Annotated in this window: 47 protein-coding genes and 1 pseudogene (1 of these 48 running past the window's edge); 21 read left to right on the forward strand and 27 right to left on the reverse strand. The window is 59.0% G+C overall.

From position 1 onward, the window contains the following. From P406_RS12115 to P406_RS30260, 3 genes and pseudogenes are all read left to right on the forward strand, one after another. Positions 1-1,317, forward strand: a 1,317-nt coding sequence (locus tag P406_RS12115; RefSeq protein WP_052739329.1) for a hypothetical protein, incomplete at its 5' end; no start/stop codon positions are given. A gap of 7 nt (positions 1,318-1,324) precedes the next feature. Further along, complete coding sequence (locus P406_RS12120; protein WP_046236281.1) at positions 1,325-2,266, forward strand: PoNe immunity protein domain-containing protein; 942 nt, start codon at positions 1,325-1,327, stop codon at positions 2,264-2,266. A 75-nt stretch (positions 2,267-2,341) separates the two neighbouring features. Next, a pseudogene (locus P406_RS30260) lies at positions 2,342-2,532 on the forward strand (hypothetical protein); the annotation flags it as partial. A 521-nt stretch (positions 2,533-3,053) separates the two neighbouring features. Here the strand turns inward: P406_RS30260 and P406_RS12125 are convergent. Together P406_RS12125 and eprS are read right to left on the reverse strand one after the other, a co-directional pair. After that, positions 3,054-6,170, reverse strand: coding sequence for an autotransporter serine protease (locus P406_RS12125; RefSeq protein ID WP_046236282.1), 3,117 nt, complete (start codon positions 6,168-6,170; stop codon positions 3,054-3,056). Between the two features lie 91 nt (positions 6,171-6,261). Continuing rightward, a complete protein-coding gene (gene eprS / locus P406_RS12130; protein ID WP_046236283.1) occupies positions 6,262-9,267 on the reverse strand; it encodes an autotransporter serine peptidase EprS in 3,006 nt (1,001 codons plus the stop codon). 547 nt (positions 9,268-9,814) lie between these two features. Here eprS and P406_RS26795 point away from each other — a divergent pair. After that, complete coding sequence (locus P406_RS26795; RefSeq protein WP_003418240.1) at positions 9,815-10,165, forward strand: topoisomerase DNA-binding C4 zinc finger domain-containing protein; 351 nt, start codon at positions 9,815-9,817, stop codon at positions 10,163-10,165. Positions 10,166-10,197: 32 nt separating this feature from the next. Here P406_RS26795 and P406_RS12135 read toward each other — a convergent pair whose 3' ends face one another. From P406_RS12135 to recQ, 3 genes are all read right to left on the reverse strand, one after another. Beyond that, on the reverse strand, positions 10,198-12,411 hold the full coding sequence (locus P406_RS12135; RefSeq protein ID WP_046236284.1) for a motility hub landmark protein FimV: 2,214 nt from the start codon (positions 12,409-12,411) through the stop codon (positions 10,198-10,200). 95 nt (positions 12,412-12,506) lie between these two features. Then, a complete protein-coding gene (locus tag P406_RS12140) occupies positions 12,507-12,941 on the reverse strand; it encodes a MarR family transcriptional regulator (protein WP_003363288.1) in 435 nt (144 codons plus the stop codon). 93 nt (positions 12,942-13,034) lie between these two features. Continuing rightward, positions 13,035-15,164 (reverse strand): DNA helicase RecQ, encoded by a 2,130-nt coding sequence (gene recQ / locus P406_RS12145; RefSeq protein ID WP_046236285.1) that lies wholly within the window; start codon positions 15,162-15,164, stop codon positions 13,035-13,037. Positions 15,165-15,341: 177 nt separating this feature from the next. Here recQ and P406_RS12150 point away from each other — a divergent pair, with 177 nt between their 5' ends. Beyond that, a complete protein-coding gene (locus P406_RS12150) occupies positions 15,342-15,929 on the forward strand; it encodes a UPF0149 family protein (RefSeq protein WP_003412674.1) in 588 nt (195 codons plus the stop codon). A 10-nt stretch (positions 15,930-15,939) separates the two neighbouring features. Beyond that, positions 15,940-16,353 (forward strand): YbaN family protein, encoded by a 414-nt coding sequence (locus tag P406_RS12155; protein ID WP_046236286.1) that lies wholly within the window; start codon positions 15,940-15,942, stop codon positions 16,351-16,353. A 38-nt stretch (positions 16,354-16,391) separates the two neighbouring features. Here P406_RS12155 and pap read toward each other — a convergent pair whose 3' ends face one another. Then, positions 16,392-17,888, reverse strand: coding sequence for a polyphosphate:AMP phosphotransferase (gene pap / locus P406_RS12160; protein ID WP_046236287.1), 1,497 nt, complete (start codon positions 17,886-17,888; stop codon positions 16,392-16,394). A gap of 148 nt (positions 17,889-18,036) precedes the next feature. On the opposite strand from pap, the gene mnmC reads away from it, so the two are divergent. The 4 genes from mnmC to P406_RS12180 all read left to right on the forward strand — a co-directional run bounded on the left by mnmC (position 18,037) and on the right by P406_RS12180 (position 24,454). Further along, positions 18,037-20,034 carry a bifunctional tRNA (5-methylaminomethyl-2-thiouridine)(34)-methyltransferase MnmC2/FAD-dependent 5-carboxymethylaminomethyl-2-thiouridine(34) oxidoreductase MnmC1 gene (mnmC, locus tag P406_RS12165; RefSeq protein ID WP_046236288.1) on the forward strand — a complete coding sequence of 666 codons (1,998 nt, stop codon included), beginning with the start codon at positions 18,037-18,039 and terminating at the stop codon, positions 20,032-20,034. Positions 20,035-20,236: 202 nt separating this feature from the next. After that, a complete protein-coding gene (locus P406_RS12170; RefSeq protein ID WP_046236289.1) occupies positions 20,237-20,905 on the forward strand; it encodes an ABC transporter ATP-binding protein in 669 nt (222 codons plus the stop codon). After that, positions 20,905-23,385 carry an ABC transporter permease gene (locus tag P406_RS12175; RefSeq protein WP_046236290.1) on the forward strand — a complete coding sequence of 827 codons (2,481 nt, stop codon included), beginning with the start codon at positions 20,905-20,907 and terminating at the stop codon, positions 23,383-23,385. The genes P406_RS12170 and P406_RS12175 overlap by 1 nt, the downstream gene beginning before the upstream one ends. Continuing rightward, positions 23,375-24,454: a lipocalin-like domain-containing protein gene (locus P406_RS12180; RefSeq protein WP_046236291.1), complete on the forward strand. Its 1,080-nt coding sequence runs from the start codon at positions 23,375-23,377 to the stop codon at positions 24,452-24,454. The genes P406_RS12175 and P406_RS12180 overlap by 11 nt, the downstream gene beginning before the upstream one ends. Positions 24,455-24,470: 16 nt before the next feature. Here P406_RS12180 and P406_RS12185 read toward each other — a convergent pair whose 3' ends face one another. Together P406_RS12185 and P406_RS27640 are read right to left on the reverse strand one after the other, a co-directional pair. After that, on the reverse strand, positions 24,471-24,875 hold the full coding sequence (locus P406_RS12185) for a type II toxin-antitoxin system HicB family antitoxin (RefSeq protein WP_032699334.1): 405 nt from the start codon (positions 24,873-24,875) through the stop codon (positions 24,471-24,473). A gap of 36 nt (positions 24,876-24,911) precedes the next feature. After that, the gene (locus tag P406_RS27640) at positions 24,912-25,112 is read right to left on the reverse strand and encodes a type II toxin-antitoxin system HicA family toxin (RefSeq protein ID WP_082100788.1); all 201 of its coding nucleotides are present in this window, start codon (positions 25,110-25,112) and stop codon (positions 24,912-24,914) included. A 267-nt stretch (positions 25,113-25,379) separates the two neighbouring features. Here P406_RS27640 and P406_RS12190 point away from each other — a divergent pair, with 267 nt between their 5' ends. The 4 genes from P406_RS12190 to P406_RS12205 all read left to right on the forward strand — a co-directional run bounded on the left by P406_RS12190 (position 25,380) and on the right by P406_RS12205 (position 30,475). Further along, positions 25,380-27,152: an N-acetylglutaminylglutamine amidotransferase gene (locus P406_RS12190; RefSeq protein ID WP_003402540.1), complete on the forward strand. Its 1,773-nt coding sequence runs from the start codon at positions 25,380-25,382 to the stop codon at positions 27,150-27,152. 3 nt (positions 27,153-27,155) lie between these two features. After that, entirely contained in the window at positions 27,156-28,904 is a 1,749-nt protein-coding gene (gene ngg / locus P406_RS12195; RefSeq protein WP_046236292.1) for an N-acetylglutaminylglutamine synthetase, read from the forward strand. A gap of 79 nt (positions 28,905-28,983) precedes the next feature. Then, positions 28,984-30,180 carry an osmoprotectant NAGGN system M42 family peptidase gene (locus P406_RS12200; RefSeq protein WP_046236293.1) on the forward strand — a complete coding sequence of 399 codons (1,197 nt, stop codon included), beginning with the start codon at positions 28,984-28,986 and terminating at the stop codon, positions 30,178-30,180. A 67-nt stretch (positions 30,181-30,247) separates the two neighbouring features. Next, the gene (locus P406_RS12205) at positions 30,248-30,475 is read left to right on the forward strand and encodes a YheU family protein (protein WP_003314533.1); all 228 of its coding nucleotides are present in this window, start codon (positions 30,248-30,250) and stop codon (positions 30,473-30,475) included. Positions 30,476-30,533: 58 nt separating this feature from the next. Here the strand turns inward: P406_RS12205 and csrA are convergent, their stop codons facing one another. The 4 genes from csrA to P406_RS12225 all read right to left on the reverse strand — a co-directional run bounded on the left by csrA (position 30,534) and on the right by P406_RS12225 (position 32,797). After that, positions 30,534-30,728 (reverse strand): carbon storage regulator CsrA, encoded by a 195-nt coding sequence (csrA, locus tag P406_RS12210; RefSeq protein ID WP_046236294.1) that lies wholly within the window; start codon positions 30,726-30,728, stop codon positions 30,534-30,536. A 170-nt stretch (positions 30,729-30,898) separates the two neighbouring features. Continuing rightward, the gene (locus P406_RS12215; RefSeq protein ID WP_046236295.1) at positions 30,899-31,231 is read right to left on the reverse strand and encodes a YnfA family protein; all 333 of its coding nucleotides are present in this window, start codon (positions 31,229-31,231) and stop codon (positions 30,899-30,901) included. Between the two features lie 270 nt (positions 31,232-31,501). Next, a complete protein-coding gene (locus P406_RS12220) occupies positions 31,502-32,317 on the reverse strand; it encodes an SDR family oxidoreductase (RefSeq protein ID WP_046236296.1) in 816 nt (271 codons plus the stop codon). A gap of 102 nt (positions 32,318-32,419) precedes the next feature. Further along, positions 32,420-32,797, reverse strand: coding sequence for a DUF2784 domain-containing protein (locus P406_RS12225; protein ID WP_046236341.1), 378 nt, complete (start codon positions 32,795-32,797; stop codon positions 32,420-32,422). A gap of 315 nt (positions 32,798-33,112) precedes the next feature. On the opposite strand from P406_RS12225, the gene P406_RS12230 reads away from it, so the two are divergent. Continuing rightward, positions 33,113-33,271: a DUF3309 family protein gene (locus P406_RS12230; RefSeq protein WP_002552554.1), complete on the forward strand. Its 159-nt coding sequence runs from the start codon at positions 33,113-33,115 to the stop codon at positions 33,269-33,271. A 120-nt stretch (positions 33,272-33,391) separates the two neighbouring features. Here P406_RS12230 and P406_RS12235 read toward each other — a convergent pair whose 3' ends face one another. The 3 genes from P406_RS12235 to P406_RS12245 form a co-directional block, all read right to left on the reverse strand. After that, entirely contained in the window at positions 33,392-35,050 is a 1,659-nt protein-coding gene (locus tag P406_RS12235) for a cation acetate symporter (RefSeq protein WP_003402531.1), read from the reverse strand. After that, positions 35,047-35,358, reverse strand: a complete 312-nt coding sequence (locus tag P406_RS12240) for a DUF485 domain-containing protein (RefSeq protein ID WP_003314526.1) — start codon at positions 35,356-35,358, stop codon at positions 35,047-35,049. The genes P406_RS12235 and P406_RS12240 overlap by 4 nt, the downstream gene beginning before the upstream one ends. Before the next feature lie 234 nt (positions 35,359-35,592). Continuing rightward, positions 35,593-36,447, reverse strand: coding sequence for a glycine betaine ABC transporter substrate-binding protein (locus tag P406_RS12245; protein ID WP_046236297.1), 855 nt, complete (start codon positions 36,445-36,447; stop codon positions 35,593-35,595). Between the two features lie 1,179 nt (positions 36,448-37,626). On the opposite strand from P406_RS12245, the gene mlaY reads away from it, so the two are divergent. The 5 genes from mlaY (at position 37,627) to P406_RS12275 (ending at position 43,231) form a co-directional block, all read left to right on the forward strand. Next, positions 37,627-38,925 (forward strand): lipid asymmetry maintenance lipase MlaY, encoded by a 1,299-nt coding sequence (gene mlaY, locus P406_RS12255; RefSeq protein ID WP_003363327.1) that lies wholly within the window; start codon positions 37,627-37,629, stop codon positions 38,923-38,925. After that, entirely contained in the window at positions 38,918-39,730 is an 813-nt protein-coding gene (locus P406_RS12260; RefSeq protein ID WP_003412714.1) for an MlaA family lipoprotein, read from the forward strand. Before mlaY ends, P406_RS12260 begins: the two co-directional genes overlap by 8 nt. A 131-nt stretch (positions 39,731-39,861) precedes the next feature. Beyond that, complete coding sequence (locus P406_RS12265) at positions 39,862-40,449, forward strand: DcrB/PsbP domain-containing protein (RefSeq protein WP_046236299.1); 588 nt, start codon at positions 39,862-39,864, stop codon at positions 40,447-40,449. 203 nt (positions 40,450-40,652) lie between these two features. Beyond that, the gene (locus P406_RS12270) at positions 40,653-41,855 is read left to right on the forward strand and encodes an MFS transporter (protein WP_003412721.1); all 1,203 of its coding nucleotides are present in this window, start codon (positions 40,653-40,655) and stop codon (positions 41,853-41,855) included. A 299-nt stretch (positions 41,856-42,154) separates the two neighbouring features. Beyond that, positions 42,155-43,231 carry a diguanylate cyclase gene (locus P406_RS12275; RefSeq protein WP_046236300.1) on the forward strand — a complete coding sequence of 359 codons (1,077 nt, stop codon included), beginning with the start codon at positions 42,155-42,157 and terminating at the stop codon, positions 43,229-43,231. A 4-nt stretch (positions 43,232-43,235) separates the two neighbouring features. On the opposite strand, the gene P406_RS12280 is transcribed toward P406_RS12275, so the two are convergent. The 5 genes from P406_RS12280 to P406_RS12295 form a co-directional block, all read right to left on the reverse strand. Then, positions 43,236-44,105, reverse strand: coding sequence for a hypothetical protein (locus P406_RS12280; RefSeq protein ID WP_046236301.1), 870 nt, complete (start codon positions 44,103-44,105; stop codon positions 43,236-43,238). A 695-nt stretch (positions 44,106-44,800) separates the two neighbouring features. Then, entirely contained in the window at positions 44,801-45,532 is a 732-nt protein-coding gene (locus P406_RS12285) for a hypothetical protein (protein WP_046236302.1), read from the reverse strand. 182 nt (positions 45,533-45,714) lie between these two features. Beyond that, complete coding sequence (locus P406_RS27660) at positions 45,715-45,984, reverse strand: helix-turn-helix domain-containing protein (protein WP_080052615.1); 270 nt, start codon at positions 45,982-45,984, stop codon at positions 45,715-45,717. 485 nt (positions 45,985-46,469) lie between these two features. Continuing rightward, complete coding sequence (locus P406_RS12290) at positions 46,470-47,786, reverse strand: MFS transporter (RefSeq protein ID WP_003412731.1); 1,317 nt, start codon at positions 47,784-47,786, stop codon at positions 46,470-46,472. A 782-nt stretch (positions 47,787-48,568) separates the two neighbouring features. Next, complete coding sequence (locus P406_RS12295) at positions 48,569-50,743, reverse strand: TonB-dependent siderophore receptor (RefSeq protein ID WP_046236303.1); 2,175 nt, start codon at positions 50,741-50,743, stop codon at positions 48,569-48,571. 301 nt (positions 50,744-51,044) lie between these two features. On the opposite strand from P406_RS12295, the gene P406_RS12300 reads away from it, so the two are divergent. Beyond that, positions 51,045-51,353, forward strand: a complete 309-nt coding sequence (locus tag P406_RS12300) for a PepSY domain-containing protein (protein ID WP_003393264.1) — start codon at positions 51,045-51,047, stop codon at positions 51,351-51,353. Between the two features lie 93 nt (positions 51,354-51,446). Here P406_RS12300 and P406_RS12305 read toward each other — a convergent pair whose 3' ends face one another. The 7 genes from P406_RS12305 to P406_RS12335 form a co-directional block, all read right to left on the reverse strand. After that, positions 51,447-52,610 carry a PQQ-dependent sugar dehydrogenase gene (locus P406_RS12305; RefSeq protein WP_046236304.1) on the reverse strand — a complete coding sequence of 388 codons (1,164 nt, stop codon included), beginning with the start codon at positions 52,608-52,610 and terminating at the stop codon, positions 51,447-51,449. 54 nt (positions 52,611-52,664) lie between these two features. Further along, complete coding sequence (locus P406_RS12310) at positions 52,665-52,988, reverse strand: hypothetical protein (RefSeq protein ID WP_003412739.1); 324 nt, start codon at positions 52,986-52,988, stop codon at positions 52,665-52,667. A gap of 250 nt (positions 52,989-53,238) precedes the next feature. Continuing rightward, the gene (locus tag P406_RS12315; RefSeq protein ID WP_046236305.1) at positions 53,239-54,423 is read right to left on the reverse strand and encodes a GAF domain-containing sensor histidine kinase; all 1,185 of its coding nucleotides are present in this window, start codon (positions 54,421-54,423) and stop codon (positions 53,239-53,241) included. Between the two features lie 113 nt (positions 54,424-54,536). After that, positions 54,537-55,724, reverse strand: coding sequence for a PAS domain-containing sensor histidine kinase (locus P406_RS12320; protein ID WP_046236306.1), 1,188 nt, complete (start codon positions 55,722-55,724; stop codon positions 54,537-54,539). Then, entirely contained in the window at positions 55,714-56,535 is an 822-nt protein-coding gene (locus P406_RS12325; RefSeq protein WP_046236307.1) for an alpha/beta fold hydrolase, read from the reverse strand. The genes P406_RS12320 and P406_RS12325 overlap by 11 nt, the downstream gene beginning before the upstream one ends. Before the next feature lie 211 nt (positions 56,536-56,746). Next, on the reverse strand, positions 56,747-57,184 hold the full coding sequence (locus tag P406_RS12330; RefSeq protein ID WP_046236308.1) for a nucleoside deaminase: 438 nt from the start codon (positions 57,182-57,184) through the stop codon (positions 56,747-56,749). Positions 57,185-57,214: 30 nt separating this feature from the next. Next, on the reverse strand, positions 57,215-57,671 hold the 3' portion of the coding sequence (locus tag P406_RS12335) for a hypothetical protein (RefSeq protein ID WP_003418290.1). It continues 44 nt past the right edge of the window; only the last 457 of its 501 coding nucleotides appear in the window; its start codon lies off the right edge, out of view; it ends in the stop codon at positions 57,215-57,217.

Here is a 57,671-nt window from a genome sequence, read left to right on the forward strand (position 1 = left end):
GGCGACGGCCTGAAGAAAAGCTTGCGCATCGTCAACAAAGACCCCGAACGCTACGCCCCGGTGCTCTTTGACCTGCTGCGCTTCGTGCTGCAGGAATGCGGAATCAAGACCAGCCCGGAAGAACTGCTCAAGCAGGTATTCAACGCTGGAAAACTGACGGCTGACGTGGACCAAATCATCACCGGCGTCAAAGGCTCCTCGACCTTCCAGAACCTGCCCAATTGGGCCAAAACCTCCGTGGTCACTGTCCTCGCCGCTTCCCGCGACAATATGCCAGCAATAGTCGGCATCGTTGAGAAGCGACTGATGAAATGGAAAGGCATGCAGCGCAACAGCTCTGCGGCATCCTCGGGTTCAAACCACCCGAAAAGAACCGAAAAACCCGGCAACAAAGACGCAGCCGTTGCAGCACAGGGCAAAGAGGGCGCGAGCAACACCCATTCCAATCAGGTAGAAGCCTCAAGAATTGGCCTGCAATCGCCTTCCAGTATTCTGAACGAAGGTCTGGGTGTCAGCGGCGAGCACATCGCCGATTACATCTGCGCCGTGGAGTTTGGCTGGGGCAAGGACTGGGATGGTCATGACAAGGGCTCGGATGGGAAGTGGCTTGAAGGTTTGCCGAGTGCGAGCAAGATGGGGAAGCTGTCGAAGGGCGGTAGTCCTAAGGCTCGTCATGTTCTGTACAAATTGACCGATGGTGCAAATGGAACCGGTATTGATGCTGTGTGGCGAGCCGATCCTGCTACAAACTACGGGAAAAATTTCGCCATTGTTGAAGCTAAGGCGAGTCGCGACGAGGACGGTCCGAAGTTTATGCGTAAAGCCAATAACACACGGAAGCCTGGTGTCGCATCAAAATTAGGTGTTTCGGGTGTTACTGATCCTAGTGAGTTGCTGGAGCCGTTGGACCTTGAGCAAGAGGCCCCTTCTGCAAAGAAGAGTGGCAAATTTTCTAGATCCAAGAACTCTCAAACGCCTACTGTTAAAAAAAATAAATCTATAAAAAAACCAACGCAAATTCTTGTTCAAATGAGCGTGGAGTGGATAAGAGCCAATATTGAAAGCGCAGTACCCAAAACATTGATCTATCAGATCCTAGGCTCGTACAGTCGGCATTTATTTTACACTCCTCTATATCATCCAAAAGAAAGCCCAAAAGATCATGCAATTGCTCGCTTAAATAATAGTGACGAAACTACCCACGCCAATCATTCCGCATTTCATTATGATGACCGAGAGGTTAAATCCTTTGTAAACAAGCGAAAAAAATCTCTTGCGACGAAACATGGGAAATTATCTTCGTTGAATATTGAGTGACCTTATTATGAAGAAGAGACAAAAATTCCTCAGTGACAATACGTATAAAAATTTCTTAGAATACATCAAAGAGACGAAATTGTTTTTTGAGAAAAATAAGTTTGAGTCTGACTCGCCCGAAGAAGAAGCGTCATTAAGGGCTAGCCATTTTCGAGATTTGGCATTAAAGAAGCTATTTGTAGCTTATACAGCGGGATTGAAAATTCCCGTGCTAGTGCCACTACTTGAAGACGTTGTGTCTGCATTTGAGGATCATCAACTCAAGCTTTCAATTCTTGAGGGTGTTGAAAATATATCGCCCCTTGCAATTGACGACTGGCTATATCAATTCGAGGAATGCGTTCAAGTTTTCAGCCTATGCATCCTGCTTCATCGAACAGACCTTTTAAAAAGGTTTGTCCGGCTTCTCGATGGCGCAGGGTACAACGGTGAAGATACTCTTTACGAGGACTTACTGCGCAAGTTTCTAACCGGGCGTGAAGATGTAGATGAATGGTATCATGATGTCTATACTCCCTTGATTCACGCTATATATGCGGATGAGCAAAAGGAAGCGTCGCAACTGCTTGAAAGATTTTGCAAGCAGTGGTATCCAGCATTCAAGCAGGCCCCTTGGCACGATTCACACTTGGATGGTGATGAGGGAAGTTACGTTGGTTACTGGGCTTTCGAGGCGGGAGCCATTGCTTTTCTTTACGGCATCGACGATAGCCAAATAGACCACATGGTTTATCCAAAAGACTTGGTCGAATACGCTAGAAATTACAATGGTGAAGCTGGCTCCCAAATCAACCGCATTGTCGCTGGCGAACCCTGCAGCAAAACAGGCTACTGGTTCACCCCGGCCCAAGCCAATTCAAGACGTCACTTCCAACAAGGTGAAATCATGCCGAGTATCAGCGACTCAAAATGGGGCGACACTCTGTGGTATTGGTCAGGTGAGAATTGAGTAATGCAGGTCGCCAAATCTGAATGATCATGCGGCTTAGTACAAGGCGGCGAAGATTGCAGCGCGGTGCAAGTTCTGCGCTATCCGGTCAACGCCGTCGTAGGCTGGATTCCAGGATCGAGCAACGGCCTGAAGAAAAGCCTGTGCATCGTCAACAAAGCCCGCAACACTACCCTCCTGTACTGATAGTCGGCATCGTTGAGAAGCGACTGGTGAAATGGAAAGGCATGCAGCGCAACAGCTCTGCGGCGTCCTCGGGTTCAAGTTAACCGAAAGAGCCGAAAAACCGTAAGCGCCTCATGAACCCCACATTCTAAACCGACAATTGAAGCTCAATGCTGTGCTCCCGATTCTTTTCAGGAGCCAGCTCCCCATGATGCGACCCGACGCTAAAGTCGAAAAAGTGTACATCTACCCCAAGCCTATGGATTTTCGAAAATCCATCACCGGAGCTGTTGTGCCATTTTGGTTATTAAGGTGATCGTAGGGAATCCGGGTTGCTCAGTGAGCTTAGTTTTAAGGGAAGGCACAACCAGCCCAAACCTAAGACTTAGCTCGCAAATGAAGTACGGCGTGCACTGTTTTTACTGCCGGTTCCCGGCAGATCGCGAACAAGTTTGCTCCTTGCCCTGCGGGCAGAAGCGTTGCCCGGTGCGCTTCACGGTATTTGGCCAAAAGCTTGGATTCGTGAGTTATCAGGCCGTGATGGCTTGGATGTGACGCGGAGCGATGGGCATGCTAGGTGTCTAGAGCCTGCGGGGCCACTACCCCCCGCAGGCATCCCCCATCAGAACTGCCAATCCAGCGACAGACCCACGCCGTGGGTTTTATCCCGCGCACCCAGTAAACCGTTGTAGTCCAGGTTGATGCGTGCATCCCTGCCCAGGGCCAGGCTGGCGCGGGCGCCGACTACGGCGGCGTCGCGGTCCATGGAGACGCTTTGCACGTTGAAGCTGTTGCCGGCACTGGCGAAGGCCAGGTGTTGTTCCGACGAGGTGTCGCTCAGGTTGTGCTGCCAGCCGAGGGTGGCGGAGACGTCGAGTTTTTGTGTGTCGTTGAGGTTGAAGCGGTTTCCGGCGCGCATGCCCAGGGTCGAGAGCACGGTGTCGCGGGTGTCGTCGCTGCCGTTGAGGGCTGTGGCGCCGCCTTTTTCGGTGAAGCTGTCGCTGTCGAAGTGGACGTAAGCCAGGTTGGCGAATGGCTCCAGTGCCAACGGTTGCAAGTTCAGGCGGTAGGCGGCTTCGGTGAACACCTGGGTTGACTGGGCGTCGCGCTTGACCTTCTGACGGTCGGAAAACGCGCCGAATTGCAGGTCACGTTTCACGTCGATGCGGTGCCAGCTGTGCGACGCGCCTGCGGTAAGACGCAGTGCGCCCTGTTCGTGGCCGATGTAGGCGCCCAGGTGGTAGCTGTCTGCTGATGCCCGCGAGTGGGTGTCGTCGCCCAGGCTCAGCGAGGTGTCGCTGTAACCTGCCATCGCGCCCAAACGGGTGTGCTCGCTGATCAGGCCGTCGACGCCTGCCAACAGGCCACCCAGCGATGAGGTCGAGCTGGCGCTGTCACTGCTGCCGCTGTTTTTGCCCCAGGCACCCAGCGCCTTGACCCACACCGAGTTGTCTTCAGTGCCCGGTGCTGGCTGTTCGTACAAGCCTTCTACGCGCAGACGGTCACCCACGGCGTCGCGCAGTTGGCGGCTGTCGTTGATCAGCTGTGTAGCGATGGCCGGATGCACTTCGCCCGACAGCTGGGTGAATGCGCGGCGTGCGCTGGCAGTGTCCTGGCTGAGGATGACGCTCTCATAGACCGAGTTGCCCGCACTCAGTTGCTCAATGGCTTGGGCCACGCTGCGCTGGTTGGACGTTTGCGCCGCGCTGGCGAAGCTGTCGCCGTTACGTGCAAGGGCCAGTGTCACGCCTGTACCGCTATAGGCCAGGTTGCCGTCCAGGAAGGTGTAGTTATCGGTCACAGACCCGAACTGACCCTGAACGCCGCCAGCCGCCTGCAGCACGTTGAACTGCTGACCGACCACGCTGCTGGTCTGGTTGCTGCTGAGCAGCGCGGGGTTGTCGTTTTCCAGAGACAGGGCCATGTTGGCGCCGCTCACGGTCGCGGTGCCGCCGACCACGATGCGGTCGCTGGCGGTGGGCGAGAATTCAACCGCGTAGGTCGAGCCCGGAGCCAGGTTGAGGTCGCCCGCCACTTGCAGCGTGCCGATGGAGTTGCCCGGCGCGACGGTGCCGCCCTGGTTGGCGGTCAGTGTTGCGACGCTGCCATTGCCGCCCAGTATGCCGCCGTTGTTGACGGTGACCGCAGAGGCCAGCGAGCCATTGATGGCCAGGCGACCTTGATTGACCAGCGTCGGGCCGCTGTAGCTGTTGGCGCCAGTCAACACCAGGGTGCCGATGCCTTGTTTGGTCAGGCCGCCGTGGCCGGAGATGTTGTTGCTCCATACGTCCAGCCCGCATTGCGGCCCGCTGCAGGTGCGTTGGGTCGGTTTGCCGGCATCGACAATCGCACCGACACCAGGCAGGTCAGCCACAAACTGGCTGTCGCCGTAGGCGCCGTCGATACCGAACTCGGCAGGAATATCCGCTTCGGTGACGAACATGCTCGGGCCGTTGACCGCCTTGCCGAGGTTGATCATGCCCCAGCCGTACAGCGCATCGACGCCCGGTGCGCCGAGGTCGGTGGCGGTGGTTTTCAGGACGTCGGCGACCTGCGCGCCGGTCATGTAAGGAAAGCGCTCCATCAGCACAGCCATGCTGCCTGCGACGTGAGGCGCGGCCATCGAGGTGCCGTTCTTGTTGGCCCAGCCGACGGTCAGGTCTGCCAGGCTGGTGCCGTTGAGGACAGAACTATAGATGCCCGTACCGGGTGCCGAGACGCAGAAGCTGGCGGTGTAGCCGCAACGTGAGGAAAACGTACTCAGGGTGTACGGCGTGGCCACGGCCGCGGCGGCGTTGGGGTTCCGTTGCAGGGCAGCGACGGTCAGCCAGTTGGGGGCGATGTCTGGTACGAAATAGCCGAGCCCGGCCATCGCGTCGGGGTTGTTGAGGTTGTAGTCGTTACCCGCAGCGAAAATGGTGACAACGCCGCTGCGTGCGGCATCGATAGCGCCCTGGTACGCACCGCCCGGACGCGTGCCGAGGATCTGGCGGATCTGGTCGAACTGCACTTGCGCGTCCTGCACGGTGAAGTGCGGGAACGCTGGATCGCGACCGCCCTTAGTGAAACGGTCGGTGATGCCGATGCCCCAGCTGTTGTTGATGACCCGTGCGCCGCTGTTGACCAGCGCGTTCCAGCCAGCCTGATACACCGCGCCGTCGTTGCCCAGCACGATGCCGTCTTCCGGGCCCGGGTCGCCGTTGTCGGCGCTGATGATTTGCGCGTTGTAGGCCACGCCGTGCATCGGCCCGCCGTCGCGATTGCCACCGGCAATGCCGCCGACGTGGGTGCCGTGGTTACCGAGTTTGCCGCCGGAGTCCAGGCTCGGTGCGCCGTCGTAGCGGAAAGCGTCGCCCGCCTTCACCGGGATGTACGGGTCGGTGTATTCACGGATGCCGCTGGTGACCAGATTGACTACCTTGTTGGGGCTGGAGAATTCGGGATGCGGGGCGTAGACCGGCTGGTCGAAGATGCCCAGTTTTATGTCCTTGCCCGAGTAGCCCGCGGCATAGGCCTGATCAGCGTTGATCGCGCCCAGCCCCCAGTCGGCATTGAACTCGGCGCTGCGCCAGCTGGCGGCATTGCCCGCCTGCCCCGCTTCCACATACGGTGCGGCATGAGCCACGCCCAGTGTCGCCAGGTAGCAGGCGAGCGCGCCGCAGGAAGCGCGATTGACCGCCCGAATGGCTTGTCTCAGGGGTTTGACAGAGGTGTGTCGAGTGCTGAATGCATCTTTCATGAAAATTACCGTCCTTAGTTAACGCGCACGAATCTCCGCGCGCATACATCTGCATGCGCGTCGTTCTTTTGGGTTTAGGGTTGCGTACTGCTTAGAACTGCCAGTTAAGACTCAGGCCGACACCGTGACTTTTCTCACGACTGGCCAGCTGGCCGCTGTAATCGAGGCTGATCCTTGCCTCCTTGCTCAACGCCAGACTGGCGTGAGCACCGACCAGCGCGGCATCGCGCACCAGTGGCGAGCTTTCTATAGCGAAGCTGCTGCCACCGGAGGCAAATGCCAGATGCTGTTCGGAATCGGTGTTGCTCAGGTTGTGCTGCCAGCCGAGACTGCCGGACAGGTCGACCTTCTGACGGTCGCTGATCGCGATGCTCTTCAGGGCACGCAGGCCCAGGGTACTGAGTACCGCATCACGGTTATCGCTACCGGCAGACAGTGCTGCGGCGTCGCCCTTCTCGGTGAAGCCATCGGTGTTCAGGTGGACGTAGGCCAGATTGGCGAACGGCTCAAGCGTCGCGGGTTGCAGGTGAATGCGATACGCCGCCTCGGTGAACACCTGCGTGCTCTGCGCATCGTGTTTGGTTTTCTCCTTGCCCGCTGCGCCGCCGACCTGCACGTCGCGTTGCGCGTCGACGCGATGCCAGCTGTGTGCGGCGCCGAGGGTCAGGCGCAGCGCACCGATTTCATGGCCGAGGTACGCGCCCAGATGGTAGCTGTCCACCGACGCCCGGGAATGCGTGCCGGAGCCCATGTTCAACGAGCTGTCGCTGTAGCCCGCAACGACGCCCAGACGTGTGTCATCGGCAAGGTTGCCATCGACACCGACCAGCAGCCCGCCAATCGAGGAGGTGTAACCCGCGGTGTCGTCACGCGAGTCGGTCTTGCCCCATGCGCCCAGGGCTTTGAGCCAGACGTTGTCTTGTGCGGCAGTGTTGCCATCGGTGCCGAACACGCTGGCACCCAGGCGCTCACCCACCGCATCGCGAACCTGACGGCTGTCGTTGATCAACACGCTGCCGATGGCCGGGTAAATTTCGCCGGACAATTGCTGGAAGCTGTCGCGTGCCGAGGCAGCGCTCTGGGTAAGCAGCAGGTTTTCGTACACCGCATTACCGGCGCCGAGTTGTTCGGCGGCAGTCGCCACAGCAGCCTGGTTGGGGGTATGCGCGACGCTATTGAAAGCGGCAGTTTGCTCGACGTTCAGTGCGACCGCATTGGCTGCGTAGTTGAGTCGGCCACCGAGGAAGGCATAGTTGGAGGACACGCTGCCAAACTGGCCATTGATGCCATTGGCGGCTTGCAGCACGTTGTACTGACGACCTACCACGCTTTGGATCGGAGCAGAACTCAAGGCCACAGGCGTTGCATTCTCCAGAGCCAGCGTCATGTTGGCGCCTGACACGGTAGCGCTGCCGGTAGCGACGATGCGGTCACTGGCGGTTGGCGAGAGCTCCACCGTGTAGGTTGAACCCTGCTCGAGGGTCACATTGCCATTGACCTGCAATGTACCGATGGAATTGCCCGGCGCAACGATACCGCCGTTGCGCGCTGTCAGCCCGCCGATCTGGCCATTGCCGCCCAGCGTGCCGCCAGCATTAACCTGCACGGCTGACACCAGCGACCCATTGACCGACAGCAAACCGCCATTGACCAGTGTGTCACCGCGATAGGTATTGGCGCCGTCGAGAATCAGGCGGCCTGCGCCGGATTTGATCAGGCTGCCTTGGTACTGACGCTGTGCCGCTGCGGCGGCGCGCGCGGTGCCGGTGGCATAATCGGCCTGATCCTGCTGGCTGGCGGTGCTGGCAACGCCGTTCTGCCAGCCTTTGCTGATCAGCGTCTGCTGCCAGGTGGCCTGCTCGGCGCTGTCCTCGGCCTGACGCTGGATCAGCGCTTGATCGGAAATATTATTGCTCCACACATCCGTCAAACCTGCGCCCAGGTTAGCGTCGAAGGTGCCGAGCAATTGGCCCGGACCGCGCATTGCCCGCTCCAGGTTGGCCACACCCCAGCCGACGCTGTTGGTCGGTGCCTGGGTGATCGAACCGTCGAGCTGAGTGGCGGTGGTCAGCAGCACTTGCAACGCCTGCTCGTTGGTCATGTACGGGAAGCGCTCCATCACCAACGCCAGAGCACCAGTGGCATGCGGCGCGGACATGGAAGTGCCGGACTTCAGCGCGTAGCCGCCGCCGGGAACGGTGCTGTTGACCAGCCGACCGGGCATGGTGATGCACCAGTATTTGGACAGGCCGCACTGGTTGTAGCGTTGACCGTTGCTGCTGTCGAGACCTGACACGGCCAGCCAGTGGCCTTCAAGATCCGGCTCGAAAAAAGGCAGCGACGCCCGCACGCTGGCGTTGGCGTAACCGCTGTTGCCTGCACTGAAGACGTTGATCACGCCTTTGCGCGAGACATTCGCCGCTTCGTCCAGCCAGGTGCCGCGGTTGTAGTGCTGTGCGTAAGCAGCGCGCACACCCGCTTCGGTGGCGTAGGTCACGTCGGCCGGCTGGCTGCCCCAGCTGTTGTTGATGGCGCGCACGCCGGCATCCGCCAAGGCGCCGTACACCGCCTTGAAGTACTGCGGGTCCGGGTTGGGGCCGAACAGGAAGCTGTCATTCTGGTTGGTATTGCCGACGTAGATCTGCGCGTTGTACGCCACGCCATGCATGCCGACGCCTTCGCGCGCCGCGCCCATGGTGCCGGTGACGTGCGTGCCGTGGGTGTCGTTGTTCGGGTTGATGGCACCGGTGATGCTGAACGGCGAGCCGTCAACATAGGTGCCGCTGGCGGTGACTGCGTGGTAGCGGGACGGCGTGGCTTCCGGGTGGGACGGGTCGAAACCCGAGTCCAGCGCACCGATCTTGACGCCTGCCCCGGTGATGCCAGCGGCGTAGGCCTGATCAGCCTGAATACGGCCCAGACCCCAGTCGCTCTGGAATTCTGCCGAGCGCCAGCTGGCAGCGTCACCCGGCTTGCCCTGCTCGACATAGTCAGCATAAGCCGAGCAGCCAACTGTAAAAGACAGCGCACAAAACGCGCCGGTTGCTACAGGCTTGAACGAATAACGGACAACACTCACCCACTTCGACTTTTGCATCCCTGCACACCTGATACTGGTTGGCTCTTGATTGAGCGATTCCAGAACATAGTCCGCACTTTGAAACTTAGCAACCTATTTGTTTCAATCCTGTTACACGAGTTGAAACATAAGGAAAACGCATCGCAACACATATATCTCGGTGATAGGCACTTGAATCCATTGAGTTTATTTTAGATTTTATTATGCCGTTGAATTATTGCGTAGTGGCTATTTAATTGCACTCGACGTGTTTTTCTTGTGCCCTACCCACTGTTTCCAGTGACAGTTGCCAACAGCGTTACTTGTCTGAGGACGCCAAAACTTGTCAGGCAATAATAAATGCCCATTCGAAGACTCACGGAAAAAGATGACGCAGAGCGTCATGAACGGCATGCCCACGCGGAGCGATGGGCACGATAAGTGGTGCGCGCGTGGTAATGCCGTTCGGGACGCTCCGCGTCCTATCCAAGGCGTGGCCTGCTTAGCGGCGGAACCAGGTATTTGCGCCACGACGAGGATGCCTGCACCATGCTGCCCTGATCGCGACCCGACCCAAGGCACTCCCATGGCACGCAACACGGCCTCTGCGCTGAAATCACTCATCAAGACACTGCGCGGTTTATTGAGCCGGGTTGCAGGAGGCACACCGAGCCAGCAACAGCCCCCGGAGCCCGTTACGCCTGCAGTGCACTCGCCTGAGCCGCAAGCGCCGGTCAGAACCCGCCGCGCCAAACCCGACAAGAAGCCCCGTCAACCTGCGCCGCCAACACCCACGGCAAAGCCTGCGGCGCCTGCGTGTCCGCACTGCCGGAAAACCATGGTGATCAAGGTGGCGCGCACCGGCAAGAACGCGGGGGAATTCTGGGGTTGTGTGGCCTATCCGACATGCCGGGGGATCCGACCGATCTTTCGCTAAACGCCAGACCGGTCGCTCCTCAAAAGCGCCACTTAGCTGATGTTGGCCAACAGCTCGCGCGCCATGCGCCGATGCTCCTCATCGGACTCGTCAATGATCTGCTGGAGGATTTCACGGGCCGATTCGAGATCGCCGTCCTCGATCAGCACTTGCGCCTGATTGATCTGGCTGAGCGGCGGTTCTTCCAGATCCAGCAGGTCGAAATCAGCGTCATCGTTCATGAAGCTGTCGAGGAAATCGTCACTCAGGCCGTCGGCGGCAGATGGCGCAAGTACTTCGACTGGCTCAACCACCTCGGGCTCGGAGAAATCACTGAGGAACTGTTCGTCCGAGAGCTCGAAGACTTCCGGCAACTGGGTCAGGTCCGAAGAAAAACCGGGGTCGACTTCAGCCGGCGCTGGTGTAGCGGCAGGCTTGACGCGCGTCGGCGGGCTGTCGAACGGGTCGACCAGATCCCAGTCGGCGTCCATCGACAGGTCATCCAGGTTCAACTGAAACTCATCGGCGTGCTGCGGGTTGAGCGCCGCAGCGGCGCTTTCATCCAGCTGCGCGGCGGGTTGTGGCTCAGCTTCGGGCTGCAGGTAGAGCTCAGGTTCAGGCTCGGATTTATCGAAAGACAATGTGCTGGCTGCCACCGCGACAGCCGGGACGACCGCCGCAACAGGAGCGATCTCGGCAGCCTTGAGCTGCGGGAAGCGATCGCGGATGTCCTGAATGGTCTGCGGATCGACGCCGTGCTCCAGCGCAGCCTGTTCTTCGCGAACGAAACCAGTGCCGTCGCCCTGTTCCGCCAGCAACTCCAGCAGGCGAATGCGAATGTCATCGCGTTCGGGCTGGGTTTCCAGGGCGCTGCGCAGAATACCCATCGCCTCGGTGAAGCGTCCGTAGGCGATGTAAATGCTCACGCCATCCAGCGCATCCGGAGCAGCGCCAGGCGAGCGTTGTGCTGGCGATGGCTTGGCCGGTGCCGGCGTCGATGAGCTCTGGACCACGGGCTGCGGCGCAACAGCGGGCACTTCGAACACCGGAAGCATGGATGCCTGAGCGGGCTTGATCAGTTGGTCATCCGGGGTGGCGGCGGGCGCCGCTGATTCCTTGCGCTGCTGACGTCGTTTCGAATAAGCAAACGCCACCAGCAAAAGCACGATCAATACGGCAGCGATTAGTATCGGCAGGCTGAGGAATGAATCGCTGCCCGATGCAGCAACAGGTTGAGCAGGCGCGGCAGGCGCAACTGCAGGTGTCGCAGGTACTGGCGTGACTGTTGCCGGTGCAGCTGGCGTGGAAGCGGATTGCGCAGCGGCCAGATCACTGCGCAAGGCGATGATCTGTTTGTCCTTGCCACTCATCTCTTCCTGCAATTCCTGCGTCTGCGCCTTGAGCGCCTCCAGTGACTGAGTCAATTGCTGGTTTTCGATGGCAGCGGCCGACAACTGCTCGGCGGTACGCTGCAATTCGACAGGTTTTGGCGACGGCGCCGTAGCGCTTGCGGCAGGCGCTGCGGCGGTCGGCAGCACTGCGGCGTCCGGCAGCAACAGGTCCTGGCCGACTTTAAGCGCAGAACCGGCACCTGCGGCGAAGGCCTGCGGATTGAGCGAACGAATACCGTCCGCCAGCTGGCTTGCCGACACCTTGTTGCCCGGTCCCTGCAAGCGGCTGGCGATACCATTGAGCGTGTCGCCACTGGTAACCGTATAGCGTTTGCCCTGCACAGCCGCCGGTGGCGCGACCGGCATGCGGCTTTCCGAAGCGGAGGTGGCCGAGCGCTGCTGGTTGCGGCTGCGCGTAGCGGCCAGGCCTTGCGCCGAGGTGGCAGGATCGAGCAGCAGCGTGTATTCGTGCAGCAAATCGCCATTCGGCCGCGCCAGCTGGACGAGAAAACTCAGGTAGGGTTCGGTGACCGGCTTGCTGGAAACCACCCGGATCACGCCGCGGTCACCACGCAGAACCGGCGTGAAGCGCAGGTCATTGAGAAAGAACACGCGCTCTATTCCAGCCTTGGCGAACGCTTCGGGTGATGCGAGCCTGGCGACCACGTCTTCATTGCTCAGACCGCCGGTTTCCAGCAGCTGGATCTCGGCATTCAACGGCTGGTTGAGCGCCGAGTGCAAGGTGATTTCACCCAGGCCCAACGCAGATGCCAGCGTAGAGCAGGTCAGCAACGAAACCGCCAACACGCCCTTGCCAAACGCCTCGCGCGCCTTGCGGCCTGCACCTTCGACAGCAGCCAGTGAACTCTTCAGCATGCGAACCCTTATGGAAACCACGGCAGGCTTCTCACGTAATCAGATGGACGTCAGTATCCGTTTAACGATTATGGTTGAGAATGCGCAGCTTCGTCTCAGGATCTTTCCAGATTGGCGAGAATCTGCGAATGCACACGCATGCTGACGCGCAGATCCTCTTCGCTCACGCCCTCGAACAGCTCGATACGCAATACATTGGCGATGTTTTCAATTTTTTCGATCAAGGGCAATGCCGTGTCACTGAGCAGGATCTTCTTCGCACGTCGATCCTCGAGCACCGCCTGACGCTGCACCAGGCCCTGTTTTTCAAGACTGTCGAGCAGACGCGCCAGAGTGGGGCCTTCTACACCCACGCTTTGCGCCAGCTCGCGCTGAGTGGGCGGTTCGGTGAAGCGCGCGAGGTGCAGCAGCACCAGCCAGCGAGCCTGAGACAGGCCAAGATCGGCCAGCCTGCGATCCAGCTCGGCACGCCAGCCTCGCGTGAGGTGTCCGAGTTGCATCCCGAAACGATGTTCATCAGTCATTGGCATAAGGAAACTCGTGATTAAAACTAATTATTAGCGAGCTAAGCATGGTCCTTATGTTCAAGCAAGCACGGGACGGTGACGCTCCGCCGCACGCCGTTATACCTCAAACTCCGATTGCAGCGCTGCACGTACGCAATACAGCACGCCCTCAGGCACCCGCCCGGCAAACTGCTCGGCAATCGCCGACACCGGCGGCAGTTCCCCTTCGCCATCGAGAAAGGCGTCCTGCACCTCACCCAGCAGGTCCTCCGGCAAATCCAGCGCCTGCTCGATGGATAACTGCTGCTTGCCGATGGCTTCGGCCAGCAGGGTGTAGACATTCTTTTCCGAGCACTGCAACTGACCGGCGATCTGCGTCGGGGTCATGCCCGCCCGCGCCAGACTGATCAGTTCGTGACGCACATCGGCGACCACCCGTGGTGCCTCGGCCTTGCCGCTGAGCACTTCGAGAAAGGCTTCGCCATAACGCTCCAGCTTGCGCGCACCGACGCCGCTGACCTTGGCCATCTCGGCCATCGATCCGGGTTTGCTGCGCAGCATTTCCAGCAGGGTCGAGTCCGGGAAAATAACGTAAGGCGGGACACCGTGCTCTTCGGCCAGCTTGCGCCGCAGGGCACGCAGGGCTTCCCACTGCTCGCGCTCTTCGCCACGCACCAGTTGACTGGCCGGGCTGCCGGAACTGCTTCTCGATGTGGTTTGTGGCTTGAGGTCCTGGCGCAGTTCCAGAGAAACTTCGCCACGCAGCAAAGGGCGGCATGTTTCGCTGAGGCGCAGGCCGCCATAGCCTTCAAGATCGATGTCCGCCAGACCACGTGCAACCAGTTGGCGGAACAGCGAGCGCCACTCGGACTCGGTTCGCGCTTTGCCGACGCCGAACACCGACAGGTGCTGATGACCGAAGCTCTCTACCTTGTCATTGGACTTGCCGAGCAACACGTCGACCAAATGACCGACGCCATAACGCTGGCCGGTACGGTAGATGGCAGACAGCGCCTGACGCGCAGGTTCGGTGGCATCCCAGGTCTGCACGCCATCGACGCAGTTGTCGCAATGGCCGCACGGGTTGGGCATGTCTTCGTCGAAATAGGCCAGCAGGGTCTGTCGACGGCAACGGGTTTCTTCGCACAGGGCCAGCATCGCATCGAGCTTGTGCTGCTCCAGCCGCTTGTGACGCTCGTCGCCTTCGGAGTTCTGCAGCATCTGCTTGAGCATCAGCACGTCTTGCAGACCGTAGGCCATCCAGGCATCGGCGGGCAGACCGTCACGCCCTGCCCGACCGGTCTCCTGGTAATAAGCCTCAAGCGATTTGGGCAGGTCCATGTGCGCGACAAAACGCACGTTGGGCTTGTCGATGCCCATGCCGAACGCGATGGTTGCCACCATGATCAGCCCTTCCTCGTTGAGAAAGCGCTTCTGGTTGGCCGCCCGGGTTTCGGACGGCAGACCCGCGTGATAAGGCAGCGCGGGGTAGCCGTTGTCACTGAGAAAGACGGCGACCTCATCGACCTTCTTGCGCGAGAGGCAATAGACGATACCGGCATCGCTGCGGCGTTCGGAAAGAAAGGCCAGCAGCTGTTTGCGCGGCTGTTCCTTGGGCACGATGCGATAGAAGATGTTGGGCCGGTCGAAGCTGGACAGAAAGCGCTCGGCGTTCTGCAGGTGCAGACGCGTGACGATTTCTTCGCGGGTGCGCTTGTCGGCGGTGGCAGTCAGCGCGATGCGCGGTACATCCGGAAACAGCTCGGCCAGTTGTCCCAGTTGCAGGTATTCAGGGCGGAAGTCGTGACCCCATTGCGACACGCAGTGCGCTTCGTCGATGGCAAACAGGGCGATCTTGAGGTTTTGCAGGAACGACAGCATGCGTGGCTGGACCAGACGCTCCGGGGCGAGGTAGAGCATTTTGACTTCGCCCAGACGAATGCGATTGGCCAGGTCGCGCTGCTGCTCTGCACTGAGGGTCGAGTTGAGTGCAGCGGCCGATACGCCCAGTTCATCCAGCGTCGCAACCTGATCGTCCATAAGCGCGATGAGTGGCGACACGACCACGCACAGCCCGTCGCGCAATAGCCCCGGTACCTGAAAACACAGGGACTTGCCGCCACCGGTGGGCATCAGCACCAGCGCATCGCCACCGCTGGCTACACGCTCAATAATGGCACCCTGGCGACCACGAAAGCTGTCGTAACCGAAGATGTCTTTAAGTACGCGTTGTGCCTGCTCAAGCATAAAAAACCCCGGAATATCCTGCTGCACTGCAAAACGGGGGAGTATACCCGAGCACTCGGGAGCAATGGATGACTGGGACATGAGCGGTCGAAATTAACTGCAATTGGCCTGCGCGCTGGCGCCACGGACGCTCAGGGCCTAGAATCCAGCATCGTTTATTTTCAAGGTAGCGCTTCCATGTCCTTCGCTGAGCAATTAACCCGCCTGCAAGTCTTCCTCGATGCAGATGAACTGCACGAAGAAGCACTGGACTACGTGGCCGCGCATGGCTACCTGACCGCTTTGTCCATCTGCGCCGAAGAGGTGCCGGAGCGCGAGTGGATCGACGCGCTGTTCTCCGAGACGCCGCAGTACAGCAGCGATATCCAGCGTGAAGAAATCGAAACCACGCTGTTGCTGCTCAAAGCACACATTGCCCGCCAACTGGCGTCCGATGAAGAGTTCGATCTGCCGTGCGATCTGGACCTGGGCGACGACCCGGATGATTCCGACCTGCGCGGCTGGTGCATCGGCTTCATGGAAGGCGTGTTCCTGCGTGAAAACGCCTGGTTCGAAAGTGCCGAGGAAGAAGTCAGCGAAATGCTCCTGCCGATCATGGTCGGTTCGGGCCTGTTCGACGAACAGCCGGAGTTCGCCGACATCGCTCAGGACGCCAACCTGATGGACGACATGATCGTGCAGATCCCCGAAGCGCTGACCGCCCTGTACCTGCTCTGCCAGGCACCGGACGAAAAGCCGGCGATCCTCAAGCCCCGCCATCACTGAGTCGGCGCCTATGGCGCAAGGCTCACCGCGCACTAGCCGTCATAGGCCGGTGCGCTATCTGCTTGTAGCGGTAGGCTGGCTAAGCGTAGTACTGGGCGTGGTCGGCATTTTCCTGCCGGTGTTGCCCACCACGCCTTTTCTGCTGCTGGCCGCGGCCTGCTTCGCGCGCAGCTCTCCGCGCTTCTACGACTGGCTGGTCAACCACCCGCAACTCGGTCCGTGGATTCGTGATTACCTCGAAGGCAACGGCATCCCGCTCAAGGGCAAGGTCTACGCCATCGGCCTGATGTGGCTGAGCATCAGCCTGTCGTGCTACCTGGTGCCCTCACCCTGGGCACGGGTCTTCATGCTGACCAGCGCAGTGCTGGTGACGATCTATATCCTCAGGCAGAAGACGCGCCCGCCGGGCGGTTGCAAGAGGTAGCGCCGAGTAAAACCGACGCCACCGCAACGCTCAGACCATCAGTTCTTCTTGTCCCTGGCGAACGCCGCTTCCAGCGCTTCGTTGAGGGTGCGCAACACCTTGACCCTGGCCCAGCGCTTGTCGTTGGCCTCGATCAATGTCCACGGCGCGATTTCGGTGCTGGTGCGATCCACCATGTCGCCGACTGCCTGGCGGTAGTCAGGCCACTTCTTGCGGTTGCGCCAGTCATCTTCGGTGATCTTGTAGCGCTTGAACGGGATCTTTTCGCGCGCCTCGAAACGCTCCAGCTGGGTCTGCTGATCGATGGCCAGCCAGAACTTGACCACCACAACGCCTGCGTCGGTGAGCTGCTCTTCGAAGTCATTGATTTCCGAGTAGGCGCGCTTCCAGTCCGACTCGCTGCAAAAACCCTCGACCCGCTCGACCAGCACGCGGCCGTACCACGAGCGATCGAAGATGGTGAATTTGCCGCGCGCCGGTATCTGCCGCCAGAAACGCCATAGATACGGTTGCGCACGCTCGTCCTGGGTGGGCGCGGCGATCGGCACGATGGCGTATTGACGCGGGTCCAGTGCCGCCGCCACACGTCGAATCGCACCGCCCTTGCCTGCCGCATCGTTGCCTTCGAACACTGCCAGCAGCGCGTGGCTTTTCATGCGCTTGTCGCGCATGTTGCCGGACAGCCGCGCCTGCTCGGTAATCAACTGTTGCTGATAATCGTCCTTGCTCAGGTTCAGGCTCAGGTCGAGGCTGTCGAGCAGGGTCAGCTCGTTACTGTGAATCGCCAGCGGCCCGACAGTCAGCGCCGCGGTCTCGGGCTCGGCCTTGTTCAGCGCGGCTTGCATACCTTCCAGCAACAGGCGGCCGACGGTCAGGCTGCGGTAGTTGGCGTCCACACCCTCGATCACATGCCAGGGGGCGTATTCACGGCTGGTGCGACGCAGGACCCGTTCGCCGAAGCGCACGAACTTGTCGTAGGTCCTGGACTGCTGCCAGTCCAGCGGGCTGATGCGCCAGCTGTGCAGCGGATCATCCTTGAGGGTCTTGAGGCGCAGCTTCATCTGTTTTTTGGACAGGTGAAACCAGAACTTGAAGATCAGCGCGCCTTCATCGCAGAGCATCTTTTCCAGTCGTTCGGCACCGCTGATGGCCTGATCGAGCACGGCGTCCTTGAAGCGCCCGTGAACCCTGTCCTGGAGCATCTGGCTGTACCAGTTGCCGAAGAAAATCCCCATGCGGCCCTTGGCCGGCAATTGCCGCCAGTAGCGCCAGGCGGGCGGGTGAGCGAGTTCTTCGTCGGTCTGCTGATCGAAGGTGCGCACCTCGATCAGGCGCGGGTCCATCCACTCGCTGAGCAGTTTGACGGTCTCGCCCTTGCCCGCGCCTTCTATGCCGTTGATGAGCACGATGATCTGGCGACCAGCCTGCTCGTGCAGGTCTATCTGCGCTTCGAGCAACGCTTCGCGCAATTGCGGCAACGCTGCCTCGTAAGTCTCATCGTCAATGGCATGACCGATTTCAGCGGATTCAAACATGCACAGCTCCTGATTGATGTGGGCTCAGAGAACGCCTGATGGAGATTGTGACCATTGATTGCAGGCATCGGTCAATCCGCACATCCTTGATAGCACTTTTCTCTGCGCAGACGGCTAAAATGCCGCCACTGCCTTCGCTGAGCCCGACATGACCATTACCCGCCACGCCCAGATCGACTGGGACGAACACGGCAACCCGCGTTCCCGCGATTTTTCCGACGTGTACTTTTCCACCGAGTCCGGTCTGGACGAAACGCGCCATGTGTTTCTGGTGCAGAACGACCTGCGCCGGCGCTTCACCGAATTGCCGGATGACGGCCGGTTGATCATTGGTGAAACCGGCTTCGGCACCGGGCTGAATTTCCTCTGTGCCTGGCAGTTGTTCGACGAGTGCGCGCCCGCCAATGCGCGCCTGCAGTTCGTCAGCGTCGAGAAATACCCGTTGAGCCACGCCGACCTGCAGCGTGCCTTGGCGTTGTGGCCCGAGCTGTCGCCGTTTGCGGGTCAATTGCTCGATCAGTATGTGGCTGTGCATGAAGGCTTTCAGCGTCTGGTGTTCGCGGGCGGCCGCGTGACGCTTACGCTACTGATCGGCGATGCGCTGCAGATGCTGCCGCAGCTGGACGGGCAGATTGATGCGTGGTTTCTCGACGGCTTTGCACCAGCGAAAAATCCGGAAATGTGGACACCCGAGCTGTTCGCCGAACTGGCGCGACTGTCCACACCGGGCACCACCATTGGCACCTTCACCAGCACCGGCTGGGTGCGGCGTTCGCTGAATGCGGCGGGTTTCAAGATGAAGCGGGTGCCGGGCATCGGGCATAAATGGGAAGTGCTGCGTGGCGCGTTTATCGCCTGGCCCGAGGACGTGGCGCATCCGCCTGCCGCCAAACCATGGTTCGCCCGCCCCGCACCGATTGGCGGCGAGCGCAAAGCGCTGGTGATTGGCGCGGGGCTGGCCGGCTGCGCTACGGCTCAGAGTCTGGCGCAACGCGGTTGGCAGGTCAGCCTGCTGGAGCGCCACGCCGCACCGGCGCAGGAAGCATCCGGCAACCCGCAAGGCGTGCTGTACCTGAAACTGTCGGCGCACGGTACGGCGCTGTCACAGTTGATCCTCAGCGGTTTCGGCCATACACGAAGGCTGCTTGAACGCCTGCAGCGCGGAGTCGACTGGGACGCTTGCGGGGTGCTGCAACTGACCTTCGACGACAAGGAAGCGCTGCGCCAGAAACAACTGGCCGATGCCTTCCCCGAATCACTCCTGCACCTGCTGGAGCAGCCCGCGGCAGAAGCGCAGAGCGGCGTTGCGCTGAACAGTGGCGGGCTTTTTTACCCCGAAGGCGGCTGGGTTCATCCGCCTGCGCTGTGTCACGCACAGGCTGCGCACGCCAATATCCGCCTGATCACTCATCAGCAGGCACTGGAGCTGAGACGTGTCGATGATCAGTGGCAGGTCTGGAGTGAGGAACGGTTGATCGACAGCGCTCCGGTCGTGGTGCTGGCCGGGGCGGCGGATATCCAGCAGTTTTCGCAGAGCGCCGATTTGCCGCTCAAACGCATCCGCGGGCAGATCACCCGTTTGCCGCAGACTCAGGCCAGCGCGGCATTGTGCAGCGTGGTGTGCGCCGAGGGTTATGTGGCTCCGGCGCGTCTGGGCGAACATACGCTGGGCGCCAGTTTCGATTTCAACAGCACTGATCTGACGCCGAACCTGGCCGATCATCTGGACAATCTGGGGCTGTTGCGGGAGATCTCGGAAGACCTCACCTCACGCCTTGAAGCCGCCGATTTGGCGCCTGAGCAATTACAGGGACGCGCGGCGTTTCGCTGCACCAGCCCGGATTACCTGCCCATCGTCGGTCCGCTGGCCGACCGCGAGGCATTCATGCAGGCCTATGCCGCGCTGGGCAAGGACGCGCGTCAGGTGCCGGACATCGCCTGCCCGTGGCTGGACGGCCTGTACGTCAACAGCGGCCACGGTTCGCGCGGGCTGATCACCGCGCCGCTGTGTGGCGAACTGATCGCCGCCTGGCTCGACAACGAACCACTGCCCCTGCCACGCAGCGTGGCCGAGGCCTGTCACCCCAACCGGTTCGCGCTGCGCGGGCTGATTCGCGGCGGCGGGAAACAGACTGTCGGGCACTGAAATCCGCAGATCATCCTCGCTTGCACGACAGTTGAGACTATCGTTCCCTACGCTCCAGTGGAATGCAGCTCTCGACGCTCTGCGTCGAAAAGAGGACGCAGAGCGTCCTGAACGGCATGCCGACGCGGAGCGTCGCACGATATTTCCTACGAGCAAGCTCAGGCGCTACTCTTGAGCGTCTGTCAGAACGATTGGGTTGCTCATGCTGCAAGTGCGAAACGTATTCAAGCGCTACACCACGGCACAGGGACCGCTGGATGTCTTGCGTGGTGTCGATCTGCATCTGGCACAGGGCGAAAGCCTGGCGTTGATGGGTGAATCCGGCAGTGGCAAGAGCACCTTGCTGCATCTGGTGGCAGGCCTGGATCAGGTCGACGATGGCAGCATCGAGGTCGCAGGCCAGCGTCTGGACCTGATGAACGAAAGCCAGCTGGCTAACTGGCGGCGTACCGAGATCGGTCTGGTGTTTCAGCAGTTCAACCTAATCGGCAGCCTGAAAATAGCCGACAACCTGGCGTTTCAGGCACGGCTGGCCGGGCGCGTTGATGCAGCCTGGCAAGCGCATTTGATCGAGCGCCTGGGCCTGGCCACACTGCTGGACCGCTATCCCGAACAACTCTCGGGCGGACAGCAGCAACGTGTAGCGATAGGCCGCGCCCTCGCCTCCCGACCCGGCCTGCTGCTGGCTGACGAACCCACCGGCAATCTCGACGAAGCCACCAGCGACGAGGTGCTGCAACTGCTGATGGATATCCTCGCCGACAGCCCTACCAGTCTGCTGATGGTCACCCACAGCCCGCGCGTTGCGCAGCGGCTGTCGCGCAAGGTGGTGCTGCATCTGGGGCGTCTGGCTGACGAAGGCGAACGCTGATGCGGGTTTTCTATTGGACGCTGCGCGCCCTGCTGAGCCATTGGCGCCGTCATCCGGTGCAGTTTTTCAGTGTGCTGACCGGTCTGTGGCTGGCCACCGCACTGCTGACCGGCGTGCAGGCGCTCAATAGCCAGGCGCGGGAAAGCTACCAGCGTGCCAGCCAGCTGATTGGCGGCGAGCCGCAGACCCGTATCACTGCCAGCAGCGGCGGGCTGTTCCCGCAGGCATTGTTTATCGAGTTGCGCCGCGAAGGCTGGCCCGTGTCGCCCATGCTGCAAGGTCGTATCGTGCTTCAAGGGCGTGAAGACCGCAGCCTGCAACTGATGGGTATCGAGCCGGTGACCTTGCCGCCCGGCTCGGCACTGGCCGGGCAGACGCTGAACGCCGAACAGGTCGTGGACTTTCTCACGCCGCCGGGCATGACCTGGATTGCGCCGCAGACCCTGCAAGCGCTGGGGCTTGAGGAAGGCCAGCAGCCGCTGACCGAAACCGGCGTCGCGCTGCCTCCCTTGCACGCCAAGCCCGACATGGCGCCCGGTTTTTTGCTGACGGACATAGGCTTTGCGCAACCGTTGTTGGGCCAGCCAGGGCAGTTGTCCGGAATGCTGCTGGCCAAGGATTTTGCCCGGCAGAACCCTGCGCTGCCGGCAGCCCTGAATGATCTGCTGGTGATCAAGAAAAGCGGCGAAGAAAACAATCTGGAGCGCCTCACCGAAAGCTTCCATCTGAACCTGAACGCACTAGGAGTGCTGTCCTTCATCGTCGGCCTGTTCATTGTCCACGCCGCCATTGGCCTGGCCCTTGAACAGCGCCGTGGCCTGCTGCGCAACCTGCGTGCCTGTGGCGTCAGCGCACGTCTGTTGATCGCTGCGCTGGGCTTAGAACTTGGGGCACTGGCGCTGTTGGGCGGTATTGTTGGCGTGGTCAGCGGCTATCTGCTGGCCAGCCTGTTATTGCCGGATGTCGCGGCCAGCCTGCGCGGCTTGTACGGCGCGGAGGTCGCCGGCCAGTTGAACCTCAGTTTGTGGTGGTGGCTGAGCGGTATCGGCCTGGGTCTGCTTGGCGCATTGCTGGCCGGTGCCAATAGCCTGTTACGGGCTGCGCGTTTGCCGTTGCTGGCACTGGCCGATGCCCAGGCATGGCAGCAAGCTCATGCGCGGTGGTTGCAGCGCCAGGCGTGGGTGGCGGTGCTGGGTGCGGTGGTTGCCGTGAGCGCGCTGTTGTTCGGCACCAGTCTGATGCTGGGGTTTGTGATGATGTCCGCCCTGCTGCTCAGCGCCGCGCTGGCCCTGCCGGTTTTGCTGGACGCCATGCTTGGCGGCCTGTTGAAGCGCAGCCGCTCGGTGCTCGGGCAGTGGTTTCTGGCAGACTGCCATCAACAGTTGCCCGCCCTGAGCCTGGCGCTGATGGCCCTGTTGCTGGCGATGGCCGCGAACATCGGCGCAGGCAGCATGACCTCGGGCTTTCGCCAGACATTCAACAGTTGGCTGGAGCAACGCCTGACCGCCGAACTGTATGTCAGCCCGCAGAACCCCGAGCAGGCCGGGCCGCTGAACACCTGGCTGAGCCAGCAACAGGATGTCAGCGCCGTGCTGCCCAACTGGCAGGTGCCCGTGCAAGTCCAGGGCTGGCCTGCGGACCTGTTTGGTGTGATCGATCACAGCACCTATCGCCAGCACTGGGCGTTGCTGGAATCCGTCGCTGGTGATCCGTGGAATGTTTTGCGCGATGAAGATACGGTCATGCTCAGCGAACAATTAGCACGCCGCCTGCAACTGGGGCTGGAAGATACGCTGAGCATCCCGGTGCCCACTGGCAAGTGGACCCCGCGCATCGTCGGGATCTATGCCGACTATGGCAATCCCAAGGGCCATCTGCTGGTCAATGCCCGGCACCTGCTCGCCCACTGGCCGCAATCGGTGCCGGTGCGTTTCAACCTGAGGGTCGATCAGGCCGCAATCCCGTCGCTGGTCACGCGGCTGCAAGCGCGTTTCAAGCTGGACGATAGTCACATCATCGATCAGAGCCAGCTCAAGGGTTGGTCGAACCAGGTCTTTGAACGTACGTTTGCCGCCACTGCCGCCCTCAACAGCCTGACACTGGGCGTCGCTGGCGTGGCGCTGTTCATCAGCCTGCTGACCCAGAGCCAGAGCCGCCTCGGGCAGCTCGCCCCGTTATGGGCGCTGGGGGTCACGCGACGGCAACTGATGCTGCTCAACCTGGGACAGACCTGGCTGCTGGCGGTCCTGACACTGGTGCTCGCACTGCCACTGGGGCTGCTGCTGGCCTGGTGCCTGGATGCGGTGATCAACGTTCGCGCCTTTGGCTGGCGCCTGCCGCTGCAGGTGTTCCCGCTGCAACTGCTGCAATTGATGGCGCTGGCGATGCTGGCGACCTTGCTGGCCTCGGCCTGGCCGCTGCTGAAGCTGTACCGCAGCCGTCCAGCGGATCTACTCAGGACATTCGCCAATGAACAGTAAATGGCTGATGCCGCTGCTCATCGTCGGGCTGCTCGCTGCCTGCGACGACAAACCGCAAGCTGAAAGCGGTTTCGCCGGTCTGGGCAATACTGCCGACAGCTATGCGCAGGTGACACCCGGCAAGGTCTTTTCATTCCCGCAGGACCACGGCCAGCACCCCGGCTTTCGTATCGAGTGGTGGTACATCACCGCCACCCTCAAGGATGACGCAGGCCAGCAGTTCGGCGTGCAGTGGACGTTGTTTCGCAATGCCCTGCGCCCCGGCCAACAGACTGGCAGCGGCTGGAATGACGGCACGATCTGGCTCGGCCATGCGGCGGCGACTTCAAGCAGCGGTCATTATGTGGCGGAGCGTTATGCGCGCGGCGGCATCGGTCAGGCCGACGTGACGCTGGCCCCCTTCTCGGCGTGGATCGATGACTGGGCCTTTACCAGCAATGTCCGCAGTGGTGATCCACTGACTGCCATGCAGCTAAAGGCCAGCGGCAAGGACTTTCGCTACGACCTGAACCTGACATCCAGTAAACCGCTGGTGCTGCAGGGCGAACAGGGCTACAGCCAGAAATCGGAGGCGGGCCAGGCGTCGTACTACTACAGCCAGCCGTTCTTCGACGCCAAAGGCAGCGTGGTCATTGAGGGCAAAACACATCAGGTCACCGGTAAAGCGTGGCTGGACCGGGAATGGAGCAGCCAGCCACTGACCGCCAACCAGAGCGGCTGGGACTGGTTTTCGCTGCAACTGGCAGACGGCGATCGCCTGATGCTCTATCGCATCCGCCACAAGAACGGTGCCCCCTACCTGACCGGCAACTGGATTAGCGCCGACGGCACCACCCGGATGCTGCACGCCAATGAGATCAGCCTTGAGCCACTGAAAGAAACCTCGATCGGCGAGCACAAAGTGCCCACCCGCTGGAGAGTCAGGGTCCCCGACCGAAACCTGGACATCACCACCGACGCGCTGAACCCGGCCGCCTGGATGGGCGTGAGTATTCCCTACTGGGAGGGGCCGGTGAAGTTCAGCGGGAGCCAGGAAGGCGTGGGGTATCTGGAGATGACCGGGTATTGAGCGCTGCGATTGGCAGTCATGCTCGACCCAGTTTTTCCAGCGCCGCGTCGGCCAGAAAGGTCGAGCGGCTCTTGATGCTGTGATCCCGCACATAGCGATCGATCTGCCTGATCACGAAACCAGGCAGTGTGACGTTGACCTTCTCCGTCTTGCCGAGATAAGGCGTTACGTCAATCTCGATCATTCCCCAGCCCATCCCTGCGAAATCGGGATTCCTGGCGTGGTCGGCAACGTTTCCGGCCTTGGGTATGGTTCCACCGCTGGCTGCTATCTCCTGCAGCATGATATGAGCAATCTCAACCGCCGCAGCGTGGGCTTCCTCGAACGTATCGCCAGCTGTTACGGCACCGGGAATATCGGGAATCTGGATACCAAACGCCGTGGTGTCGTTTCCCCATTCTATGCACATTGGGTATTTCATTTTCTTTCTCCAACAGGGTGTCAGGGCAAAACTGGACTAAACCAGCCCGGCAAGCTTTTTGATGGCCCGCACCGTTCCGACTGGCAAATCTTTCTTGGGATGCGGCGCGGGGACTGTCTGAAGTTTTTCGGGATGCTTGAAACTAGGGTGACTGCCAGAAACACGATCCAGAACCCATCCATCTGCTTCAAGCTCCGTTATCAATTGCCTGCTCTGCCCCCCCCACCTCCGTGTCATTCGACGTAAAAAATATAACTCTGGGCGCATGTTAAAAAAATACAAAAAAGGTACCCAGAGTTATCTTTTTTATTCCTTCACAACTTATTTCGTGAAAGCGAGCTCGTGTTTGCTTTGCTCGAAAAACCCGCAAGCCAATGCAGCCCAACCAGCTGAAAACAAACGCTTATAACTTTTTGATCTAAAACTACCATGCCCTCACTGGGTCAGTTTCTGGGTGACTGCACTTTCTCAGTCACCTCCCCAACGGAAACCCGGTAAGGACTTATGTGCGGATTAGCAGGTGAATTACGTTTCGACCATCAACCAGCGGACCTAGCCGCTGTTGAACGCATTACCCATGAGCTGGCGCCTCGCGGCCCGGATGCGTGGGGGTTTCACAGCCAGGGGCCGGTTGCCCTTGGTCATCGTCGCCTGAAAATCATGGACCTGTCGGACGGCTCGGCGCAGCCGATGATCGACAGCAATCTGGGCCTGTCCCTGGCCTTCAACGGCGCGATCTACAACTTCCCCGAATTGCGTGCCGAGTTGGAAAGCCTTGGCTATCAGTTCCATTCCGGCGGTGACACCGAAGTGTTGCTCAAGGGCTATCACGCCTGGGGCGCAGACATGCTGCCCAAGCTCAATGGCATGTTCGCCTTTGCCATCTGGGAACGTGACAGCAAGCAGCTGTTCATCGCCCGTGACCGCCTCGGCGTCAAGCCGTTGTACCTGTCAAAAACCGACAAGCGCCTGCGCTTCGCGTCCTCGCTGCCTGCCCTGCTCAAGGGTGGTGACATCAGCGGGATGCTTGATCCGGTGGCGCTCAACCATTACCTCAACTTCCATGCGGTGGTGCCTGCGCCGCGCACCTTGCTGGCCGGCGTCGAAAAACTTCCGCCAGCCAGCTGGATGCGTATCGACGCCAGCGGCAAGGTCGAACAGAAAGTCTGGTGGACCCTGCCCTACGGCCCGCACGAAGACGAGAAAAACCTCACCCTCGAAGACTGGCGCGACCGCGTACTGGACAGCACGCGTGAAGCGGTAGCGATCCGTCAGCGTGCTGCAGTGGACGTCGGTGTGCTGCTGTCCGGCGGCGTCGACTCGAGCATGCTGGTAGGTCTGCTGCGTGAAGTGGGCGTCGAGGACCTGTCGACCTTCTCCATCGGTTTCCAGGATGCCGGTGGCGAGCGTGGCGACGAATTCCAGTATTCCGATCTGATCGCCAAGCACTACGGCACGCGCCATCACCAGTTGCGTATTCAGGAACGCGAGATCATCGAGCAGTTGCCTGCGGCGTTCCGCGCCATGAGCGAACCGATGGTCAGCCACGACTGCATCGCCTTCTACCTGCTGTCGCGTGAAGTGTCGAAACACTGCAAGGTGGTACAGAGCGGCCAGGGCGCCGATGAGCTGTTCGCCGGTTACCACTGGTACCCGCAAGTCGACGGCGCGAGCGACCCGGTGGCGGCTTACCGCGATGCATTCGTTGACCGCAGCTACGCCGAATACGCCGAGACCGTGCAGCCGAAGTGGCGCACTGCCAATGACGCCGCCGGTGATTTCGTTCGCGATCACTTTGCCCAGCCAGGCGCCAGCGCTGCCGTCGACAAGGCCTTGCGTCTGGACAGCACCGTGATGCTGGTCGATGACCCGGTCAAGCGTGTCGACAACATGACCATGGCCTGGGGCCTGGAAGCGCGCACGCCGTTCCTTGACTATCGTCTGGTCGAACTGTCGGCTCGCATCCCGGGTAAATTCAAGCTGCCGGACGGCGGCAAACAAGTGCTGAAAGAAGCCGCGCGCATGGTCATTCCTTCGGAAGTGATCGACCGCAAAAAAGGCTACTTCCCGGTGCCTGGCCTCAAGCACTTGCAGGGCGACACCCTTAACTGGGTGCGCGAGTTGCTGACCGACTCCAGTCAGGACCGCGGCCTGTTCAACCCTGCGATGGTCGACAAGCTGCTGACCAACCCCGAGGGCCAGCTCACGCCATTGCGCGGCTCCAAGCTGTGGCAACTGGCAGCGCTGAACCTTTGGCTCAGCGAACAGGGACTGTGATCGATGAAACAGAATGCGACGACTTATAGCCAGCGCCTGTTGCGCGGCCAGTCGCCCTCGTACGAACGTCTGCAGGCACGACTCGCTGAAGACGGTAGCCAGATAGATGCAGACCCTCTGGCGCTGCACTGTGGCTGGGGACGTTTGCTGATCGGTCACACCTACCCTGATCCGGCCGCACTGGCTCAGGACCTGCTCAACGAAAAACCCGGCGAGCGCGACATTGCCCTGTATGTGGCAGCGCCGCAACAGGTGTTGGCGCAATCGCCGCAGCAGTTGTTTCTCGACCCGTCGGACACGCTGCGTCTGTGGTTCAGCGATTACCGCCCGGCGCAGCGTGTGTTTCGCGGCTACCGCATTCGCCGTGCGCACAATGAAAACGACTGGCAGGCCATCAACAACCTGTATCTGGCGCGCGGCATGTTGCCCATCGACCCCGAGCTACTGACCCCGCGCCACGAAGGTGGCCCGGTGTATTGGGTGGCCGAGGACGAAGGCAGCAAGACGATCATCGGCAGCGTCATGGGCCTCAATCATCAGAAGGCCTTCAATGACCCGGAGAAAGGCAGCAGCCTCTGGTGCCTGGCGGTTGATCCGCAATGCACGCGGCCGGGTGTCGGCGAAGTGCTGGTTCGGCATCTGATCGAGCACTTTATGAGTCGCGGCCTGAGCTACCTTGATCTGTCGGTGCTGCATGACAACGATCAGGCCAAGGCGCTGTACGCCAAATTGAATTTCCGCAACCTGCCGACCTTCGCCATCAAGCGCAAGAACGGTATTAACGAGTCATTGTTTCTCGGCCCTGGCCCGCAGGCGGACTTCAATCCGTATGCGCGGATCATTGTCGAGGAAGCCCATCGGCGCGGCATTGACGTGCAGGTGGATGATGCGGATGCCGGGCTGTTCACCCTCAGCTATGGCGGTCGTCGCATCCGCTGCCGCGAGTCGTTGAGCGATCTGACCAGCGCGGTGAGCATGACCCTGTGTCAGGACAAGAGCCTGACCCATCGTGCCCTGAAGGCCGCCAGCCTGCGCCTGCCCGCACAGCAAAGGGCGGGCAGCGCAGACGACAATCTGGCGTTTCTCGAAGCGCACGGGCAAATCGTGGTCAAGCCGCTGGACGGTGAACAAGGCCAGGGCGTCGCGGTTGACCTGCGCACCATCGACGACGTGCAGAGCGCCATCGAGCAGGCCCGCCAGTTCGATACTCGCGTGATTCTGGAAAGCTTTCATGAAGGCCTGGACTTGCGCATCGTGGTGATCGGCTTTCAGGTCGTGGCTGCGGCGATACGTCGTCCGGCTGAAATCATCGGTGACGGCCGCCACACCATCAAGCAGTTGATCGAAGCCCAGAGCCGACGTCGCGCGGCAGCAACGGATGGCGAAAGCCGTATTCCGATGGATCAGGAAACCGAGCGCACCGTGCGCGAGGCCGGTTTTGACTACGCCGACATTCTGCCGATGGATCAGCGCCTGGCCGTGCGCCGTGCTGCCAACCTGCACACCGGCGGCTGCCTGGAAGATGTCACGGCCATTCTGCACCCGGTGCTCAGCGACGCCGCGGTGCGCGCCGCGCGGGCGCTGGACATCCCGGTCGTCGGCCTGGACCTGATGGTGCCGGCCGCCGATCAGCCTGAATACGTGTTCATCGAAGCCAATGAACGCGTAGGGCTTGCCAATCACGAACCACAACCCACCGCCGAACGTTTCGTCGATCTGTTGTTTCCGCACAGCCTGCCTGTGCATATCTGATCGCAGCTGCGGGCACGGCTGCAAACGGCGCATCAGCCTTTGCAGCCCGTGGCTTGCAACTGTTCCATAAGGAGCATCCATGACCCCTGCAAATATCCCCGATCCGGATCTGAAATACCTGCAGAAAGTTCTGTTGGAAATGCTCGCGATCCCAAGCCCTACCGGCTTCACCGACACCATTGTGCGTTACGTGGCCGAGCGTCTCGAAGAGCTCGGTATCCCGTTCGAACTGACCCGCCGCGGCACCATCCGCGCCACGCTGAAGGGCAAGCAGAACAGCCCTGACCGGGCCGTATCGGCGCACCTGGACACCATTGGTGCCAGTGTTCGGGAAGTCAAAGACAATGGCCGCCTGGCGCTGGCTGCGGTCGGCTGCTGGTCGAGCCGCTTTGCCGAAGGCAGCCGGGTCAGCGTGTTCACCGACACCGGCGTGATCCGTGGCAGCGTTCTGCCGCTGATGGCTTCCGGTCACGCGTTCAACACCGCCGTGGACGAAATGCCGATCAGTTGGGACCACGTCGAGCTGCGCCTGGATGCCTATTGCACCACCCGCGCCGACTGCGAATCACTGGGCATCGGCATCGGTGACTTCGTGGCTTTCGACCCGCTGCCGGAGTTCACCGAGAGCGGACACATCAGCGCCCGTCACCTGGATGACAAGGCCGGCGTGGCAGCACTGCTCGCCGCCCTGAAATCCATTGTCGACAGCGGTACCGAGCCGTTGATCGACTGCCACCCGCTGTTCACCATTACCGAAGAAACCGGTACGGGCGCAGCCGGTGTGCTGCCTTGGGACGTGAGCGAGTTCGTCGGCATCGACATCGCGCCGGTTGCGCCGGGTCAACACTCCAGCGAGCACGCTGTCAGCGTGGCGATGCAGGACTCGGGCGGTCCTTACGACTACCACCTGTCCCGCCATCTGCTACGGCTGGGCGTGGACAATGAGCTGCCGGTGCGTCGTGACCTGTTCCGCTATTACTACAGTGATGCGCACTCGGCGGTGACCTCAGGGCATGACATCCGCACCGCCCTGCTGGCCTTCGGCTGTGACGCGACGCATGGCTACGAGCGCACGCATATCGACAGTCTGGCAGCGCTGAGCAAGTTGCTCGGTGCCTACATGCTCAGCCCACCGGTATTCGCCAGCGATGCCAAGCCTGCGCAGAGCTCGCTGGAGCGCTTCAGCCATCAGATCGAGCACGATGCGCAGATGGAATCCGATACCCGCGTGCCACCGGTCGACAGCCTGATCGGGCAGAATCGCGAAGAGAGTTGAGGCCCTGTGAATTGCGGTGCGTGGCACCGCAGTTCTATCATCGCCGCTCATCGACACGAGAACCGCCATGCTGATCCCCTACGACCAACTGGAACCTGACACCCTCACTCGCCTGATCGAGGATTTCGTCACCCGTGAGGGCACCGATAATGGCGACGAAACACCGCTGCAAACCCGGGTATTGCGCGTGCGTCATGCGTTGACCAAGGGCCAGGCGGTGATCTTTTTCGACCTTGAGAGCCAGCAGTGTCAGCTGATGCTCAAGCACGACGTGCCGAAGGAGTTTTTCGAGTAGCCCTTACAGGGCCTGAGTCAGGTCATTCACCTGCAACATCGCTTGCTGACAACGCCGCTCACCGAAGCGGCGTTGTTGCCTGCTGCGCAAGCGTCCTGGCGATTCGCTTGTAGACTTCCGCGCGGTGAGCCTTGACGTCTTTCGGGGCATTGATCCCGAGCCTGACCTGATTGCCGTTGATCCCCAGGATCTGCACGGTGATGTCATCACCGATGGAAAACGTTTCGCCAATTTCCCGCGTCAGTACCAGCATTTTTCCCACCCTTGCGTTGCGCAAAAGAGGCAGGGTGCATGGCGGGACACGGCGCTTCAATGCGCTGATAGCAAATCAGTAACGTCCTGCAACAGCACCGGAAAAGACTGAAGGAAACGTCTTACTTTCCGGCGAAATCCGTGGGAAATGTCGTTCGCGACTGTGGTTAATCAAGCGGCGGACCAACGCGGCCCCAGCAGAATGATGGTCGCACCGATGACGCAGAAAGCCAGACCCAGCCAGTCCGTGCCCAATGGCCTGACCCGCTCGACCAGGCCCAGCCAGGCAATCGACGCGACAATGTAGATCCCGCCATACGCCGCATACGCTCGGCCCGCATAAGCCGCCTCCACACGTGTCAGCAACAGAGCAAACACCGTCAGGCTGACAAGCGCAGGAATCATCCACAGCGCGCTCTTGCCCTGGCGTAACCACAGCCAGAAGGCATAGCAACCGAATATCTCGAACAGAGCGGCAAGGAAGAACCACAGGTAATTGAGCATGAAAGGTTCTCGGGACAGGGCTGCAAGATGCGCGCAACCCTATCAGAAAACAGTGCAGTCATGACCTTGATAACCTTGAACACGCAACGCCGTGCCACACAAGAGGACGCAGAGCGTCCGGAAAGGCATGCGACGCAGAGCGTCGCACGATAATGAGTTGTCTGCGCAGACCGACGCAGAGAGTTGCGATTATCGTTCCTCACGCTCCAGCGTGGGAATGCAGTTCTCGACGCTCTGCGTCGCAAAGAGGACGCGGAGCATCCGGGTTGGTCAGGCATGCCCCTTCTGCGCCTTGGCGCGCATCTTGGCGCACATGACGGTCATTTCGTCATACATCGCCTGTGGCTGCTTGCGTTTCATTTCCCAGGCCATACGGCCTTCTTCGTGAGGCAGGATCATGAACTCGCCTTCGCCAACCTGCCTGAAGATGCAGTCGGCGATATCCCGCGCGGTGATCGGCGACTTCTCCAGCAACCTGCCGATCTGCGCTTTCATGGCGGGCGTGGGGCCGCGGAAGGAATCCAGCAGGTTGGTCTGAAAGAACGACGGGCAGACCACATGAACACCAACCCCCTGGTCATGCAGTTCGACCAGCAGACTCTCGGAAAGCGCGACGACCCCGGCCTTGGCGACGTTGTAATTGCTCATCGCCGGGGCCTGCATCAGCGCTGCCATCGAGGCGATGTTGATGATCCGGCCCTTGCTGGCCAACAGCATCGGCAGGAACGCCTTGCAGCCCTTGACCACCCCCATCAGGTTGATCGCGATCTGCCAGTCCCAGTCCTCCAGCGACAACTCGTTGAAGAAGCCCCCGGAAGCCACCCCCGCATTGTTGACGATCACGTCGATGCCGCCAAAGCGCTGTTCACACGCCTGGGCGAACGCGGTGAGCTGGCTGTAATCGCGAACGTCGCAACGCTGCACGAAGCCGTCACCACCCGCCTCGCGTACCAGCGCAAGGGTCTCCTGCAAGCCGGCATCATTGATGTCCGAGAGTGCCAGCCGCCACCCTTCGCGTGCCCAGCGCAGTGCAATTTCACGACCCAGACCTGAGCCGGCGCCAGTAATCATGATGCGGTTTTGCATAGCGAGTGCCTTGTGATGTGCAGGAGTTGCCTGAGTGTAATCACACTAGAAGCACCACAAACCCACCATCAAGACGCTGAATGCCTGGAGCAAACCGCAGCCTTATGAACGCCTGGCTCGGGCCACATAACGGAGCAACAACAGGCCATACACCGACACATTGAGCAGCACGACGATGCCGCCCAGCCAAAGCTGTATACCCGGCGTAAGCCCGGCCGGGTAAATCAGCGGGATCAGATAATGCTCAACGAAGCCCCCGGTATAGCCCTGCCCTCCAGCGTTGCTGCGCAGGGTGTTTTCCAGCGGTGTCAGCGGGCAATAAAGGTGCAGAAACTCGACCGCTGTCCCCCATGCCGCAGCAGGAACGTGCAGCAGCGCCAGCCAGGGCCTTCTCAATACCAGCAGTCCGCCGAACAGGACGAACACAATGAACAGTAGATGAAACACGACCACGGCATCCGCCGCCACTCGATAAACCATCATTGTGTCCTCTTGCGGGCCATGCCTCAGGTAGAAAGTTCGCGTCGCGCAGAGACTTTTCAGGGTCTTTAGTTCAATTGTTTTTAAGACCGATTCAACTGCATCAGGTCAAAAAAACCCGAGTTATTGTCAGACAAAAATACGACAAGCCTCTGATTTTCAATGATTTTCAAATATGTAATAAATTATTTAAAATAGATCGAACCTTTCTCTAACGCCCAGAGTCGGATGAGTCAAGCAGGCTACTTCATACCGTCTGGCATGACGTTTCAACTGCATCTGTTAATTAACACTAATGTAAAGAGGGAACTCACCATGGGCATCGGCACTATTCTTATCATCGTTTTGATTCTGCTGCTAGTTGGCGGTTTGCCAGTATTCCCGCACTCGCGCAGCTGGGGCTACGGTCCGTCGGGCATCATCGGTACGATCCTGGTGATCCTGCTGATTCTGGTGTTGCTCGGCAAGATATGACCTGCTGCTCCACGCAGCAGCGCATGTAGCCAATAAGAAACCCCGCTTTTTCAAGCGGGGTTTTTTATTGCCCATGAAAAAGCAGCCCGAAGGCTGCTTCTCGTTCACAACAACCTGGCCTTAGTGCGAAACCGCACCACTAGCACCCAGCCCCGTCTGCGAGCGGACGAATTGCGGGTAGAACAGAGCGCGCTCGCCCTCCGCCGCTTTCGACTTGTCGGTGATGGAGAAGAACCAGATACCTACGAAGGCAATGGCGATGGAAAACAACGCCGGGTATTCGTAAGGGAAAATGGCTTTCTCGTGATGCAGGATCTGCACCCAGATGGTCGGCCCCAGCACCATCAGCACCACTGCGCTGATCAGGCCCATCCAGCCGCCGATCATGGCGCCACGGGTGGTCAGGTTTTTCCAGTACATGGAGAGCAGCAGGATCGGGAAGTTGCAGCTTGCCGCGACCGAGAACGCCAGGCCCACCATGAACGCGATGTTCTGGCTTTCGAAGGCAATACCCAGAAAGATCGCCACGACCGCCAGGGCAATGGTGGTGATTTTCGAGATACGGATCTCGTCCTTCTCGTTGGCTTTGCCTGCCTTGATGACGCTGGCATACAGGTCGTGAGAAACCGCCGAAGCACCCGCCAGGGTCAGACCGGCAACCACTGCCAGAATGGTGGCGAAGGCGACTGCCGAGATGAAGCCCAGGAACAGACTGCCACCGACCGCATCGGCCAGGTGAACCGCAGCCATGTTGTTACCGCCCAGCAAGGCGCCTGCTGCATCCTTGAACGCCGGATTGGTGCTGACCAGCAGGATCGCGCCGAAACCGATGATGAAGGTCAGGATGTAGAAGTAGCCAATAAAGCCGGTTGCGTAGAGCACCGACTTGCGGGCTTCCTTGGCATCGCTCACGGTGAAGAAGCGCATCAGGATGTGTGGCAGGCCCGCAGTACCGAACATCAGGGCCAGACCCAGCGAGAACGCCGAGATCGGGTCTTTCACCAGCCCGCCAGGGCTCATGATCGCTTCACCTTTGGGGTGAACCTTGATCGCTTCGGAAAACAGCATGTTGAAGTCGAAGTTGACGTGCTTCATGACCATCAGTGCCATGAACGACGCACCGGACAGCAACATCACTGCCTTGATGATCTGCACCCAGGTTGTAGCGAGCATGCCGCCGAACAGCACATAGAGGCACATAAGGATACCGACCAGCACCACCGCAACAGCGTAGTCCAGACCGAACAGCAGCTGGATCAGCTTGCCGGCACCGACCATCTGCGCAATCAGGTAAAACGCCACCACGACCAGAGAGCCGCAGGCAGACAGGGTGCGAATTTCCTTTTGCTTGAGGCGGTACGAGGCCACGTCGGCAAAGGTGTATTTACCCAGGTTGCGCAGGCGTTCGGCGATCAGGAACAGGATGATCGGCCAGCCCACCAGGAAGCCGATCGAGTAGATCAGGCCATCGTAGCCGGAGGTGTAGACCAGTGCGGAAATCCCCAGAAAGGACGCTGCCGACATGTAGTCACCGGCAATCGCCAGACCGTTCTGGAAACCGGTGATCTTGCCACCTGCCGAGTAGTAGTCCGACGCAGTCTTGTTCTTTTTCGATGCCCAGTAGGTGATGTACAGCGTGAAAGCGACGAAGACCACGAACATGACGATCGCGGCGACGTTCAGGGGTTGTTTCTGCACTGCACCCGTCAACGCGTCTGCCGCCCAGAGGGTCGGCGCGAAGGCGGCCAAGCCAAGTGCTGCTGATAGGCGCCGGATCATTGCTGAGCCTCCTTGAGGATCGCGTTGTTCAGGTCATCGAATTCACCGTTGGCACGGCGAACATAGATGGCCGTCAATATGAACGCGGAAAGAATCAGCCCAACGCCTATCGGCATTCCCCAGGTAATGGTTGAAGTAGGACTTAGTTTGGCCCCCAGAATATGGGGTCCGTAAGCGATCAAAAGAATAAAGGCCGCATACAGGCCAAGCATGATCGCCGAGAGAATCCAGGCGAAACGCTCTCTTTTGGAGACCAGCTCCTTGAAACGGGGGCTGTTTTGAATCGAGAGGTAAATGCTGTCGTTCATTGTTTTTGTCCTCGCAGCACAGATGAGATGTCACGTAACGCACTTTAGTCGGGTCCGGCGCGCACTCCAGACGACCTTAGTATTAGAACGACATTAGCTGTGGATACCTCTTCTCGCACGGCCTGGACCCACCGGCAGTCGGTCGCACGGAAAATACTCCGGGGCAGAAAAACAAAAGGCCGTCTGGCGATAACACCAGACGGCCTTGAGAAGGGCTATTCAGACACTTTGCGACTATTTGGCAGTCCATGCGGCGACGCGGTCCGGGTGCTTGGCGACCCAGTCCTTCGCTGCAGCTTCAGGTTTGGCGCCGTCCTGAATCGCCAGCATCACCTCACCGATTTCATCCTTGGATGCCCACTGGAATTTTTTCAGGAAGGCCACGACTTCAGGAGCTTTCTTCTCCAGCCCCAGGCTGCCAACGTTGTCGACGGTTTCAGCCTCGCCGTAGACACCTTTCGGGTCGTCCAGGAAACGCAGTTTCCATTTGGCGAACATCCAGTGCGGCACCCAGCCGGTGACCACGATGGCTTTTTTGTCCTTCTCGGCACGGGTGAGCTCGGCGATCATGCCCGCGCCGGAACTGGCCTGCAGCTTGTAGCCGTCCAGCCCATAGTCCTTGATGGCCTGATCGGTTTTGAGCATCACGCCCGAACCGGCATCGATCCCGGTGATCTTCTTTTTGAAGGAATCATCGGTCTTGAGGTCTTCAATGCTTTTGGCCTTGACGTATTCAGGCACGATCAGGCCGATCTTGGCGTCCTTGAAATTGGGCCCGTAGTTGACGACCTGATCCTTGTACTTGGCGTAGTACTCGCCATGTGTACCCGGAAGCCACGCAGACAGCATGAGGTCGAGCTTGTCGGTTGCCACCGCCTGCCACATGATCCCCGCGGCGACAGACTGCAACTTGACGTCATAACCAAGCTTTTGCTTGATCACTTCGGAGGCCACGAAGGTAGTGGCGACACTGTCGGACCAGCCTTCCACATAGCCAATGGTCAGGGTCTTGGTTTCGGCGATCGCCAGCGTGGAGCTGACCGCAAGTACCAGAGCGGCACCCGCCCCCAGTATTTTTCGCATCATCATTGTCGCTTCCCCGGAAGTTTGCACCGACGGTTGTCGGGGCATGGTTAACGTTGTTCTCCAGACCGCCCCCGCGCCCGACCTTGGGGCACGCGGCGCCTTGCACGTTTTTATCGCTGCCACGCGCAATCAAACGCACCGCAACGCCACCCTGATCATCGACCTGCACGACAGGCAGGCATGCTCTGTCTGCGACACTGGGACAACGGGAAACGACAACAACGAGCCATCAACGACAACGCACAGCGAAAAACGCCTGAAGCTGGCCATTAGCGGCAGGGGCACACCTTTATGCCCATAGGAGAACGCCCTTCGCCATACCATCGTCGTATAGACGACACAGACTTGCGGCGCACCACTCTGGCTCGTGCTACGAAGGAAACACGATGTGTTACCGCAGCTTTACGATCACCACCGCGAACAGGTAACACGGAAACATTTTTTCCGGCTCTATGACCACGCGCCAACCATCAAAATTCACAAGCCACTGATTTAAAAGAGTTTTCAAAAACTGGCACGGGTCCTGCTATATCTCTGGTACAACAAAAACAACAAATGATGCAGCAAACCAATAAAAACAATACGTAACGGCTCTGACACAACAAGAACAAAACGGACAGAGGCGCAGCTAACAGATTTTTTTGGAGTGGATCAGCTTTACAGGGACCTTTCAGTGAAAGGCCTCGCGACCGGACCGAGAACAATAAAACTACCGTCAGGTAGCTCCAGAACCGGTGGGATCACGCCGTTGTGCAGGCAGGTGATTAAAGTGAATCAGCGCTCAAAAAAATACGTTTGCTCTTGACCCCGCATGGGGGTCGCACAACAACGCTGTAAAGGGACTGGTCGCCAACAACAATAACAGGCCGCCCTATAACAATAAAAAGAGCACGTGAACCACATTGGAGGAGAGCTACGGCTCTCCTTTGTGCTTTCCGCAAGTCGGAAAATTCGTCTCCAGGCCATGGCCTGCCCATCATCACCAGCCGTGCAAACGTCGCTTTGGGGCAGCAGATACACGAGTCATACAAAAATAAACCGCATATCTGCATTGCAAAATCCAAAGAACGTGTATTGTTCCGTCATATTTACAGGGTTAACCGGTGGATGGGGCACTTTGGCACTACACCTTGGTCATAGCCTGCGTATCTCATCAGCACTTCTTTCCCAAGGGATTTAGTCATGCTCCGTTTTCTGCGCCTCGCCACCGTTATAGGTGGCTTGTGTTTAAGTGCGTCCGCTCTGGCAACCAACGTCGACTCTGCCACCTATGGCTACCCGCTGACTAATCCGTTTGAAGCGACCATTGCGACCACACCGCCCGATCTGCGCCCCGATCTGCCTGACGATGAAGATATCGATCAGGATGTTTACACCCTGAACCTGCACCCCGAGCGCGAGTTCACCCTGCCCGACAACTTCTGGGCGGTGAAAAAGTTGCACTATCGCCTGGCCAAACAGGACCACGCTGCTCCGCTGATCTTCCTGATCGCCGGCACCGGCGCGCCGTATAACAGCACCATCAATGAATTCCTGAAAAAGCTCTATTACGGCGCGGGCTACCACGTGGTGCAGCTGTCTTCGCCCACCAGCTATGACTTCATGAGCTCGGCCTCGCGCTTTGCGACTCCTGGCGTCTCCACCGACGATGCAGAAGACATTTATCGCGTGATGCAGGCCATTCGGGCTCAGCAGGCGCAATTGCCGGTAACCGACTATTACCTGACCGGTTACAGCCTCGGCGCACTGAATGCTGCATTCGTCAGCAAGCTGGACGAAACCCGTCGCAGCTTCAACTTCAAGAAAGTCCTGCTGCTCAACCCGCCGGTCAATCTCTACACCTCGATCAGCAACCTCGACAAACTGGTACAAACCAACGTCAAGGGCATCAACAACACCACCACGTTCTATGAACTGGTGCTGGCCAAGCTGACCCGCTACTTCCGCCAAAAGGGTTACATCGACCTCAACGATGCACTGCTGTTCGACTTCCAGCAGTCCAAGCAGCACCTGACCAACGAACAGATGGCGATGCTGATCGGTACCTCGTTCCGCTTCTCGTCGGCTGACATCGCGTTCACCTCCGACCTGATCAACCGTCGCGGTCTGATCACGCCACCGAAATTCCCGATCACCGAAGGCACCAGCCTGACGCCGTTCCTCAAGCGTGCTCTGCAGTGCGACTTCGATTGCTACCTGACCGAACAGGTCATCCCGATGTGGCGCGCACGCACCGACGGCGGTAGCCTGCTGCAACTGGTCGACCAGGTCAGCCTCTACGCGCTCAAGGACTACCTGCACAGCAACACCAAGATTGCCGTCATGCACAACGCCGACGACGTGATCCTGGGCTCGGGTGACCTCGGCTTCCTGCGCAAGACCTTTGGCGATCGCCTGACCGTTTACCCGTACGGCGGGCATTGCGGCAACCTTAATTACCGCGTCAACACCGACGCCATGCTGGAGTTTTTCCGTGGCTAAACGTCTTTTACTTCTTGCCGCTCTGCTCTGTGCCGGCACAGTCCAGGCCGCTGACGCGGATACCAGCAACAAGGCTCAGCACCCGGCCACTGTGGCCCGTCAGACCGATGCTGATGGTTTCACTCAGCCACTGAAGTCGCTGCAATTCAACCCGGGGCTGGATCAGCGTGAATTCGAGCGCGCCTCCATCAACGCGCTGGAAGTCTATGATCCGCTGGAATCCTGGAACCGCCGGGTTTACCACTTCAACTACCGTTTCGATGAATGGGTATTTCTGCCGGTCGTGGACGGCTACCGCTACATCACCCCCGGCTTCGTACGCAGCGGCGTGAGCAACTTTTTCAGCAACCTGGGCGATGTCTCCAACTTGCTGAACAGCCTGCTGCAGTTCAAGGGCGAGCGCTCGCTGGACACCACTGGCCGTCTGCTGCTCAACACCACCATCGGCATCGCCGGTCTGTGGGACCCGGCGACCATGATGGGCCTGCCGCGCCAGAGCGAAGACTTCGGCCAGACCCTGGGCTTCTACGGCGTCCCTGCAGGGCCTTATCTGGTGTTGCCATTGTTCGGTCCATCGAACGTGCGTGACACCGGCGGCATGCTGTTCGACTACACGGCTGAAAACCAGATCAACTTCCTCAACGTGGCTGAAGTCAGCAGCGACCATCCGGAAATCACCGTGTTGCGCGCCGTTGACCGCCGTTACGTCACCAGTTTCCGTTACGGCCAGCTCAACTCGCCGTTCGAGTATGAAAAAGTGCGCTACGTCTACACCGAGTCGCGCAAGCTGCAGATCGCCGAATAAGCGTAACGCGGCAAAACGACGGCCAGCCGGAGTGATCGGGCTGGTCGTTTTTTTTGGCACTTTTACCTGCCTGGCCAATCACATGGCTCAAGGCAAACGCCTCCGTCATCAACAGACAAAAAGGAATTTCCATGCGCTCTTTCGGTTTCAAGGCAATGGCTGTGTGTGTCGCACTGGCAGCATGTCAGAGCATGCTCAGCGCTCAGGCTGCCACCAAGCCGCAGGCCGCTGCGCCCGCTGCTGCGGTGCAAAAGGCTTCGCTGCTGGGCGGCAAACTGGCCTTCACCATCCCTGCGGGCTACGTACAGGGCGAGATGCCCGAGATTGATGCAAAAGCCAAGGCTCAGGGTGTGACGGGGTCGCTCTACACCAATGCGGCCGAAAAGCGCGTGCTGATCGTTACCGAAACACCTATGCCAATGGGCGTGCAGGCCAACGATAACGACGGCGCAGTACTTGATGGGCTGGTCACCGGCATCCTTGCCCAGCAGAGTACCGGCTACAAGGACTTCAAAAAGCTGGGCGACAAGAAGATCGTCAAGAAGAACGGTCTTGGTGTGCGTCAACTGGACACCTCGGCGACCATGAGTGACGCTCAGGTACTGAGCACATCGATCGTCGCTGCATCGGGTAGCCGCGCAGCCGTGCTGAACGTGGTCTCCAATGCGAAGAATCCGAAAGAGCATGCTGCGCTGGTGAAGACTGTCATCGGCCAGTGATCTGCGGACCGGTCCGCCGGTCCGATGTGGCTCAATTCACCCGCAACACGCCGGATAACCGCTCGACCAGGGCCTGAACCCTGGCAGATCGCCCACGAAACCCTTATTAGTGAATTCCAGTCCACAACAAAGGGAAAACTTGGCAAAGATAGAAGCTCTTTTCTGCAATAAGCTGGCGGACTTATTTTTAATGGGTCTGCACAATGCCTTCTCTGGAAACCACTGCCTCCGGCGCTCGCGGCGAAAGCTCGACCGGCGCCGGCTTGTCCATCGCGATTCTGGCCCTCGCCGGCTTCGTGATCGTCACCACTGAATTTCTCATCATCGGTCTGTTGCCTTCAATGGCCCGTGATCTGGGAATTTCCATTTCTACTGCAGGTTTGCTGGTGACGCTGTTCGCCTTCACGGTGATGCTCTTTGGCCCACCGCTGACGGCCATGCTCTCGCACCTGGACCGCAAGCGTACGTTCATTGTCATCCTGCTGATCTTCGCCGCCTCCAACGCGCTGGCGGCGGTGTCGAGCAATATCTGGGTGCTGGCGCTGGCGCGGTTCATTCCGGCACTGGCCTTGCCGGTGTTCTGGGGCACGGCCAGTGAAACGGCAAGCCTGCTGGCCGGACCGAAACGCGCTGGCAAGGCTGTTGCGCAGGTGTACCTCGGCATCTCGGCTGCCATGCTGTTCGGTATTCCGCTGGGTACGGTATTTGCCGATGCCGTGGGCTGGCGCGGCGCATTCTGGGCGCTGACGCTGCTGTCAGCGTTGATGGCCCTGTTGCTGGCACTGTCGATGCCGCGTATCGAACCTACTGCAAAGGTCGGCCTCGCCGAGCAGGCAAAAATTCTCCGCGATCCGTTTTTCCTCGCCAACCTGCTGCTGTCTATCCTGCTGTTCACGGCCATGTTCGGTGCCTATACCTACCTGGCTGACACGCTGGAACGCATCGCGGGCATCGAATCGGCTCAAGTGGGTTGGTGGTTGATGGGCTTCGGCGCGGTCGGCCTGATCGGTAATGCCCTGGGTGGACGTTATGTGGACCGCAGCCCGCTCGGCTCGACCATGGCCTTTGCGCTGCTGCTCGCACTGGGCATGACCGCAAGCGTACCCGCCGCAGGCTCCATGCCGCTGCTGGCCGTGGTGCTGGTGATTTGGGGCATCGCACATACGGCGCTGTTTCCGATCTGCCAGATCAGGGTGATGAAAGCAGCGCCTCAGGCCCAGGCACTGGCAGGGACCCTGAATGTTTCGGCCGCCAATGCCGGCATCGGCCTGGGATCGATCATCGGAGGCCTTACCATCGAGCACCTGGGCCTGGGTGCCGTAGGGTATGTCGCCGCTGTTGTTGCGCTGCTGTCCATTGCCGTTGCATGGATGACCAGCACTCAGAAAAACAAGGCACCGTTATAACCGCCTGACCGTCGCGTTACTGAACTCGCCGGGCAGTGTGTCTGCCAACAACCAGACACCCTGCCCCGGTTATTAGCGGTGTATTAAATTGTATATTTCGTCATATTTTTGAACAGGTTTTAGCACTGTTTCTGTCATTTAATTGACTTTTAAACAGTAACCTTTCCTCAATATGTAGCTATTTGACACCCCTCGGCAAAATACTCTTCCCTTGCCACTAGTGAACGCTCAAACTCCAGCCTTTCGGTCAAGCGGTGTCGATTTCTGACCGATTCGAAAGTAATGTCCGGTAAGAATCTATGAGCACCTATCACCGCAGAGGGATGGCATTCGCCAAGCGGATCTACGCCCCGAGATGCTTCGGTGTCAGCGTTGGCTTTGTGACGGTCGCTGTTTCTTTGTATTACGTGAATGCAGCACACTGGGCGTGGTTGTTGGCGCTGCTCTATAGCCTGGTGTGGCCGCATGTTGCTTACCAGCTCGCAAGAACGTCGCGCGAGCCTTACCAGGCTGAATGGCGCAACCTGCTTTTCGATTCGATGATGGGCGGTTTCTGGGTTGGCGCGATGGGTTTCAGCGCAGTTCCCGGGGTTACGGTGCTCGCCATGATGGCCATGCATAACATGGCCGCCGCCGGGCCACGTCTGATGCTGCAAGGCCTGTGCATGCAGGCACTGGGCGTGCTGATTTCGCTGGCCGCGCTCGACCCTGTCGTCAATCTGCATGGCAACATGGCGCAGATCTACGCCTGCCTTCCGGTACTGGTGACCTACCCTATTTTCATTGGCTGGCTGAGCCATCAGGTCACACTCAAGTTATGGGAACACCGCAACATCCTGCGCAAGGTCAGCCGCACCGACAGCCTCACCGGCCTGCTCAATCATGGCGCGTGGAAGGACCTGCTTGACCTTAAGTACGCCAGTAATCAGGGCGCGTATCAGGAGTGCGTCATCGCGCTGATCGATATCGATCACTTCAAGGTCATCAACGACACTTACGGCCACCTGATGGGCGACACGGTGCTGCAGAGTATCAGCGAAGCACTGATAGAAAACCTGCGCGATTCCGATCTGATCGGGCGTTGTGGCGGCGATGAATTCTGCGTCATTCTGCCCGACACCAGTCTGCTTCAAGCAAAGGAAATCCTTGAGCGCCTGCGCCTGGCGATAGATGAAATGACCTATACCCTGCATTGCGATCTCAAGGTCAGCCTCAGTATCGGCATTGCCGCCTACTCCCCTGAAATGCCGGATGCCTCGTCGTGGCTGCATGAAGCAGACAAGGCGCTGTATCTGGCCAAAAGCACCGGCCGCAACCGCGTCGCCAGCCCTCAGGATGCGCCGCCAGAACTCCAGTCGCTTGGCGCACAGGCCTGATCCGTCAACGCTTGTCCTTGAACAGCATGTCGAACAGGGATGAGAGACTCTTGACCCCCATCGCTTTTAGAAACGTCTCGCGCATATCGTTACGCAGGCTTTCCAGCGTTATTTCCTTGGGTTTGGTGGATTTTTTTACGGCGACCGTTTCTTGAGAGTCTCCTTCGCCCGGCGTGTATTTTTCCTTGGACAGCGTCCTTATGTAGTCACTCTTCTGGCTTTTATAAGTAGTGAAGTCTGCACCCAGTTGCTCGTCCCTTTCTCCCGCCGTTGAAAACCTGTTGATGACTTTTTCCATAAAATCAAAATTATTGTGACCGATGGACCCGTAGTCCTTGTCAGTGATGAAGCGAACAAACCCCTGATCCAGCCGCGTTGTTTTTAACCCATCGCTTTCGGTAATACGTTTGGCGGTGGCCGCCTGCGGCTCGGTAAAACTGTAGAACACCTTGTGGCCTTCCATGTCATATGTTTTGCCCTGGTTATGACGAAGCATGATCCCTCCATCATCACTCTCCCTGTAAGAAGCCAACTGAAACGCCAGGTCATCGACATAGCTCAAATCAGCTCCCTGATCACTCGCCCAACCGTAAACGTCACCCAACAGACTCCGATCATCCCGGGTTAGAAAAAACGCCTGGGGCATGGACATTCCACATTCGGCTTTTCCTAGCATGGGCGCAGAACGAGCAGCGTCCGCGAACCCAAACACCCTGTGTTTCAGGAGGGCCTGGCCGCTGATGGTCACCGCAGAGTCTGGAGAGGTTGATCGGAGGGTGGGATTGGCAATTGAGCGCATGTTTTTTGCCGCTCTTTTATCATCAAGTTGTTGCGCGGCTATCAGTGCATCTGCTCCGGAACTTATGACTCGCATGACGTTGGCTCCTGCCCCGAAAGATACCTGGCGGTTATCGCCAGGGATTGACAATCAATACGTTAAATGAAAGGTGACTGTTTCTGGCCCTGCAGGCTTGCTTTGCCAAGGTCCATTGACAGCTTGGTGTTTTATCAAAACATCCGATGCATAGCTGAACCCCAAGCTATTAAATTGATCAGTGTCACCTGGCATACCTGGATCAATCTGAATACAGCTCGACTCGTGTACGCCTCCGCGTCTGAAACATATTTTTGCCTGCTCACCCGTACTCTCCGGAAAAGACGTAGCGGTCCAGGAAATCTTTTGCAACCGAGAGTTATTCGCCGCGCCGCGGGGGTAATCAGCCAATCTCAATTGGTGTCGGGAAAACGCACTGTGACCAGGCCCATTGATAAACGTCGGTGTTCGGGTAGTCGTAACAGAATAATCGCCCGCCTGGCTGGCAGCCGACACTAACAACACAAGCAAAGGTGCTATTTTTTTCATAGGTATTGCTCCAATATTTATAAATCAAATTCATCGGCCGTGCGAAAGCCGCAGGCTTGAAAGCCTCTGCACGAACCACTACTTTTTACCATTCACCGAACGCGCTAACGCGCACTCTGATTAAACATGTTCTGTTAGAGAAAATCTAAACCGCTTGTAAAAACCCCATCAACCAACTGGTATAAATACCCACGTCCGAGACCTGATTAGCCACACGCTTGATCAATGGAAAGTTCAAACGATGAGAGGTTATCCAACAGCCACTCAGGCGTATGCCTCTCAAGCAATGTGCCAATGGGCTGCTGCTTTATCAGTGCGCCGTAGAGGGCTTCTTCATGATCGAGGTGTGCTTGCTGAACAGCTCGATAGTTGAGCGGATAGATGCTCTTCTCGATGGGCAATAGCCGGTCGAAGTGTTCGAGCAGACCATGAAAGACGATTCGCCGTTCGACGGTATTGCGCGTGGTAGCTATGAGTTTGACGAAGTACTCACTGTCCTGAGCCCGCAGCGCTTCGCTGGCGGCATAACGCTCGACCAGCGTGTGCGGCGATGGCTCATCGAATACGATGCAGCACAGGTCTTCTCGCACCAGGCCCTTGAACGGGTTCTCGGCTTCTGACCGACGGCCGTGCAGCCCGAGTGCAAATTGTACGGCGCGCTCGGCCAGCCATTGACGCTTGCGGCCCTCAAGCCGGGCAATGTCTTCGAGCAAGGGTGACTGACGCCCATGCGAACGAAGCTGCCGACAGAGTTTGGCAAACAGGCCAACGGGGCCGGACAGCTTTGCCTGTTGCTCGGCAAGTTGCGTCACCGTAAGCGCGGACTGCCGGGTTGTCAGATGCTGGAAGTCCGTTGTCATATTAAAGTCAGGCCGCTGCGGATCCAGCCGCAACGACGTGTCGGCACCTGACTCGCCCCGAACAAAACAAACAGTCATGAGTGGCTCCTTTTTTATTGTTTACAGTTCGTCGTGCGAGCAGGTTTCGAATATTCCTTTCTGCAGACAGCCAGGAAGCAGTGGCTGACGGCAGTCACAGAGCAGCACGGTATTATTGATTGCACCGCCAAACGTCAGCAGTGCTCATTGCATTAACAAGTTACAGGTTGCGACAAGACACATTATGTATGTGCTGGCTCGCTAGGCAATCCGACAGATGTAGGGGGTCGGGCAGTGTTCCCCGGTAGCAATAGAGATACGCACCTGGCCATGAGCTCGGCACGCGTCCTTACCTGATTCTTTCTTAGCAGCGAAGATACGTGATCGCGAACGGTGTAGTCACTGATACTGAGCTGCCTGGCAATTTCCTTGTTCGTACATCCCTGCAACAACAGGCCAAGAACCTCCTGCTCTCTCATTGTCACCCACATGATACTTCCCCTCGCCATCATTTTGCCTAACAGGCAAATTTGTAGGATGTTTCTTACATTCGTCTTCCATGACCCAAACAGTAAATCGGCACAGAAATCATTTTATTTAGTCTTGTTTTGCATTAACACGATATAGCCCTCAAAGCTTCGCAACAAAGCTGTAAGCTGTAAGAAAAATCTTTAATATTTAAATACCGAGGAAAACTCCTACAGCAAATACAGAATAATTACGCATTCCTTTTTATCGACATCATGAGTGGTTCGCCTGAAAAATATTTCGCGCAGGCACGAACCAACAGCGCATTAGATAAATAACGTAAACACTATAGAGACGGGCAAGATAGACTTGACTAAACGGAATTACAATCACTTGTTACAATTGAATGCGTCTGCCGCCCGGAACTTTCCGGCCATGTTCGAGTTACCACTCACCCCACACAAGAGGTGAGCAGCGGGCATTGCCGGTGTGTGCGAGAACAGCGGTCGCCGCGCCCCCCGCCCCGGAGTTATCCGGCTTTACCGCTTGCCAGGTCATCCACCACCACGCCACGGCGCAGACCGAATACTGCAGCGGTCATCAGGCCCGTGGCGCCCATGATCAGGCTATACAGCACGCACACCCAGATATTCCAAGGCATCAGCGCAATCAGCATCAATGGCGTGATGCTGGCCCAGAAGGCGTAGGCGATGTTGTAAGTGAACGAGATGCCTGACACCCGGATGTTCGCCGGGAACAGTCCGACCATCACCGACGGCACCACACCGACAATACCGCACGCCAGCCCGGCAATCGCGTAGGCGATGCCCAGCGGCATCCATTGCTCGATGAGGCTGGTGTAAAGCACGCCGATGCCCATCGGCATCAGCAGGCTGTAGAACATGATGCCGCGCCAGGCGCCGATCCGGTCGACCAGCATGCCTGCCAGCACGCAGCCTATATTGAGAAACACGATACCGACGGCGCTCAGGGCGAAGGTGTCGCTGGCACTGATACCAAAGCGCTGCTGCATGACGGTCGGGGTAATCACCACCAGGACCACCACTGCGGAGGTCAGCACAAAGGTCAGCAGCGCAGCAGGCAGCAAGGATTGGCGATGATCGCGCAGCACCTGGCCAAGTGGCAGCGCCGGCAGATGTTCACGCTGGGCATGCAGGGCGATGAACACCGGGGTTTCGTTCAACCAGCGGCGCAACCAGACGCCCACCACACCGAATACGCCACCGAGCAGGAACGGAATACGCCATGCCCAGTCAAGAATTTCGCCAGGGCTGAAGACACGCGCCAGCCATGTTGCGGTCAGTGCACCCAGCAGGTATCCGAATGTCAGACCGGCTTGCAGTACGCCCAGTGCATAGCCGCGGTGCCCCTTGGGCGCGTGTTCTGCCACGAATACCCAGGCGCTTGGCACTTCGCCGCCCACAGCGGCGCCTTGCAGGATGCGCAGCGCCAGCAGGACCAGCGGCGCCCAGTAACCGATCTGTGCGTAAGTGGGCATGACGCCGATCAGCAGACAAGGCAGGGCCATCATCAGAATGCTCAGGCTGAACACGCGTTTGCGGCCCAGCCGGTCGGCGAAGTGCGCCATGAGAATCCCGCCCAGCGGGCGCGCCAGATAGCCGGTCACGAAGATCCCGAAGCTTTGCAGCAGACGCAGCCACTCGGGCATGTCCGGAGGAAAGAACAGCTGGCTGAGGGTCAGCGCAAAGAAGACGAAAATGATGAAGTCGTAGATTTCCAGCGCCCCACCCAGCGCCGCAAGACTCAGGGTCTTGTAGTCGCCTTTGGTGAAAGGTTGCGGAGTGGATTGAACGATGGCCGTCATGAAGCCCCCGAAACATGGCTGAAAAGAGCGCCTGACGCTCACAGGGCGCGAAGAATAGCAAAGCTTGCGGGCGCACTGATACGGAACTGAGGCCTGTAGCAGGAACGATGATCCCGACCATCGTGAGCCGCTCTGCGTCGGTCTGCACGGATAACCCGATTATCGTGCGACGCTCTGCGTCGCATGCCTGTCTGGACGCTCTGCGTCCTCTTGACGACGCAGAGCGTCGAGAACTGCATTCCCACGCTGGAGCGTGCGGAACGATCATCTCAACTATCGTGCGGCGCTCTGCGTCGGTCTGCACGGATAATCCGATTATCGTGCGGCGCTCTGCGTCGCATGCCGTTCCGGACGCTCTGCGTCCTCTTGACGACGCAGAGCGTCGAGAACTGCATTCCCACGCTGGAGCGTGAGGAACGATAACCGCAACTATCGTGCGGCGCTCCGCGTCGGTCTGCACGGATAATCCGATTATCGTGCGGCGCTCCGCGTCGCATGTCTTTCCGGACGCTCTGCGTCCTCTTGACGACGCAGAGCGTCGAGAACTGCATTCCCACGCTGGAGCGTGAGGAACGATAACCGCAACTATCGTGCGGCGCTTCGCGTCGGTCTGCACGGATAATCCGATTATCGTGCGGCGCTCTGCGTCGGCCTGTACGGATAATCCGATTATCGTGCGGCGCTCTGTGTCGCATGCCTTTCCAGACCGCATTCCCACGCCGAAGCGCGCGGAACGATCATCTCGACTGGCGTGCCGATGCTCCGCGTACCAGAGCCCTTCGCTAAAAGTTGACGGAGGCCGACAGTCTCGCCGTTCTGGGCGCGCCCATGAACAGGTAGTCGTCGCCCAGATATTCTCCGGCATCACGCCAGTAGCGTTTGTCGAACAGGTTGTCGACGGTCAGGCGCAGAACGGTGTCGTAGCCGCTGATTCGGGTGCTGTAACGGCTGCCGATATTGAACAGTGCGTAGTCATTGACCAGCACGGAGCCTTCACGGTCAGCGTACTTGCTGGCGCTGTACTGCACGCCGCCGAGCAACGCGAGCCCGGGCACCGGCAGGCTGTAGTCGGCTTGCAGGGTGCCACGGTATCTGGGCACATTGAGGGCCTGATGATCGTCATAGGCCTCGGTGCCGCTGTCTTCAATACGCGCTCGAATGGCCGCCGCACTGGCGGATATCTGCAGGCGGTCAGTCACCCAGCCACTTGCCCCCAGTTCAAGGCCGGTGTTTTTCTGCTCGCCTTGCTGTACGTAAGTGAACGTACCGTCATCGTTGGGCCTGGAATACTGGTAGGCCTGGCGGGCCTGAAACACTGCAGCGGTCAGGCTCATGCGCTGCCAGTCATACTTGATGCCTGCTTCCAGCTGTCGGGATACGGTCGGCGCAAGAATTTCACTGGCATTGCTGGTGAACCACGCTGCCGTCCCGCCCAGCGACAGGCCCTTGCTGTAGCTGGTGTAGAGCGAAACATTGTCCACCGGCTTGTAGATCAGCGCCGCCTGGGGCAGAAACACATAGCGCTCGGTGTGTCGCGCATCACTGCCGTCCTCGTTGAATGCCTGCTCGTCGAGCCGCACCCCGCGTCCGCCCAGCACGGTTTGCCAGTGTTCGTTGAAGCTGATCCGGTCGGTGGCAAACAGCCCGTACTGGCGGCTGTCCAGGCGGCGCTCGGTATGTGCAAGCGCCAGGGTCGAGGGTGCCACCTGCTCAGGTGCCTCATTGATATTGCCCGAGCCGACGAATTCGTTGAAGGTCCCGCGCGTATCGACCGTGCGGCGGTAGGCACTGCTGCCGAAGGTCAGTTCGTGCCCCAGCGATCCGGTAGTGAATGTACCGGACATGGCCGCTTCGACTTCATCGTTACGACGCGTATCGTCCGGGCTGCGGAAATCATAGATGTCATAACCGCCCTCGGCACTGAAATGGTTCGGCACCGCTTGCCCTGCGCAACTGGCCGAGCCGTAGCAACCCCACACAAAGGCACTGTAGTCATCGATGACCACGCGACTGCGTGACGCGCTGAGACTGCCCTTCCAGCTGTCATTGAAGCGATATTCGAAACGTCCGTTCATGTTCAGCGAGTCGATACCGACCGGATTGGACCAGTTCTGGTAGCCCAGCAATTTACGTGGCGAGGCATCGTGAGGCAGTGCAGTGCCGCCCAGAAGCTGATAACCGGGCACCGAACGCTGCTCTTTGGTCTGGTACTCGACGTCGAGTTGCAGCAGGGCGCGCTCGCTGATGTTCCAGTCGAACGCCAGCGAGGCAAAATCGCGCTGGCCATCGGCGTGTTCGACATACGAACGAATGTCTTCATGGGCAAGGTTGGCGCGCAGGCCGAATTGCTGTTCGCTGCCGAACCAGCCCCCGACGTCGGTCGCGATGTAGCGTTCGCCATGTTCGTTGGTAGAGACCGTGACCGACCGAACGTCCTGCGCCCGCTTGGTCTGATAATTGATGACCCCACCGGGTTCGGCCACGCCGCTCTGCAGGCCGGAAAGCCCCTTGAGCAACTCGACCTGCTGCTTGTTCTCCAGCGCTACATTCTGCTCACCGGCAATGCTGCGGCCGTTGATGCGATAACTGTTGGCCGCGTTCAGCGAAAACCCGCGCACCACAAAGTTTTCGTAATAGCCCACCGGGGCATAGCCGTCGCCGACCGACGCGTCGTTGCGCAGCACTTCACTCAGCAGCTTTGCCTGACGGTCCTTGATCAACGCGGCGCTGAACACCGACACCGAGGCGGGCGTGTCCAGCAGTGAAGCCTGATCGAACCCGAAAATCGACGCCCGCTCGGCTTTATAGTCGCCGGTGCTTTCCGGCTCGCTGAACCCAGTGACGTTGACCGCATCCAGGCTGAGCGCCTCTGCGGCCAGCGACGGCGAGGCAACCGCCATACCCAACGGTAACAATCGCCAGGCGTGGCGCATGGCAGGTCGGTAAGGCGTTTTCATCGAGCAGACTCCGCAAGGACAGATGCCTGGACAGACGCGACGCACCTTCCGGCAGGGGGCCAACCTTTTACGTTCACTGTCGGTTTTTTTCAACCTTTACGTGATGCTTCGTCTGTAAACGAAGTACTGGGAAAACTTTACTTACGAATCGGCAAAGCGAGACCGGCTTCAAAAAGCCCCGCACGCTTGAATAATTAAGCGTGAATTAAGTAAGCGCGGATAATCTGAGTTCAACAAAACCGCTGAACCAATCAGCGTGTGATGAATCAATCAAGACAGATCAATCAGAAAGGAATACCCCATGAAACTTATGCCTGCCGTTTTCGCCGCTGTTGCCCTCACTGCTGTTGCAGGTGCCGCCCAGGCTGACGTTGGTCCCGATGAAGTGATCCGCCTGTACAAGTCCCAGGCGTTGGGTGACTTTGAACAGTTCAACAAGAATGCCGTTGCCAAGCATCAGGGCTTCACGGTCAGCGATACCGAACTGGACAAGGACCGCACCGGCCGCCTGATCTATCAGATCGAACTGAAAGACGCCAAGGGTGTGGAGTGGAACTACGACGTTGATGCCAAGACGGGCGAAGTGGTACGTGACGCAAAGGATAATTAATCCGACTGCTTTACCGGTTACCACCGCAAGCAACTCATAAGAAAATTCCCACAATATTGTGGGAATTTTCTTTTTCAAGCGGTTAACAGTTTATTACTGAGCCAGGCCCACTTTCAGCAGACTTCCCTTATCGTCGTCGGTCAACAGATACAAGTAACCGTCCGGTCCCTGACGCACATCCCGTATGCGCTGTTTCATGTCTTTCAACAGACGTTCTTCATGAACGATCTTGTCATTCTCGAACTGCAGCCTGATCAACTCGTCAGTGGCCAGCGCACCGATGAATACACTGTGATCCCATGCCTTGAAAAGGCTGTGGTCATAGAACGCCATGCCACTGAGGCCCGGCGACACTTCCCAGACCTGGAACGGAATTTTGGTCCCTTCGACAACCTTGCCCTTGGACTCCGAAATCGGCTGACCCGAGTAGTCGATACCGTGGGTCGCGATCGGCCAGCCGTAATTTGCGCCACGCTCGATGATATTCAGCTCATCACCGCCCTTGGGACCATGCTCGTTGGTCCACAACGTCCCGGTCCAGGGGTCGAGCGCGGCGCCCTGCTGATTGCGATGGCCATAGGACCATATCTCGGGGCGTACGCCCTTCTGGCCCACGAACGGGTTGTCTTTCGGTACGCTGCCGTCCGGATAGATGCGCACGATTTTTCCCTGCAGCTTGTCCAGATCCTGCGCAGTGGGGCGCTGATTGTTTTCGCCCAGCGCGATGAACAGGTAGCCGTCGCGATCGAAGACCATCCGCGCACCGAAGTGGTTGCCCACCGACAGTTTCGGTTCCTGGCGGAAGATGACTTCGAAGTCTTCCAGACGGGTCATGTCCTTGGACAGACGACCACGCCCTGCGACAGTGCCGGCGGTATCACCCTCGGCGGCCGTCTTGCCGCTGCCCTCGGAGTAGGTCAGATAGACCATGCGGTCCTTGGCGAAGTCCGGTGACAGCACCACATCGAGCAAACCGCCCTGCTTTTGCGCCCAGACTTGCGGCACCCCGGAAAGCGGTGCAGACAATTTGCCATCCGCCGACACAACGCGCAGGTTGCCGGAACGCTCTGTCACCAGCATGCCTTGCCTGTCAGGCAGAAAGGCCAGCGCCCATGGATGATCCAGACCTTCGACAACAGGCGTCACCGTGACGGTGCCCAGTTCGCTTTTGTAGGACTCCGTAGCGGCGCTGGCCGTCAGTGGCAGGCTCAGAATGGCTGCAGTACACAATGTCGCGATCAGGGTTTTTCTAAGCATGAGCGTTTCCTTATGCATTGAGTCGACGTCCGCAAGGTTCGCCGGGTTGAAAATTCAGTTGCCGCGCTTGGGTTCGGTTATCGGAGTAGTAGAAGGACGTGGCGTGTTCTGGCGCGTAGGGTAACCGTTGCCAATGCCACCGTTTTCCAGAGTGGGCTTGCGCACCGGCGGCGCGATGTTGGGGCCACGAGAAGGTGGCACGCTGGACTCGGTGCCTTGGCGGCTGTTGGGGTTGGCACGGTGGATCGGGCTGTTATAGGGGTTGCTGCTGGCACCGTTGTTGAGGGTGCTGTTTGGCAGCGTCTGCGCCTGGACCGCACCGATGCTGCATGACGCAACAAGCACGCCGCCGACAAGATTGCGCACAAAACTGTTCATCACTACCTCTGGGCAAAGTGAAAACTTCGGAGTAACCGTGAAGGCTCAGGCCTTTGATGGCAACCCGGGCCTCAGGTTCGACGCGACACTGCCGATGAGCAAGCAAAGCGCTGGAAGAGTTTGTAACAAGGATGGTCAGGGCTGTCGCAGCCAAACGACGCGAAGGGCTGCAGCCCAAGGTTTGCGGAGCCCAAAAAAGCACTTGATGAGCAGCCTGTGCGCTCAAAAGGCACAGGCTGGCGCAGGGTGCCTACGCAGACTTCAATGGCATGCTGAAGGTAAAGACCGTGCCCTGCTCGCGCGTCGAGCACACCTCGAGCGTACCTCCATGGGCAATGGCTATCTCGCTGGCGATGTACAAGCCCAGTCCGAGGCCGGCTTGCGGTTCGTCGGTGATGGGTCTCGAATACGGCAGGAACAGTTGTGCACGAACCGATTCAGGTATCGGCTCTCCCTGATTGGTAACGCTGAGCACAAACACCTCGCCATGCACGCCTGCCGTCACTTCGACCGGGCTCTCGGCATCACCATGGCTGATCGCGTTGGACACCAGATTGGAGAGCAATTGCGCGATCCGCTCGTGATCGCAGCGGATACGCTCCAGCGCGCCTATGTTCGAATGAATCGGCCGCGACGGGTGAACGCGCTGCACCTCTGAAATCACATGCTCCAGGGTTTTATCCAGGCCGGGCGCCTCATGGATACTGAGAGGAATGCCATGACCCATGCGGCCTCGGGCAAAATCGAGCACGTCATCGACCAGCTGCGAGGCGCGCTGGCCAGAGGTCAGGATGTGTTGCACGACCTGCTGGGCCTTTTCATCCAGCGGACGGCGCAGCAGCAGTTCGGCACTGGCATTGATGGCAAACAGCGGGTTACGCAGGTCGTGCCCCAGCACGGCGATAAACTGCTCGCGCAGCTCAGCCACCTCACGTTCGGCGAGCAGGTCTTCACGCGCCTGTTGCAGGTTTTCCTCGGCCTCGATCTGCAGCGCCAGAAGACGTGCGAACGACACCATCATGGCTTCGATGGGCGTACCGATCAGCTTCGCCGGCTTGGGATCCAGCGCACAGATGGTGCCGAAAAAGGAACCGTCGGAAAGAAAGATCGGCACCGAGATATAGCTCTGGAAGCTGTACAGACGTGGTGTGTCATGCGCACAGAACAACGGATCCTCGGCGACATGATCAATCACCACAGCCTTGTGGGAGCTGCGAATCTCGTGGCAGATGGTGCTGCTCAGCTCCAGCTCGCCGCCGGGTTTCAAACCGAAATCGAGCGTGTCCAGGACCGCACAGGCCGTCCAGGTGGTTTCGGTTACACGCGCAACGGCGGCGAAACCCAACCCGGTGGATTCGGCAATGACTTGCAGGATGGCCGGCACCGCGCTGATCCGACTGATCGTGGCCACATCATTTGAAAGGGATCGCCGCATGTAGAACCTGTATGAGCCTTGATGTGATGACGCAGCACGTTAGTTTAGGACTGTAACGATTTTTCTGCACCCGTGAATAACACGGGTTGATCGTCAATCTGCATGAAACCTGATCAAACCTCGGTTTTCGCCGGGGGACGCGGAAACGCCACGGTGAAGGTCGTGCCCTCTTCAGCCGAAGAACGAACCGTCACATCGCCCAGATGGGCTCGAACGATCTCGCGCACGATAAACAGGCCGAGCCCGACGGTGCGGGTCTCGTCACTGTCGCTGACCACGCGTACGACGGGCTCGTACAGGTCGTCTACCTTCTCCATCGGTATCGGCTCACCAACGTTGTGCACCGACAGTTTGATCATCCACGTGTCGAACGACGACGTAATCAAAACCTCGCCGTCGTCGGTGCCGTAATTGATGGCATTGCTGACCAGATTGCCAAGCATCTGCAGCAGGCGGTCAGGATCAGCCGAACACGCGCCCTGCCCTTCGCTGCGATGGGTCAGCACCCGATCCGGGAAAACCTGGCGCAGCTCTTCGACGCCCCGGGCGACGACTGCGTGAAAATCGACAGGCTGAGGAACAACGGTAATGCCACTGCCGACCCGGGCGTGGGTGAAATCCAGCAGGTCGACAATCATGCGATCGGCACGGTCGGTGGAATGGTTGATGTGTCCCAGAATCCGCTCTTGGCGCGACTCCAGCGGCGTGCGTTCCAGCAGCCCGGCAGCCATCTTGATCGCGGCCAGCGGGTTGCGCAGGTCGTGGCTGACGATGCCAATCATCTGTTCGGCAAAAATAGCCCGGATCTCTGCCTCGGCATGCGCCAGACGCAAGCGATTGCGCGCCGAAGTCAGCTCGCTCTGCACGGTCATCTGCTGTTGCAGGAGCTCTTCGGCGATCTTGCGGGCAGCCAGCAGTTCGCGCTCGTACTTGTTGCGCTCTTCGGCCAGGAACACGGCAACTTCATGCAGACACCCCGACGGGTACTCGCGGCGTACGGCATTGAGCATCATCGGAATGGGGCGGCCATCGGCATGAATCAGCTCGACCTTGACCTCGGCAATTGAACCTTGCGACTGCAGCGTGGGCGCCCAGTGAGTCTGCAGAAAGGCCTTGCCTGCCAGACTCAGCAGTTCCTGAAAGCGGCGGCCCACAACAGCGTCGCGCTCCAGACCCAGCCATCGGCAAAACGTCAGATTGGCGCGCTCGATGGTGCCGTTGGGCAACGTGATCAACAGACCACAGGGCGCATGCTCGTAGAGGTCTTCCGTGACAGGCAGACTCACCTGTTCAATGGTCATGTGCGGCGCTCTCGTAAGAGGCCAGAAACTGATTCATCGCAGTAATGCATTCCTGTGCTGCGCTCATGTGCGGGTAGTGCCCTACGTTGTCGATCATGTGCAGGGTGCTGTCGGCGATGACGCGGTGCAGGTATTCACCCACCTCGACCGGCACCACCATATCGTCGCTGCTTTGCAGAATGAGTGTTCTGCTCTTGAGTTGTGCGACATCGGCACGATGGTCGGATAAAAACGTCACGCGGGCAAACTGTCTGGCGATCTCGGCATTGGTGCGACAGAAACTGTTGGCGAGTTCTTCGCTCAGTTCAGGCCGGTCCGAGGCGCCCATGAGTGCCGGCGCCATGGTGCTCGACCAGCCAAGATAATTGCTTTCCAGCGTCTCAAGCAACGAATCCACATCGGCGCGAGTGAATCCCCCCAAGTAATCTTCCTCGTTGAGATAGTGCGGGGATGGACCAATCATGATGTGACCGTCGAACCGGCCGGGCGACTGAAGCTCGGCCAGCACGGCAATCATACAACTGACCGAATGACCGACGTGCACCACCGGCCCCTCTGCGGCGAACTCGTTGACCACCTCCAGCAAGTCAGTTGCATAGCCCTTGAGCGACGAATACTTGTGCGGATACCAGGCCGACACATCAGAATTGCCGTTGCCCACCAGGTCGAACAGCACGACCTTGAAGCGCGCTGCGAAGTGCGGCGCCATAAAACGCCACATGTTCTGATCGCAGCCGAATCCATGAGCGAAAATCAGAGTGATCGGTCCGTCGCCTGAAATATTGACGTTGTTGCGCTGCTGGACCGACATGTCGGGCTCCAAAAATGGCCAGGTAAACGGCTGGGTATGTGCATACCGTGATAAAGAGGGGAGGAGATTATCACCGTTAAAGGCACATTAGTGGCACAAACCGCACTTTAAGGCAGGAGCGTCACGAACTGCATGCCAATGCGGAGCATTGGCACGATGAGCAGTCAGATTTACGATGAGCGCGGAGCGTGGGGCTGACAAGACGCTGGGTTCACTCGCCGATGTCTTCGTTCCACAGTTCGGGCTTGCTGGCGATAAAGTCTTTCATCATGTGTGTGCACTCAGGGTTATCCAGCACGTCGATCTGCACGCCACGCGAGCGCAGCAGTTCTTCCTCGCCCATGAATGACGCATTCTCACCGATGATCACTTTGCGAATGCCGTAGAGCAGGATCGCACCGCTGCACATCGCACAAGGCGAAAGCGTGGTGTAGAGGACAGATTCACGGTAAACACTGGCCGGCTGGCGACCGGCATTCTCCAGCGCATCCATCTCGCCATGCTTCGTCGCACTGCCCTCTTGTACACGACGGTTGTGGCCTCGACCGATGATTTTGCCGCCGTGGACGATGACCGAACCGATAGGTATTCCGCCTTCCTTCAGCCCGAGTTGTGCCTCATCGAATGCTGCCTGCATGAATGCGTCCATGTTCTTTGCCTCGTCTCGTCAAAATAGCTGTCAGCGTCGCAGTGCTGCCTCGGCATTGCTCAGCGCACGACTGACAAATTGTCCCAGCAGCTCCGATGACCGGGCTTTCATATCGGTGCTGACCTGGGTATTTCTCGCCCTGAATCTGTTCCCCAATGCAGGCGAATCCTCGCCCTGATTGAGCGAACGCAATTCCTCGGCGGTAAAGGCATGAGCATAAGCGGCTGCCAGGTTGCGGTCCCACTGCGCCTGATATTCCGGCTTGAGGCGCTGCAATTCCTTCTGTACCAGTTCCTGCGCTTCAGTCTTGCCGACAGCCTGCACGATACCGGCAAACGTGGCCGTGCGCGAGGCGACCTGATACCCCAGCCAGGCGAGACCTTCGCCCAGGTTTCGTTGTTCCACCAGGGCCAGCGCCATGTCGTCGGCCTCTTCGGCGCTGGCCGGATGCATCGCGTCCAGGCACAGACAGGCCAGCAATGCCAGG

The organism is Pseudomonas syringae pv. coryli str. NCPPB 4273 (assembly GCF_000972175.1).
GTDB lineage: Bacteria > Pseudomonadota > Gammaproteobacteria > Pseudomonadales > Pseudomonadaceae > Aquipseudomonas > Aquipseudomonas syringae.

Excerpts from the sequence above, each read along its gene's own strand:
- P406_RS12120 (WP_046236281.1), top strand. The coding sequence starts at position 1,325 with ATGAAGAAGAGACAAAAATTCCTCAGTGACAATACGTATAAAAATTTC.
- P406_RS12125 (WP_046236282.1), bottom strand. The coding sequence starts at position 6,170 with ATGAAAGATGCATTCAGCACTCGACACACCTCTGTCAAACCCCTGAGA.
- eprS (WP_046236283.1), bottom strand. The coding sequence starts at position 9,267 with ATGCAAAAGTCGAAGTGGGTGAGTGTTGTCCGTTATTCGTTCAAGCCT.
- P406_RS26795 (WP_003418240.1), top strand. The coding sequence starts at position 9,815 with ATGGCACGCAACACGGCCTCTGCGCTGAAATCACTCATCAAGACACTG.
- P406_RS12135 (WP_046236284.1), bottom strand. The coding sequence starts at position 12,411 with ATGCTGAAGAGTTCACTGGCTGCTGTCGAAGGTGCAGGCCGCAAGGCG.
- P406_RS12140 (WP_003363288.1), bottom strand. The coding sequence starts at position 12,941 with ATGCCAATGACTGATGAACATCGTTTCGGGATGCAACTCGGACACCTC.
- recQ (WP_046236285.1), bottom strand. The coding sequence starts at position 15,164 with ATGCTTGAGCAGGCACAACGCGTACTTAAAGACATCTTCGGTTACGAC.
- P406_RS12150 (WP_003412674.1), top strand. The coding sequence starts at position 15,342 with ATGTCCTTCGCTGAGCAATTAACCCGCCTGCAAGTCTTCCTCGATGCA.
- P406_RS12155 (WP_046236286.1), top strand. The coding sequence starts at position 15,940 with ATGGCGCAAGGCTCACCGCGCACTAGCCGTCATAGGCCGGTGCGCTAT.
- pap (WP_046236287.1), bottom strand. The coding sequence starts at position 17,888 with ATGTTTGAATCCGCTGAAATCGGTCATGCCATTGACGATGAGACTTAC.
- mnmC (WP_046236288.1), top strand. The coding sequence starts at position 18,037 with ATGACCATTACCCGCCACGCCCAGATCGACTGGGACGAACACGGCAAC.
- P406_RS12170 (WP_046236289.1), top strand. The coding sequence starts at position 20,237 with ATGCTGCAAGTGCGAAACGTATTCAAGCGCTACACCACGGCACAGGGA.
- P406_RS12175 (WP_046236290.1), top strand. The coding sequence starts at position 20,905 with ATGCGGGTTTTCTATTGGACGCTGCGCGCCCTGCTGAGCCATTGGCGC.
- P406_RS12180 (WP_046236291.1), top strand. The coding sequence starts at position 23,375 with ATGAACAGTAAATGGCTGATGCCGCTGCTCATCGTCGGGCTGCTCGCT.
- P406_RS12185 (WP_032699334.1), bottom strand. The coding sequence starts at position 24,875 with ATGAAATACCCAATGTGCATAGAATGGGGAAACGACACCACGGCGTTT.
- P406_RS27640 (WP_082100788.1), bottom strand. The coding sequence starts at position 25,112 with ATGACACGGAGGTGGGGGGGGCAGAGCAGGCAATTGATAACGGAGCTT.
- P406_RS12190 (WP_003402540.1), top strand. The coding sequence starts at position 25,380 with ATGTGCGGATTAGCAGGTGAATTACGTTTCGACCATCAACCAGCGGAC.
- ngg (WP_046236292.1), top strand. The coding sequence starts at position 27,156 with ATGAAACAGAATGCGACGACTTATAGCCAGCGCCTGTTGCGCGGCCAG.
- P406_RS12200 (WP_046236293.1), top strand. The coding sequence starts at position 28,984 with ATGACCCCTGCAAATATCCCCGATCCGGATCTGAAATACCTGCAGAAA.
- P406_RS12205 (WP_003314533.1), top strand. The coding sequence starts at position 30,248 with ATGCTGATCCCCTACGACCAACTGGAACCTGACACCCTCACTCGCCTG.
- csrA (WP_046236294.1), bottom strand. The coding sequence starts at position 30,728 with ATGCTGGTACTGACGCGGGAAATTGGCGAAACGTTTTCCATCGGTGAT.
- P406_RS12215 (WP_046236295.1), bottom strand. The coding sequence starts at position 31,231 with ATGCTCAATTACCTGTGGTTCTTCCTTGCCGCTCTGTTCGAGATATTC.
- P406_RS12220 (WP_046236296.1), bottom strand. The coding sequence starts at position 32,317 with ATGCAAAACCGCATCATGATTACTGGCGCCGGCTCAGGTCTGGGTCGT.
- P406_RS12225 (WP_046236341.1), bottom strand. The coding sequence starts at position 32,797 with ATGGTTTATCGAGTGGCGGCGGATGCCGTGGTCGTGTTTCATCTACTG.
- P406_RS12230 (WP_002552554.1), top strand. The coding sequence starts at position 33,113 with ATGGGCATCGGCACTATTCTTATCATCGTTTTGATTCTGCTGCTAGTT.
- P406_RS12235 (WP_003402531.1), bottom strand. The coding sequence starts at position 35,050 with ATGATCCGGCGCCTATCAGCAGCACTTGGCTTGGCCGCCTTCGCGCCG.
- P406_RS12240 (WP_003314526.1), bottom strand. The coding sequence starts at position 35,358 with ATGAACGACAGCATTTACCTCTCGATTCAAAACAGCCCCCGTTTCAAG.
- P406_RS12245 (WP_046236297.1), bottom strand. The coding sequence starts at position 36,447 with ATGATGATGCGAAAAATACTGGGGGCGGGTGCCGCTCTGGTACTTGCG.
- mlaY (WP_003363327.1), top strand. The coding sequence starts at position 37,627 with ATGCTCCGTTTTCTGCGCCTCGCCACCGTTATAGGTGGCTTGTGTTTA.
- P406_RS12265 (WP_046236299.1), top strand. The coding sequence starts at position 39,862 with ATGCGCTCTTTCGGTTTCAAGGCAATGGCTGTGTGTGTCGCACTGGCA.
- P406_RS12270 (WP_003412721.1), top strand. The coding sequence starts at position 40,653 with ATGCCTTCTCTGGAAACCACTGCCTCCGGCGCTCGCGGCGAAAGCTCG.
- P406_RS12275 (WP_046236300.1), top strand. The coding sequence starts at position 42,155 with ATGAGCACCTATCACCGCAGAGGGATGGCATTCGCCAAGCGGATCTAC.
- P406_RS12280 (WP_046236301.1), bottom strand. The coding sequence starts at position 44,105 with ATGCGAGTCATAAGTTCCGGAGCAGATGCACTGATAGCCGCGCAACAA.
- P406_RS12285 (WP_046236302.1), bottom strand. The coding sequence starts at position 45,532 with ATGACTGTTTGTTTTGTTCGGGGCGAGTCAGGTGCCGACACGTCGTTG.
- P406_RS27660 (WP_080052615.1), bottom strand. The coding sequence starts at position 45,984 with ATGATGGCGAGGGGAAGTATCATGTGGGTGACAATGAGAGAGCAGGAG.
- P406_RS12290 (WP_003412731.1), bottom strand. The coding sequence starts at position 47,786 with ATGACGGCCATCGTTCAATCCACTCCGCAACCTTTCACCAAAGGCGAC.
- P406_RS12295 (WP_046236303.1), bottom strand. The coding sequence starts at position 50,743 with ATGAAAACGCCTTACCGACCTGCCATGCGCCACGCCTGGCGATTGTTA.
- P406_RS12300 (WP_003393264.1), top strand. The coding sequence starts at position 51,045 with ATGAAACTTATGCCTGCCGTTTTCGCCGCTGTTGCCCTCACTGCTGTT.
- P406_RS12305 (WP_046236304.1), bottom strand. The coding sequence starts at position 52,610 with ATGCTTAGAAAAACCCTGATCGCGACATTGTGTACTGCAGCCATTCTG.
- P406_RS12310 (WP_003412739.1), bottom strand. The coding sequence starts at position 52,988 with ATGAACAGTTTTGTGCGCAATCTTGTCGGCGGCGTGCTTGTTGCGTCA.
- P406_RS12315 (WP_046236305.1), bottom strand. The coding sequence starts at position 54,423 with ATGCGGCGATCCCTTTCAAATGATGTGGCCACGATCAGTCGGATCAGC.
- P406_RS12320 (WP_046236306.1), bottom strand. The coding sequence starts at position 55,724 with ATGACCATTGAACAGGTGAGTCTGCCTGTCACGGAAGACCTCTACGAG.
- P406_RS12325 (WP_046236307.1), bottom strand. The coding sequence starts at position 56,535 with ATGTCGGTCCAGCAGCGCAACAACGTCAATATTTCAGGCGACGGACCG.
- P406_RS12330 (WP_046236308.1), bottom strand. The coding sequence starts at position 57,184 with ATGGACGCATTCATGCAGGCAGCATTCGATGAGGCACAACTCGGGCTG.